This window comes from Bernardetia sp. Wsw4-3y2, from assembly GCF_037126295.1.
Lineage (GTDB): Bacteria > Bacteroidota > Bacteroidia > Cytophagales > Bernardetiaceae > Bernardetia.
The window spans coordinates 4,784,279-4,841,949 of sequence record NZ_CP147017.1 but is presented as its reverse complement, the minus strand read 5'-3'; the positions used below and the strand labels follow the sequence as shown (position 1 = coordinate 4,841,949).

Sequence of the window (57,671 nt, the reverse complement as noted above, 5' to 3'; positions counted from 1 at the left end):
TAACTTTTCATACTTTAATTTTTCTTCTACAAGTTCTAATCCTTTGGCTTTGAAATCTTTCTTCACTTCACTATTTTTTAAGAAATAAATCCATTCGTCTAAGGTGTTTTTGGCTACATCATCAAAATTATTTACTTTCAAAATATAATATTTAGGAAAAATATCAGATACTTTTTCAACATCAAATTTTTCTTTTTGATTTTTACTTGCTTGTAAAGTATCACCTAGATTTTCTCCAACAAATTCTCCTACATATTTATAAATATAATCATCTCCTTGTCCGAGTTGAAAATAAATAATATTGATAGAATATACTTTTTTGATTTCTCCATATACTTCGCCTTCTCTTATATACTCTGTGACAAGCTTCGAAACTCCGTAAAGCATACGTTGAAAGTAATCTTGTTCTGCAGTATTTTGAAGTTCTACCAAGACAAGTTCGCCACTTGTAGTTCTGACTAGAATATCAACTCTATTGAATTTGTCGTATTCGTCTTCTTTATTTCCTTCACTTTCTAAAATAGTTTCAATAGTTAAATCAAACTTTAAAAGTTCGGTCAAAAAACCTTCTAAAATTCCAAAATTTGCCTTATGGCGCAGGATTTTTTTTACTGCCCAGTCGAATCGTATTAGTTTCATAGTAATAAAATATGAGGTAAGAAATAAGAATTTTGAAATGAATTGTAAAAATACATTTTTTAAACACAAAGTTATAGGTAATGCAAAAGAAAATACATTTTAAACACAGAGAATGAAAATAAAAATAAAATTTCCTAACCCTCACTCTCCATGTTCTAACATCTATTTACTAACACCATTAACAAAAACCTGTTCAATCAAATTACTACCAAATGAATAGGGAAGAAATGCAAGCGAAGGAATTTTTTTAGTTAGAATAAAGTTTGCATCTGAATTATTGCGAATAACTCCGTGTGTTTTTTCTAATTCAATGGCATAGGCTGCATTTAAAGTGGCTGCATTAATTGTTTCTTCAGGTGTCATTCTCATGTGAATACAGGCAAGTGAAAGTACAAAAGGCATATTTCCAGACGGAGAACTCCCTGGGTTATAATCTGTTGCCAATGAAACAGGCAAACCACTTTCAATTAATTTTCTAGCAGGTGCATATTCCAAACGCAAGAAAAAGGCTGTACTTGGTAAAAGTGTAGGCATGGTTTGATTATTGACTTTGGCAGAGTTTAAGAGAGAATTTATTTCATCTTCTCCCATGTGTTCCAAATGGTCAACACTTCTTGCGCCATGTTTTACCCCAATCTGAACCCCTCCAGAAGTATCTAATTCGTTAGCATGTAGCTTTGCTTTTAAGCCGTATTTTGTTGCTACATTTAATATTTTGTCAGTTTCTTCTACTGTAAAAAATCCTCTATCACAAAAAACATCACAATAATCGGCTAGGTTTTCTTCAGCAACTTGTGGAATCATTTTTTGAGTGAGCAAATCCATATAACTTTCTCTTGAAATTTCTTTTGGAAAGGCATGGGCACCCAAAAAAGTAGCTTTTATTTCTATGGGAGAAACCTCTTTTAGTTTTCGGATTACTCTGAGCATTTTCAGTTCGTCTTCTAAAGTAAGCCCATAACCACTTTTTATTTCGGCTGCACCTGTTCCAAATCCTATCATTTCGAATAATCTTTGATGAGCAGCTTCGTATAGTTCTTCTTCTGAGGTTTGTTGTAATCTTTTGGCAGAATTCAAAATTCCTCCTCCTCGTTTGGCTATTTCTTCATAAGTCAAGCCGTGTATTCTATCTTCAAATTCTGTTTCTCGGCTTCCTGCATAGACTATATGTGTATGAGAATCGACAAAGGAAGGTAAGATAAATTTGCCTGTTGCATCTATTTTTTCTACTGAGGAAGAATCTAACCAAGCTGATTTTTGCTCGTCGTTCATGTCTTCCATTCTACCAAACTCCTTTATTTTGCCACTTTCTATGATTAAAAACGCATTTTCTATGCTTGGCAAGTCTTGCATTTCTTTTCCTGCACGAAAAGAAGGTATTTTTTGATTTTGTGCTTCTGCTTGAACTAATGATTTGATATTTAGGAATAATGTCTTCTTCATGGATTGAATAGAGTTTGTGTATTTTGGTAAATGATTATTGCAAAAATACGAAAACTATATTACTCTAGTGTTTTCTAAAGCAAGCCTATCAAAATTCTTGGATCTGCTATTGATTTTAGAAACTGATTATTCTTAGCAGCTTTTTTGTTTAAACTAATTTTAGGAGCTTTTTTTTGATTAAAATAACATCCATTTGTTTAGCTATTATTTTAAATAAATTGCTGATATAAAGACTTTTAATTGTTTTAAATTCTCCATTTTTGTATACTATGTCAATACTTTTAGCTCTTTCCATGCTTTTGTCATTCTTTAAAATATAAACCTTCTAAAAATAAAACTTTTCGTTCTTTTTTATCAAAAAAATAGATTGTGTACGTTACGTAAAGAAATATCTACTATTTATTATTCGCTTTGATTTCTTGTGCTTTCATCGAAAAATTTTCAAAAACTACTAATAGTTTATTATTTATTAATAAATTTGGTGTAAATATTGTTTTGTAATAAATAATATTTTAATAAAAAAAACAAAATATCTAAACTACCAAACCTGCCTATACACCTATTTACATAAATCCTCTTTCAATTATATCTTATCTTACTTTTATTACTTGATTAATAATTAATTTATGCAAAAGAAAGGCTTTTTTGGTGTTACTAAACGTTCTGATTTTACTCATCGTTTAGATGTTTTATTTTACTCTTCTGTTTCTGCCCCTCTTATTCTGCTCTTTTTTGGTTTAGGGCGTTATCAGAAGCCAAATAGTTATGCTTCTCCCTATGTTATATTTCCAGATTGGTTTGTTTGGTTATTAGCTATTTCTTGTATTGGAGTAGCACTATCAGGAATTCTTTTATATAAAAAGCGCATTCCAGATGCTAAAGCGCAGGTACTGTTACGTTGGAAAATTCAGCGTTTCCTTCGTGCTTCTAGTTATAAATATACACTTCCTGCTTTTTCAGGAGTTTTTGCTGCTTTGGGATATTATATGACAGGTGAAATAGAATTTGCTCTTGTTGTAATGAGTATCCTTACTTTATTTCTTTTACAACGTCCAACTACAAAGGCTGTTTGTAAAGAACTATCACTTCAAAATGAAGAAATATCTCTTTTTAGAAGTGAAAAAACGTGGGCATAGTAGTATTTTATTCTGTAATAATTATTTCTTTTTCTTTGCTCTTTTCTTGTTCTTTTAAATTTTCTATCTGATTCTTTTTATAATTTTTCATATAATCACTCAGTATCGGATAAGTAAATACAGAAAGAAGCAATAGCCCAGTTCCGATATAAAAACCTGTATTCATTACTGTTTCTTGAAAAAGTAAAATTGCAGCAGCCGTTCCATAAACAGGATTTAGATTACTAACCAATGCCACTGTAAAAGGAGGAATTGATTTCATTATACTTATAAAAATAGAATAGGCATAAATAGAAAATACAAAAGCAAGACCTAAAATGAGCATATAATCCGTAGGACTTGCTTCAAACTGAAATGATTTGCCCTCGGGAACTAAGAAAAAATAATAGTAAAAAGGAAGAAAAATAGTAGTGCTGATAAGTGCACCACCCATCTGATAAAAAGTAACAACATAAGCATCATGTTGATGAGCTAATTTTGCATTATAAATAGTGAGTAATGCGCCAAATATTGCTCCTATAATTCCAACAGCAAGTCCCCAACCATAATCAAAATCAGAGTTGAAGATAATATAAATACCTAAAATAGCATTCATACCCACCAAAACTTGAAAAGGACGACTTTTGCGTTTGGATAAAAGAGGATCTAAAAAGCTAATCCAAAGAGAAGTAGTTGCCATTCCGACCAAACAAACGGAAGCTGTGGAAATTTTAGCAGAAATAAAAGATAATCCCCAATAAAGGAAAACTAATATTCCAGATCCTAACATATGAAAAATCGCATTTTTTGTAAAAAGGCTAGGTGCAGCTCGTTTGTTAATCAACAATAATAACATTACAAAGGCTGCCAAAGTACGTAAAAAAAGTAGTTCGATAGCAGGCACATCAATTAGAAGCACTATTGAGGGAATGAAGCTACTCAATAATACAATCATGTGAAGCATGACATATGTACGTACATTAGAAGACATGAAAATTTCTAATTAGGGTGGCAAACATAGAGAAAATAGAAGTTTTATTCTATCTATCTCTGTAAGATTTGTTAAAGATAGCAAATAATGATTTGGTTTATTAACTACTTTATGTTTGGAATATTACTTACCAATTACAAATCTTTGCAAAATACACACTCTTATTCAAAACTCCAATAAAAACAATGCTTTATCACACTTTAATTACATTGAAATATAAAATTAATATCTGAATGCCTATTAATTATTCAATCTACTAAGTTCTTTAAATAAAGATTCTTCTTTATCACTAAGTTGTGTTGGAATTTCAATGCGAAGTTTGACAAACATATCTCCAAATTTATCTGATTTTCCATACAAAGGCATTCCTAAATTTTTGAGTCTTAATTTCTGTCCATTTTGTGCGCCTTTGGGGATAGGAATATTTATAGGACTTCCTTTAATAGTTGGTATTTGTACTTTTCCACCTAAAACAGCAGCATATAAATCTACTTTTACATTACAGTATAAATCATCTCCTTTTCTTTCAAAGGTAGGATGTTTTTCAACTTTTACATAAATATATAAGTCGCCACTTTGTCCATTTGAGCCTTTTTCGCCTTTTCCTTTTAGTCTTAGTTTTTTATTGTCTGTTGTTCCTGCTTTTATATTGATGCGAAGTTGCTGTTTGTTTACACTGATTGTGCGAGTAGTTCCGAAATAGGCTTCTTGCAATGTAATTGTCATTTCAGCTTCCAAATCTCTTCCTGCTGAAGCAGCTGAGCCAAAACCACTAGCACCTGTTTTTCCTCCAAACATTTGCTCAAAAAAACTACTAAAGCCTCCTTGTCCAAAGGCATCATCAAAATTAGTTTCGTATTGTGCATATCCACCTCCATTTCTGTTTCCACTAAAGTCATAGTGTCCACCACCAGAACCTGCACCTTCATATTTTTGATAATCTTGACCAAATTGGTCATATTTTTTGCGTTTTTCTGGGTCTTTTAGTGTTTCATAGGCTTCATTTATTTCCTTAAATTTTGTTTCTGCTTGTGGATTGCCTGTATTTTTGTCTGGATGGTATTTGACAGCAAGTTTACGAAATGCTTTTTTTATTTCGTCTGCTGTTGCAGTTTTTTTTATTTCTAATGTTTTGTAATAATCCATAATTAATTATCTTGTTTTATCGAATCAAATAAAAAGTGTAATAAAAAAATATTCAAAAAATAAATGCTTATTTGTATTTTATGAATTTACTAGAAAAAAGAATTATGAATTACAATTTTTTTATATAAATCGTAATTCATAATTCCTCATTCGCAATTGAATCTAATCAATTTTTACTTTGCGAATTTCTGTTTGAGTTTCTTTGTTTATGAATGGCAAAATTATTTCCAAAATTCCATCTTCGTATTTGGCTGCCACTTTGTCTGTATTGACGTGAGAAGGAAGGGAAAAGGTGCGTTTAAACTGTGAAAAACTATATTCTCTACGAGTAAATTTCTTTCCAGTAGAAGCTGTAGTTTCATGTCCTTTATTTGCAGAAATAGTCAGGTTTCCTTCAGAGAGGTCTATTTCAAAATCTTCCTTTTTTAGTCCAGGGGCTGCAAGTTGAACACAATAAGAGTTTTCAGTTTCTGAAACATTTACAGCAGGACGGCTAATAACCATTTGATTGGTTAAATATTCATTGGCTTGTCCGACAAGATTATCGATGAGTTGAAGTGGATTTTTGTATTCCATAATTGTAAAATTTTAGGTTTAAAAAGGTAAATTAGTGATAAATTAACTTGAAATAAAGAAATTGAGTAAATCAAAAAAAACAGAATTGAAAATAATGTAATACCTTTGAATGAAGTTTAATCTGTATTATTAAATTATTGAATTCTATCCAAAAAATGAAAATTTCAACCATTTCTATAAAAAAAGTATCTGTCTCTTTATGTTTATTCATTTTTTTATCTGTTTATCAAACTGTTTTTTGTCAAGATTTGTTACTAAATCCTTCTCCAAAAAGAGAATTTAGAGCTGTTTGGATTGCTAGTGTCGGAAATATTGATTTTCCTTCCAAGTCAAATCTCAACTCAAAAGCTCAACGAGAAGAGTTTGTTAGTTTAGTCAATCTTCATTCTCAAAATAATCTAAATGCACTTATTGTGCAAGTGAGACCTTCTGGAGATGCACTTTATCCATCTGTTCGTGAGCCTTGGTCATCTGTTTTGACAGGCAAAATTGGTCAAATGCCAATGCCTTTTTATGATCCATTAGCTTTTATGATAGAGGAAACCCATAAAAAATCAATGGAGTTTCATGCTTGGTTTAATCCCTTTCGTGCTATTATGAGTCTGTCTCAAAAAATAGATTTACCAGCTAATCATATTACAAAGCTACATCCTGAATGGTTTATGCAAGCTGGAAATAGTTTGGTTTTTAATCCAGGCGAACCTGCTGCAAGAGAATTTGTAAGAGAGATTATTATTGAAGTTGTGATGCGTTACGATATTGATGGCGTTCATTTGGATGATTATTTTTATCCTTATCCTGATGCAGGAATTTATGATGATAAAGCTACTTTTGAGAAATATGGAAAAGAATTTTCTTCTATAGAAGAATGGCGAAGGGATAATATCAATACATTCATCAAAGAAACAGCTTTGGCTATCAAAAATATTAAACCTTATATCAAGTTTGGAATTAGTCCGTGTGCTGTGTGGCGTAATCAAAGCAAAGACAAAATAGGTTCAGATACCAAAGGAATTTCGGCTTATGATGATTTGCATGCTGATACTCGTCTTTGGTTGCAACGTGGTTGGATAGATTATTTAGCTCCCCAAGTTTATTTTAGTACAAAATCTAATGCTGTTCCTTATCAAAGAATGCTCAATTGGTGGCAAGAGAATAGTTTTGGAAGACATATTTACATAGGTCATGCTGTCTATAAAATTCAAAATGATAAATATGATGAAAGATGGAATAATCCTTCTGAAATGAGTGAACAGATTAGAATAATGAGAGAGAGAACAGGAATGGCAGCAGGAAGTATTTTTTACCGTTCTCGTTTTTTGCAAGATAACCCTGCCCATGTTCAGGATTCTTTAAAGGCTAATTTTTATCGTTTCAAGGCATTGCCTCCTGTACTGACTTGGATTGACCAAACTCCTCCTCCTCCTCCTATGAATCTGACTATTTCAGGTTCAAGAAAAGGAGCTGTTCTGAACTGGCAAGCACAAGAAACCTCTGACCCTTTTGATCAGCCCACTTATTTTATTGTCTATCGCTTTGAGGATGGAAAAGAAATTGACATCGAAAATCCTGAAAATATTGCAGCTATTTTGCGTCAAAAAGAGTGTTTTTATATTGACCCAAATGTTCGTAAAAACTGTAAATATAGGTATCTAGTTACAGCAGTCGATAGATTGCATAATGAAAGTATTGCCACAAAGTCAGATGTTTTCAAGTATAAAAGACGTTATTTGAAACAGTAAAAAGATAATTTTTCTTGTAATAAATCTTTTTTCTGGCGCAAGATTCTATCTTGTGTCTATCTATTCTGTCAGCATATGCTGACGAAACAGAGCGTCCAAGCAAAATGCTTGAACGAGTATATTGTGCCCTTATTATAAGGTTATCACGGTTATTTTTGTATAACAGTCTTCCAGACTGTTGTATTAGGATAAAATACTGCTTTTTATGTTCAGACAAAATGTCTGAACTACCTTAATAAAAACCGTGATAAGGCTTATTCTTTACTTTTCTTTTAATTCAATTTTGGAATTACTATTTTCAAAGAGATGCAGATAATCATCAACTTTGAAAACTTTACTGTTAAATCTTGAAGTTCTGTTTGTGCCTTCTTGTTGTCTTGTAATACTTCTAGCAAAACGTCGTATTTCCTCTTTTGTGGTCAGAATAATTCCGGGGACAGGTGTGCTTTTCCCGTCTTCATCTTTTGCAACCATCGTAAAATAAGAAGAATTACAATGTTTAGTGATACCAGTAATAACATTTTCAGAAATGATTCGTAGACCAACCACCATAGAGGTTCTTCCTGTAAAATTAACTGATGCTTTTAAAGTAACTAATTCGCCTACTTCTATAGGATTTAGAAAATCAACTCTATTTACAGAAGCTGTTACACAATAGTTTTCTGAATGTTTGGAAGCACAAGCAAATGCAATCTGATCCATCAAGTTAAGAATATGCCCTCCATGAATTTTTCCACTAAAATTGGAATGAGAAGGCAACATTAATTGTGTAATAGTCACTTTAGATTCTTTGATGTGTTTGAATTTTTTATTCATTTTTCTTTTTTTGAGCTTAAAAAAATAGGTTCTCTGACAATTTTTGTACTATGTTGTAGGTTTTACACCAACAACGGCAGGTTATAGCCACTGTTGGTGTCCTCACCGACGACCATCAATATTCAAAATTCGAATAAAATCTGCAAAAATTGTCAAACAACCAAAAAATATCTCTTACTGGTAGTTTCTGAGTAACTTGTAGGTATTGGGCAATAGTATTAGATCATTACTTTCCAAAAAATTCTTCAATAATAATTGGAACAACTCTTAAAAAAGCAACAATAAAAGGAGCTGCAATTAAAAGTCCATCAAAACGGTCTAAAAAACCTCCATGTCCTGGTAAGACAGAACCAGAATCTTTTATACTCATACTTCTTTTAAAGAGAGATTCGACAAGGTCACCGTATGTTCCTGCGACGATGATAATGAGTGAAATTCCTATCCATTGCCATAAAGCGAGTGTTTCTTGAAAGAAATATCCCCATGTAGTACCGACAATCAAAGCCAAAATTCCTCCTCCTATACTTCCTTCCCATGTCTTTTTAGGAGAAATACGAACAAACAGCTTGCGTTTGCCAAAGTTTTTACCAGAAAAATAAGCTCCTGTATCGTTTGCCCAAAGAATAAATAGAGAACCTAAAATAATTTCATAATAATATTGTTGGTCTTTAAAAACAGCAATATTTAAGAGTGCAAAAGGTAGAGCAACATAAATAATTCCTAGAAAAGTAAAGGCAATGTTATGAAAAGGTTTGGTTTCTCCTTTTTTGTAAAGTTTGATAAAATAAGCTCCCGAAAGACTTACCAACAAGAGAATATAATAATTTGGATTGAGTGCAAAACGTTCTATCAGAAAGGATAATGTAAATAGAAAAAGACCATTTAGTGTACCGAAAGTACGCAAAGGTGAGTTTCCGTCTAAGCCTAAAAGTTTGTAAAACTCCCAAAGCGCAAACATACTAATGAAGAAAAAAAGCGAAAAATAAGTCCATTCGCTCCACATAATCGCTGTCAGAATTGTGATTGCTCCCAAAATTCCTGTAATGATGCGTTGTTGGAGTTCGGAAAACTTGTCTAAGTTTAGGCGCATTCTTTATGGATAAGTCGTAGTAAATTTATGATATTTTTTCTGTACTGAGTACAATAATGACTGCAAGAAAAATTATAAACACTAAAACTACATAAAATTCAGAAAGCAAAAAAATGATATTCTAGTTTTTCCTATCTAACTTCTTTTAAGAATGCTTTTTTAGGTGTTATTTGTAGTTATCTGAGAGTTTTTAAGGTAAAAATCCGACCAATAATAACTATATGAATTTCTGAAAATATTATTTTGTTGTCATTGTGAGTGTCTTATTAACAACCATTAAACTAGAAAAAAATAGACTGCTACTTGTAATTTTGAAAATAGTACCGTACTTTTGATTCGTTATTTAAAATAAGTCTAAATAAACGTAGTTAAAAATTACTAAAACAAAACACAATATGAAATTTAACTGGAAAAACTCATTTTTTCTTTTAGCTCTTTCTTTTTCTTTCTTTTCTTGTGAAGAAGAAACAACAGACGTAACTTTCCCTAGTTTGGAAATACCGACAACTTATGAGAGTACAGCTTATGAAAGTAATGCAAGTACAGAATTAGCTATTCGTACAAATCTGTCAGAATTAGCTTCTAAAATGCAAGTTGGAAGAACTGGCGCACGAGTAGATGAAACTGAACTTTTAGCAGCTTTTAGTCAAGGAAATCCATCTTTGAAAGACATTACCACAACTTATTATTCTGATAAAGTTACCAATTGGTTGCCTGAATTAGCAAAAGCAAGTGGTGGAACTTTTGACCCACTTACTGCACCAATTGGTGAAGGTGGTGTTTATGGAGGTTATTTATTTGATGAGAATGGTCTAGAAATAGAACAAGTAGTAGAGAAAGGTCTTTTTGGTGCAGCTCTTTATAATCATGCTCTTACGATAATTAAAGGAAATGAAATTAACGCTGCTGATATTGATCGTTTGGTGGCTATTTTCGGAGCGCATCCTTCTTTCAAAAATAGTGATGCAGCAACAGAAAATAAAGATATTTTTGCAGCAAAATATGCAGCTCGTAGAGATAAAAATGATGGAAATGGTCTTTATACTTCTATCAAAACCAATTTGATTACAGCAAAAGCAGCTATCGAAAAAGGACAAGATTATAATCAAGACCGTGATAAAGCTCTTTCAGATTTTCGTTATAACTGGGAAAAATCAAACATGGCAACTGTTATAAACTATCTCTTGGGAACAATTTCGAAACTCAATAAAACAGATGTTACTGATGCAGATAGAGCTTCTGCCTTACACTCATATAGTGAAGCTGTTGGATTTGTATACGGATGGAAAGGTATTTCTGAAAATGATAAATCAATAAGTGATGCTGATATTGACCAAATTTTGGAATATATGAACGTACCTGCAAATGGAAATGCTACTTCTTATACTTTTGTTACAGATTCTTTTAATCAATTGCCAAAACTTCAATCAGCTATCGATAAGTTAAAACAAGTCTATAAATTTACTGAGCAAGATATGATTGATTTTGAATATAACTGGGTAAGTGAGCAAGACAGAAAATAAAAACTGGGAATTTTTTCTATTCTTAAACAACTTTACTGAGTACAAAAAAGACTTTCAAAACAATAGATTTTGAAAGTCTTTTTTTAGTTACTCTGATAATTCAAATGATATATTAACTCTCATTATTCATTAATAAACATGCTGTCCACCATTAATAGCAAAGTTTGCGCCTGTAACAAAACCTGCTTTATCCGAAACGATATAAGCAATAATTTCTGCAATTTCTTCTGGCGTTCCTAATCTTCCCATCGGAATCTCTGCAATAATTTGATTACGAATTTCTTCTGGAACAGCCATAACCATATCAGTAGCAATATACCCAGGGGAAACAGTATTGATAGTAACTCCTTTACGAGCCGTTTCCATTGCCAAACTTTTTGTAAATCCGTGCATGCCTGCTTTGGCTGCACTATAATTTACTTGTCCAAATTGTCCACGCTGACCATTCACAGAAGAAACATTGATAATTCTGCCAAAACTATTTTCTAGCATTGGATTAATAGCATGACGACAACAATTAAAAACACTTGTCAAATCGGCATTAATTACAGAATTCCATTGCTCAAAAGACATTTTACGAAATGAACCATCACGAGTAATTCCAGCATTATTGATCAAAATATCTACTGTGCCAACTCTACTTTCAATGTCTTCAAACATCTTTTTTACTTCATCAAAATCAGCAACATCTGCCATTACTAAAGGCAAATCATATCCATCATCTTTGAGTTTTGTATTCCACTCTTCAGCTTTTTCTCTGTTGCGATAATGCGCTACAACAGTATAACCTTCATCGTGTAGTTTCTTGCAAATTGCTGTTCCAATTCCACCTGTTGAGCCTGTTACTAAGGCAATTTTTTTATTGTTTTTGTCCATGATATAAAATTTATTGTGTGTTTGTATGAATTTTTATTGATAATCCATTTGATTCAAAGCTACTATTTTTTTTGTTAAATCTGCTCTTAAAATTGAAAGTTTAATACAAACTTAAATAACAAATTTTAAGGAAGAGAATTTTTTGTCCTAAAAATTAAACTATATGAAGCATTCAATAAAAATTAAAATACTTTTTTGAGAAGTTTTATGCACACTAAAAAAGAAAAAAAACGTTATTAATTAGATGTTTTTAGGTCAAAAATAGTTAATCAATTTTTCCCCTATAAATCCTAAATACAAATTTGTTACATCAGTTTTACAGTAATTTGTTTGAAAAGTTCAAATTAATATTTTTATATCACAATAATTAATACTTATCTTTGAAGGATACAAAGTGTTTACCAACATCATTCATCTACATTGGATTTATACTATTTATGAAGAATAATAGTCCTGAAATTTAAAACACACAGTTTCATAATTAAATCATTTATATGAAAATTTGGTTAATAATATTAATTATATTCTTGTATAAAGTCCCAAACAATCCCTTTATCTTATAAAATATACACCAACCGATGCAGAAAATTGTTTTCTCGTTAGCCTTATTTTTCATTCTATCTTTTGTTTCACTAGTATGTCCTACTTATTTAGTAGCACAAGATTCAGAAAATACACAAGATTCAGAAAATACAGATACTACTGCAACTCAAAATTTTGAAAAAAATACTTTTCCACATGAGGGAAGGGTGCAAGTTAGTTTTTTGCTTTCGAACGCAGAGAGCCTTTTAGAAAATCAAAATCTAGTTTTTGATGAAAGTGAAAAAAGTTTTACACTTAAAGACATCCTACAAAAAGGAAATTTTATCACAAAAGCTATCAAAATTGAACTTAAAAATCCAACACCTTTTATTTCTGCGTATACTACTTGGAAAGGTGAAAATTTGCATGATGAGTTTTTGACTATCGAACAAAGGACTTCTATTGATGGTAAAAAATGGAATACTTGGGAACAAACAACTTTTGATGGACATGTAAACATTGAAAATCAAAAAGAAGCAAAACGAATCACTTCCGTAGCTAGTTTTTTGCCAAAAGAAACTCGTTTTGTACAATATAAAATTTCTTGGAAGACAGGAAATAAAGAACCAGCAAGCATCAAAGATGTAGAAGTGTCATTTTATAGTCCAGGGGAAACTCCAAAAAAAACACTCAAAAAGGCACAAGAAGACATCATAAATTATATTCAAGATGGTGATTGTTCTCAACCTCCTATAGTTTCTCGTAGCAGTTGGGGAGCAAATTCACCAAAAAATAGTTATTCTTATACAAATGTTACTCATTTGATAGTACATCATGCTGACGGATATGATTGGAGTGATGGTGCAGCAGCAGTTAGAGCTATTCAAGACCTGCATCAAAACTCAAATGGTTGGTCAGATATTGGATATAATTATTTGATTCACAAATCAGGAGTAATTTATCAAGGAAGACCTGAAGACGTAATTGGAGCGCATTTTTGTGGATATAATGCACATACACAAGGTATTTGTATATTAGGAAGTTTCAAAAATCAAAATCCGACTAATGAAGCCATGATGAGCTTGAAAAAATTATTGGCTTGGAAAGCAGACAAAGAAACTATTAACCCTTTAGGTTCTTCTTATCATCACTCAACAGGTGGAAATATCAAAAATATTGCTGGTCATCGTGATGGTGAATGTAGTTCTTGCCCAGGTAATTCGCTTTATTCTCTTCTTCCAATAGTAAGGACCGATGTAAACTCAATGATTCAAAATGATTGTGATGGCACACCTCCTCCTCCAACAGGAGATACAATTCCTCCAACAACAAGTATTTCTGTGCCAAATAGTGCAACTGATAATTTTACAGCAGTTTTTACAGATACAGATAATATGGGTGTAGTTGCTCGTTTTTATCAAGTCTTGGAGTCTGTAGAATCTGAATGGAGAGGTAATAAAAATAAAGGTTTTTTTAATGATAATTTTGATAATTTATCTATTCATTCAGATTATACAAAAGGCTTAGATGACTGGGAAGGTACTTGGAGAGAAACCTCAGAAGGACGTTTAAGACAATCTAGTTTGAATTCAAATACATCTATTTCTACGGAGCTTTCTCAGACACAAGGAAATGTCTATCTCTATAATTTTGCTGCAAAAGTAAATAACATGTCTGGAAATCGTCGTTTTGGAATACATATTATGGCAAGTTCTCAGACTTTAAGAGAGCGTGGAAATTCGTATTTGATTTGGTTTGCTACTGATGCAAATAAGGTTTATATCTATGAAACGATAGATAATGTACTTTATAGTCGTATAGATGCTACACTTTCGACAGACAATAACTGGGCAGATTACAAAATTGCTTATAATACCAATTCTGGCAAAATAGAAGTTTTTAAAAATGGTCATCCTATTTTGGATTGGATAGATTCTAGTCCTCTTACTTCTGGTTCTTATATCTCTTTGCGTACCAATGATGCGTCTGTAGATTTTGACGATTTGAAAGTCTATAAATCTCGTGATACAAGTCAAATAATTACAGTAGGCTCACACACTTCGAATGATGTACGAGTAAATGGAAGACCAGCAGCAAAAATAAAATCACTTGTAAAAGATGCTGCAAATAATTGGTCTTCGATAGGAGATGCAGAAGTGAATATTTCAAACATTTCTGTAAAAGAAGAAGAAATTAGTTCTTTGTTTCCAAATCCGATGATGAACTCTCGTTTGCATGTTGTTTATTCTTTGAAAGAATCTTCTGAGGTTAGTATTCGTTTGTATAATGTTTTGGGAGAAGAAATTTCTATACTTTATCAAGGAAATAAAGAAGAAGGAACACAGAATGAAGAGTTTGAACTCTCTAATCTTCGCTTGAAAGCAGGAACATATATTGTCAGAATTTCTACTAATGAAGGAACTAAATCACTTCGCTTGGTAAAAATTTAGAATCTAAACTTATTTTTTAGCAATTTTATAAATCAAAAAACCTTTATTTCGAATTCGAAATAAAGGTTTTTTGATTATAGCTTTTATAGAATTTTTACTTTACAAATAGTAATTATAATTTGAAGTTTTTTGATTCAATTATACCTTTTTCTTATTAAATTGATGCAAAACAGCTGCAAAATCAGCAATTAAAGCAGGTTCTTCTTCTAAGCGTGTGCCTACCACAACTACATCAGCACCAGCAGCAAAAGCCATATGTAATGCTTCAGGGGTTCTGATTCCTCCTCCAATAATTAAAGGAATATTTATACTCTGTTTTACAGTTCGAATCATTCTTGGAGAAATTGGTTTTGCTGCTCCACTTCCACCATCCAAATAAGCCAAACGCATTCCTAAATACTCGCCTGCAAGTGCTGTATTGGCTGCTACTTCTGCTTTCTCATAAGGAATTGGCAAAGTCTGACTGACATAAGAAACTGTTGTTAGATTATCACATAAAACAAGCATGTAACCTGTCGGAATTACTTCTAAATCCATTCTACGCAGTCTTGGAGCTGCTGCTACGTGTTGTCCTATCAAATATTCTGGATTTCTTCCTGAAATAAGAGAAAGTAAAAATAGGCTATCAGCCTCAGGAGCAAGATGAAAATAATGACCAGGAAACAAAACAACAGGCAATCTAGCATGTGATTTTATGAGTTTGACTGTTTGAGAAACTTCACCTTCTGTCAGAAGACTTCCACCAACCATAAAAAAAGAAATTCCATAATGAGCAGCTTGTGCAGCCAAAAGAGCCGTTTTTTTAGGGTCTATACGGTCAGGATCTATCAAGACAGCTAACATTTTTTGTCCTTTAAGTGCTGCTTCTAAAATTTGAGGATATACATTCATGCAGTTATCAGTTAATTTCAAATTACTATTTGAGTTTTGTGTCATGTACTTCTGATTCTGTTTAAAAACTCTTTATGTTCTATAAGGTATGGAACAATATCTTTTCAGAATTTCTCATACAATCTAATAATGTTTTTCAACAAGAAAAAAGCAGTATTAAAAAATAATTCAAATTGAATTTCAAGTTAAATATCATAATTCTTAATTCGTAATTCGTAATTGAACAACGAATGTTGTAAGTTTATACAAAAATACATATTCATAACCGACTTCACAATAAATATGAAATTTAGCTTCAACAAAACAAAAGTAATTGCAACTGTAGGTCCAGCTTCTTCTACTCGTGAACAGCTTTTAGAGCTTATGGTAGCAGGAGTAGACGTTTTTCGTCTTAATTTTTCGCATGGTTCTTATGACGATCACAAAAAGGTATTAGACATAATTAGAGAACTCAATCACAAATTTGAATTTAATGTTTGTATTCTCCAAGATTTGCAAGGTCCTAAAATTCGTGTAGGAGATATTGAAGGAGGACAAATAGAACTCGTAAAAGGAGAAAAAATCCGTATCACAACTGATAAAGGAGTTATGGGGACAAAAGAGCGCATCAGTTGTGCTTATGAAGACTTTGTTAGAGATGTAAAGATTGGAGAACCTATTTTGATGGATGACGGAAAGTTAGAATTAGTCGTTTCGGATAAAGATCAAAACGATGTCATTGCAAAAGTAATTGTAGGAGGAACTCTAAAGCCAAGAAAAGGAATCAATCTTCCCAATACAAATGTTTCTGCACCTTCAATGACAGAAAAAGATTTGAAAGATGTGATGTTTGGAATTGAAAATGAAGTAGAGTGGGTAGCTCTTTCCTTTGTTCGTAATGCAAGTGATATGATTCGTTTGAAAGAAATAATTACAAAGCATGACAGCAAAATGAGAACGATTGCCAAAATCGAACGTCCAGAAGCTGTTGCCAATATTGATAGTATTATTGAAGAAGCAGATGCTTTGATGGTAGCTCGTGGAGATTTGGGAGTAGAAATAAATGCCGAAGAAGTGCCAGTAGTTCAGAAAAGAATTGTCAGAAAATGTAATGAAGCTGCAAGACCTGTTATAATTGCTACTCAGATGATGGAATCGATGATAGAAAATCCTCGTCCTACTCGTGCAGAAACAAATGATGTAGCTAATGCAGTTATGGATGGAGCAGATGCCCTCATGCTAAGTGGAGAAACAGCAGTTGGAAAATATCCAGTTGAGGTAATCAAAAGTATGGTCAAAACGATTAGTTCTATTGAAGTAAATGTAGAATCGGTTTATCATCAGTATTATCCAATTCCTACTTCCATGGTAGATTATACTAGTAAAAGTGTAATCACGACGGCTTGTCGCTTGGCTCAAAATGTTCATGCAAAAGCTCTTATTTCGATGACACAATCAGGTTATACAGCATTTCAGTTGGCTAGTCATCGTCCGAAAGCAGGTATTTTTATTTTTACTTCAAATAATAATTTGCTTACGACACTCAATTTAGTTTGGGGAGTTCGTGGTTATTATTATGATAAATTTGTTTCGACAGACCAGACTTTTAAAGATACTCAAGAGATTTTATTTGAAAAAGGACATATTCAGAAAGGAGATTTGTTTGTCAATACTGCCAGCATGCCAATTGATGAAAAACAAAGAACTAATGTATTGAAACTTAGCAAGATGGAGTAACACCATTTTTTGTCCAAAAATTAGATAAATAAAAAAGCCTTTATGACTCGTAAAGGCTTATTTTATTTATTGCTGTTGTTGGTGTTTTACCGACGAGACATAGACTATTTTTAATCTCAAACTCACGTTAAACAACTGCCTATCACTTTCTAATATTCTAAAGTTTCAAAAATAATTTCTTCTTCAGCTATATTTCCTAATTTATCTTTTACTTCTACTAAAATTGTATAGCTTTTGTTTTTTGCAAAACCACTTATTTTTCCATTGTAAAGACGTTTTCCACTTCCATTTATACGGTAATAAATCTGTTCAGTATTGGTCTGTCCGTCTTGCGCCCCCAAAAATAACTGTACATAAGAAGGATAAGCTGTATTTCTACTTTCATCTGGCAAGGTGCTAAAATGATAAAAAACAGTAGGTGCTTCTCCATCGACAGCAAAAGAAGTGCTAATTGTATTTCTATTATTTACATTGTCATAACCAATAATTTCGAGACTTTGGAAGCCTGATTCACGAACATTAAAAGGAGAATTATACTCAATTTCTTCACCTTGTCCATTTATTTTATAAGTTACTCGTTGCAAACCAGATTCGCCATCAGTAGCTGTCAATTTTAAATTTGTTTCTGGACTAATATAAAGAACATTGCCTTTTTGAAAAGTTTTTCCTTGATAATTATAACCTAATTTTGGTCCTGTCAAATCTACATAAACGGCACTTACATTATGTCTATATGTATCAAAACGTGGGTCAATAGCTCCCTCAACACCTATATTTTCTGTATTATCAACAGCATAATAACGAATAGTATGGGTTCCTGATTTGGATGGCAAGTAAAAAGGGTCGTTATATTGTGTCCACTCTCCACCATCAATCGAATACCAAACTTCTTTTACACCTGATTTATTATCAACTGCTGTAAGTTTTAGTTTTGTACGACCAGAAAAATAAACTTGCTGACCAACAATAAATTTATCCCCTAAAACATCAGCAGACATAATAGGTGCAGTTCTGTCTAAGTAAAATGAAAAGCTTTGTGCCGTTTCTTCATTTTTTAGATAATCAGTAGAATAAAAATGAAGTGTGTGATTGCCATCACTTAGAGCTTGTAAGGGTAAGTTTCTTTTATTGTAATAGGGTTTCCAACTTTGTTCATCAAAACGATAAAATGTGTTTTTTACCCCAACACTATTATCTTCTAATGTAAAATAAATTTTTGTACCTAATGAAATTACATTTTCAGAGTTAATTCCGACAACATTATACGTACTTATAGGAGGAGAAACATCAACAACAAACTCTTTTGTATTTTCTTTTTCTACATTTCCTACTTTATCTAATGAAAAATAACGCAGTAAATGGTCACCTTCCGAATCTACTGAAATTGTATTTGTGTAAGGCTGATTTCCTAATCCATCAAGATTAAAATAAAGACCTTCTACACCCGACATTTGGTCTTTTACATCCAATGTAATCTTCAAATCTTGTCCATAAAAAGTAGTTCCTTGTTTGCGATATACATAAGGAGTTGCAAATTTTGAAGTAGAATTTGGTGGAAGTCCATCAGCATAAATAATATATTCATAACTATTTCTAGGATTTTTTCCATCACTGTGTTTTAAGATATGAATTCCATGTCCATCCAAAATAATAGGCTTAACAGAAATTTCTTTTTCTCCTACTTTTTTTCCAGATAAAGGGATTTTCTCTCCATTTGGGCTTGTAGAAATATGAAGATAAACAGGTAAATCTGCTTGCTGATAATATTTACCTTCTTCATCTACATAAGTTCCTGAAAGGGAATCGGTTTGTGCAGATACATTAAAGGATAATAAAAAAATAAATAAAAATGGAATAAGTAATAAAAAGTATTTTTTTTTCATCTGAAAGAGTAAAATAGGAAAGTTAGTAGTTGTAGTGTGCCACAAATTAAAAAATTGAATTTTATCAAGAGTTAGAATTAATAAATCCAAACAAGAATAATTTGTCAGTAAAATAGTAATGTAAATTAATGAATTTTAAGTCATTTATGCAATTACAAAGTGAACATTTATATTTTTCAAATTATTTTATTAAGAATGATTCTAAATTCGTACTTTTGTGACTTAATAAAAAATAACCCACTATCTATATTTAACCAACTATGAAAATTTCCTTTGCTATTCTTGCTACTTTATGTATTGTCTTTTTTGGATTTCAACAGTTTAGAATTAGTTCTTTACAAGATGATATAAAAAAAATGGAATCAAAACAGCAAGATGTATCAACAATAAACTCAACTTCTGATAAAGAAGAAACAGAAGAAGAACATTATGAACTTGCTCTTGCAATGGCTAGAATGCAAACGTATATGCAAAAACTTCATTTTGCAGGACAGAATGAAAATTGGAAATTAGCGCAGTTTTATACACACGAACTAGAAGAAACAATGGAAGACATTATTGACCATAACGTTATCGATGAAGGAACAGAAATTAGTGGACTAGTCAAAACAATGGCTTTCCCAAATATAGAAAAACTAGAAAAAAACATTGAATCAGAAGACAAAACTTCTTTTGTAGAAGGTTATCAATTACTTTTGCGTTCTTGTAATAATTGCCACGTTGCAAGTAAACATGAGTTTATCAAAATTATGACACCAAAAAATGAAGATTTTATTAATCAAGACTTTAAAAAATAGTTGTAAATGATAAGTGGTAAATTGTGAATGAATAATGTATTTTCATTTCCCACTCTCTAATTTCCAATCCCAATCCTTAGAAATTTGAAAAAACAGAATTATCTTTTCATTTTTAGTACACTTTTTATAGTCTTGACTTTTTTATTTGGATTAAATCTGTCTTTGGGTTCTGTATCTATTCCGTTATCTGAAATTTGGACGATTATTTTTCAAAAAACGGCTTCTAAGTCCTCTTGGGTTACTATTATTTGGGAGTTTAGATTGCCAAAAGCTCTAACTGCTGTTATTGTTGGAATGGCTCTTTCTATTTCGGGACTTCAAATGCAGACGCTTTTTCGTAATCCTTTGGCAGGTCCTTTTGTTCTTGGCATTAGTTCTGGAGCAAGTTTGGGAGTAGCCATTTTAATGCTTTTTGTTTCTGGACTTTCAGCAAATAGTTTTCTAAATTCTTTATTGTCTCAAAGTTCACTTTGGCAAACAAGTATAGCTTCTACTTTGGGAGCTGCACTTGTTTTGTCGTTGGTGATTATTGCATCAATCAGAATTTCAAATAATATGGCTCTTTTAATTGTGGGCTTAATGTTTGGAAGTGCGACAGGTGCAATTGTTAGTATTTTACAATATTTTAGCGATGCTGAGGCTATAAAATCGTATCTATTGTGGACATTTGGCAGTCTTTCGCAGGTTACGTGGGATAAACTACCATTTCTTTTTGTACTGAATTTTATGGGGCTTTTGATAGCTTGGGCAATGCACAAACCTTTAGATGCACTGCTTTTGGGTGAACGTTATGCCCAAAGTATGGGATTGAGTTTGCAAAAAACTCGTTTAGGAATTATTTTCACAACAAGTATTTTGGCAGGAAGTATTACTGCTTTTTGTGGACCTATTGGTTTTATTGGTTTAGCAGTTCCACATCTTACCAAGATTTTGATAAAAACAGCTCGTCATCAAATTCTTATTCCTGCTGTAGCTTTAGCTGGAGGAATTTTGCTCTTGATTTGTGATAGTGTTTCTCAGCTTCCCATGTCTTCAAAAGTATTGCCTATCAATGCTGTAACAGCACTTATTGGTGCGCCTGTTGTGATTTGGGTCATTCTAAAAAAACGAAGTCTTTGAAATCAGTTAAGTATCTATAAAAAATTAACTATACATATAACTGATAGCTCGGCAAAGCCAAATCACTCGCTAATTAATTTTTAATTTGCATTTAATTTTACTTTGGTATTTACATCAGAAAACAAACTTTGATTAATCTAAATCTGAAAGAGAAGGAATATCGACATGACTTAAATAAACACTTTTTGCTTCTGCGCAATCTATAGTTTTGCTATCTTCTGAACGATAAGTAATATTGACAATTTGGTTGTGAGAAGGGTCTTCTAAGAAAGTATTCAAATTAGTTGGAAGAATATAAGTCCCATCTTTTAATAAAAAAGCCACTTTATAGCCACATAGTCTGTCAGCATCTTGGTCTACACTATTTTCATCAAAAATTTGAATAGTTGCAGTACGGACTAATAAACTTCCTTGAGAAGTTTTTTCTTGTGGACTAATTTTTTGACAGGCTGTAATTCCTGCTCCAAGCATCAAGATAATCATCAAGATAAATGGAATATTGTGGGCTTTCATGAGAATACAAATTTGAAGTAGATAAGTAAATAATAATAAAAATGGAAAAATTAGGAGTTTAGTTAGGTGTTTTTAACTTGTTAACTAAATATAATTACATTAAATTCCCTTTATTATCATGACCCAAAAACTTGCAAAAAGGTTGCAATAAAGCTCAAAATAATTGATTTTTTCTATATTAATTTTATTTTAATGGATTGTTTCCTATAAATTAAGCAAATAAAAATCATTTTTCAGGAATAGTACGCATGTAATTTTAAAATAAAGATTCCAAATTTTAAACCAATCCAAAATACCACATCACTACAAATTGTAATATACCTGCAAACATTCCTAAAACAGCTCCTACCAAAATCAGAATCCATTCATCTTCTTGAAAAACAGGACGCAAAAATTCTTCAAATTCTTTAAAAGAAAGATTACCCATTCTCTCAGCAAGTGTGTTTTCCAAATTGAGAGCCTCTTCTGCATATTCTTCTGTTTGTTTGACGACAATAGGAAGTTCTCTCATAAAATGGAACATAACAATGTTTTTGGCAATATCCATTCGCTTTCCTGCCACAAGTGTAAAAATAGGACGAGATGCCCCAGCCATATCTTCTACTACATTATCAACCAAATTACTAACTTCTTTATTTATGATAATGGCGAGTCTATCTGAAGCAGGACCTCTTACCAAATATTCTGTCATAACTTCAGTAGGAAGTATTTTTTCTGTAATTACTTTTGCATATTCTCTAGCTACTTCTTTTTGACGTTTTAAAAATAAACCCTGAAATTTATAAATTCCTAAAATATTAATAGGTTCTAACGGCTCAAAAATCAGTTTTAAAGCTAAAACATTGGTTAAGTAACCCACTATCAAACCACATCCAGGTAAAATAAACCAAGAACCAGAAGAAAAATTATAAGAAAGAACCATCTGAGCCAAACCAAAAAGACCTCCAAACCAAAAACCTGAAACCTCTATAAACTTAAACTCTTTCTCACCACAACGTAAAAATATTTCATTAACAAGCTGTTTGTCAGCCATTAGAGTTTCAATAGCAATACGTTTAAGGTCTAATAACTTGTCAATTTGACCATTTACCTCAAGCATAATATCTGCTACTGCATTCGGAATTTCTTGTTTTGCACGCTCATAAATTTGCTTTTTGATAGGAATTGGTGTGTTTTTCCAAATCACTCCTGCTTGTGCTTCCATTGCTTCATTGATAATCTTGACACTCAATGTTTCTAATTCAGGCTGCATTTGACGAGCAACAATGATAGGATCAAGTTGTTGAAAGCGTTCTTCTATACGTAAGAGTTTGGATGTCAGCATTTCTACCGATTTGGTAGCCATTTTTTGCGCTTTTGAAGGGATAATTCCTTGCCAACCAAAAGGTTTAATTCCTATATACTCAAGAGGATAAAAAGTCATTAAGAGAGCCATCCAGTTGGTAGCCCAACCAATAATACCACTTGAAATAGGAATAGATAGATACACCAATAAGACCTTGATTTGTGTCCAATCTAGGTTTGAGAAGAAGTCTGAAAAAAAGGCTGAAATAGTTAAAACGATTTCCACTTAAATGGTTGAATCAAGTATAAAATTAAAAATTACGAATTCAAAAAGATAAAAATATACGCTCAGTAAGAAAAAGTAATTATAATATTAAAAATCTATTAAAATATTTGTGTGTCAAAATTAAGTAAGTACGAAAGATAAAAAAACTCTTGACAACTAAAAATAGTTTTGCTGTTTTTTATTCTTTTAGAAGAGTTTTTTCTATAAAAAACAAAAATCCTCTTTTCGCTAGAACTAAATCATAGAAAAGAGGATTTTTTAAAAACTTATATAAGAAATTATAGTCTTATAAAATAGATGGTATCTATTTTACTTTTTCTACAATCGACTTAAATGCTTCAGGATGATTCATAGCCAAATCAGCAAGAACTTTACGGTTTAACGTAATTCCTGCTTTATGAATTTTGCCCATAAATTGAGAATAAGACATTCCATGCTGACGTGCGCCTGCATTGATACGTTGAATCCAGATACTACGGAAATCACGTTTTTTGAGTTTACGACCTATATAGGCATATTCAAAACTCTTTTCGACAGCATTTTTTGCTACTGTCCAAACATTTTTACGACGACCAAAGAATCCTTTGGCGTGTTGCATTACTCGCTTACGACGAGCACGGGAAGCTACATGGTTTACCGAACGAGGCATAATTATAACAATTTTTGAGAGTTGGCGACAAAAGAAAAAATCTTTTATACTTGTTCTTATTGAAATTAGAATTTTTTAAAGCTACTGCTTTCAAGTCACTTATCATCAATGAAATTTCAACTGTGCTGAATTTTCATTCATAATTCGTAATCTTTAATTCGTAATTTATACTAAGAGCCTATTCTCTGGTAAAAGAAACCTAAAATTAAAAAAGGTGCATACACGATTTGTATGCGATAGTTGTCTATTCTATACTTAGTTAGGTCTAATTATAGAAAAATTAAAAACAATTTGCTTAGAAATAGAAATAAGATATCAATTTGAAAATTATAAACTACTTATCATCAGAACTTAATGCTCATAAGTGGTAGTTTTTAATTCGTAATTGCTATTTATTACTTCATGTTGATAAGCAATTTTTTGATACGCTTCTCGTCAGTTGAATGAACGATAGCAAATTGAGCAAGACGCTTCTTACGTTTGTGTGACTTCTTAGTAAGAATGTGGTTCATAAATGCGTGTTTACGCTTTATTTTTCCACTACCAGTAAGTTTGAAACGTTTTTTTGCGCCTGAGTTGGTTTTCATCTTAGGCATAATTGCACTGTTTTATTGAATTAAAAAAAAGCAACTTAAATCAAATGAATGGTATACAAAATTAAATAAATCAAATAATCCTTGACAATCATCTAAATTTAATCATCTCTATACAGGTTAATCCATTTGAGCCTACAAAGGTAGCACTTTTTAAATTACTTTCTAAATTATTTTTTACTATATTTTACATTAATATCTAGTCCTGAAATAGTGTTACAGATTTCTTAGATAAATTATACATAAATCAGGCAGTCTATTTTAAGGTTGACTAAATTTGTATTCAACTTCCCTAACTACTTGTAGTCTGAATTGCATAATCTTTTTGTGTGTTATTGCCCAATAAAATTAGTTGTTTAAAACTGAAGTTGTTTAAGAATGTTTTTTTCTAGTTCTGGCAAATATTAAAGTAAAGGCTAAATAGTGTAAACTTTGCCACGTATGAATTTTAGTTTCGTACCTCATAATTAAGGCTTTGAAAGCATCTAACCACGCATTAGTTCTTTCAATAACGAATCTCAATTCATACATTTCTTCATCTTTAAATGGTTGATTATCAAGGTCTTTTTTATTTCTTTTATTAAAATCTATATTATCTACAATATCTAAATGATTACAAAAAGAACGAAAGGCTTGTGTATCAAAGGCTGCATCAGCATTGAGAAAAATTCCTCCTTCTCTAATTTGAGAAGCATTCAAATCATCTATCATAGATTGCATATTTTTTTCAAGTTCAAAAGCATCGTGATGATTGCCTGCTCTTGGAACAGACATCGCTACTGGAATACCATTTTTATCCGTTAGAAAAAGTGCATTGGTTGTTTTTCCTGCTTTTCTTTTGGAATATCCAATACCTTCTCCTCCTCGTTTAGCTGAAGTGTGGCTGCCGTCTAGCTGACAAATAGAAAAATCTAATTCTCCACGATAATCTTCTAAATACTTGATCCATAATTTCTTCCAACTTCCTAATTTTGACCATTTATTATAATGGTAATATACTGTATTCCAGCGAATTGATAAGTTTCCGAAAAATTGTTTCATAGGAAGTTCTCGCCATTGACTCCCTGATTTTAAGCGATACACAATGGCTTGGATAATACGCCAAAGAGCTACTTTTATACGACGACCTTTTGTAAATTGATGTAAATAAGGTAAAATATTTTCGGTTATAAATTTTTTTGATAAGTTTACGTACATAGAGGGAAAAATAGTTAGATTGAAAATGTGATGATTTACAAGTATAACTATTTTGACCTCTTTTTAAAAAAATAAATCACCATTCTTAAACAAGTTCACTATGTTAGGAGAGCAAAACTAGTATAAAAACACATAAAATTTATTTTTTCCTTTCTACCTTCAAGGCATTAAAAATCAAGTCGGTCAAAAATTCTATCAAACTCTCTTCATTATCATCTCCTTTTACTTCTGTTAGTGTAGGTAAATGTTTAGCAAAATAACTTTGCTGATGCGAACTTTCCATAATAATAGAAACGATGGCATTTGGAAATTTGTATTTTGGATTCAGTTTCAAAATCATTTCAGCTACTCTATGTGTAAGTCTTTTATAGCTTGCAAAATAACCTTCTTTATTATCATTATCTACCTCTTTTGTTAGATAGGCTTTTGCAGATTCTGAAACTACAATTCTATGTAAAGCTGTTGCATCAATGTTATCATACTGATTATCTACTTCGATAGGCTTTGCAAGCGTAGAAATAGCTGTTTCAAGAGCTTTTTCAGGAGATTCTAAATTACTAGTCTGAAAGACAAGCTGATATTCCATCCAATTCCAATACCATGAAACTAAATAAATAAGAAGTTTGTGTTTGTTTTCAAAATAACGATACACTGAGGCTTCTGTCGAACCAATTTCTTTTGCTAATTTTTTGAAAGTAAAGTTTTCCAATCCTATTGTATCTATAAGTGAAATACTTTGACGCACAATTTTACGTCCAAGTTCAGAACTTTCTGGGTCTTTTAAATAAACTCGTTCATTTATTTTTATCTGTATTTTGGATAGTAGAGTTTTCAATATTTTAACTAGTTATGATTGTAATTATTTTTAATAAAATAGTTTTGTTTTAAGTTGTGTTATATGCTATAAAATAACAAAGGTGATTTTATTTTTCACGTATCTTTCGTTTATATTTGTTGAGTGAGTGTCTGTTAAATCTAAACAAAATACTCTCTCTCAAGTATAATTTTGGATAAATCATACTTGAGAATAAGCGCAAATTTTATTTTAAGGATACAAAAGTAATCAATAGTAGGCTTATTTTAGAATATTTTACTTGTCTTTTCACTAAACTTAAAAACAGATTCCAAACCTTCTGTGGTATTGGTTGTAATATTCAAATCTTTTAGAATTCCATCCTTCAAGCTATATACCCAGCCGTGGATATATGGAAACTCACCTTTTTCCCACTCTTCATTTAAGAAAGAAATTTTAGATAAATTAAGAACTTGTTCCATAACATTTAATTCTACATACTTGTTTGCTCTCTCTTCTTGATTTTCAATTTCATCTAACTCTTTTTGGTGCAAACGATATACATCTTTAATATGACGAAGCCAGTTGTCGATAAAACCAAATTTTTCTTTTTGCATGGCCGAAATCACGCCACCACACCCATAATGTCCACAAACAATAATGTGTTTTACCTTCAAAACTTTTACAGCATAAAAAAGCACACTGAGCATATTCATATCTGTATGAACAACCATATTTGCAATATTTCTATGTACAAAAATTGACCCTGGAACTACTCCTGTAATTTCTGATGCAGGTACACGACTATCAGCACAACCAATCCAAAGATAATTTGGATTTTGTCCTTGTGATAATTCATCAAAAAAAGTAGGGTTATACGTTTGGACTGTAGACGCCCATTTTTTGTTACTTTCTAATAAATCTAAATAAGATTTTGGCATACTATATTTTTTTTGCGTTAGAGGTTTGATTGGTTTTGTACTATTTATAACGACGATTTTGTTTCTTCAAAAAAATCATCATTACCATTTTTCTTTTCATGTTTTTTTATAGCTTCTTCTGAACTTGTAAAAGTTACATTTTTTAAAGTAACTTGAATGTCATGTTGTTCAGACTCTTTTATAAAGTTTTTGATTGTATCTTCAATATCTTTATCGATAAAATGAGCCTTTGTTCCGTCTACTATCACTGAAGTATGATTAGGAATTCTAGCAAAAATATCTCTTAAAAAGGCACGATTGACAAAAGATAAATCTTTATTAAAGACAATTTCAAAATGATTTTCATCTCTACCAACTTGTTTGATGGAAATAGCTGTTTTTACATTTGCACGAATTACAAAGAAAAATCCTACAACAATTCCGACCATAATTCCGATAAGTAAATCAGAGAACAAAATAACTATTGCTGTCACTATAAAAGGCACAAATTGCTCTCTTCCTTTTTGATAAATTTCTTTTACTGTAGACGGCTTAATCAGTTTATAACCCACCACTAAAAGAATAGCTGCTAAACTAGCCAAGGGAATATGATTGAGATATTGACTAATGAAAATAACAGAAATAAGCAAAAGTAATCCGTGTATAATGGCAGACATACGAGTGCGTCCACCTGCACCAATGCTTGCTGTACTTCGGACAATAACAGCTGTTACAGGAATTGCCCCTACCAAACCAGCAATAGTATTAGCTATACCTTGCGCCAAAAGCTCACGATTAAGAGGCGAATTTCTTTTGTAAGGATCAAGTTTATCAACAGCTTCAATTGTTAAAAGGGATTCTATACTTGCCACGACACCGATAGTAAAAGCCAATACCCAAATATCCCAGTCTTTAATATGCTCAGCCCAAAGCGAAAAATTGGGAAAAGTAAGCTGTTGCCAAAAATTAGAAAGAGATATTTGTATAAACTCTAAAGTAGGAACAGATTGAGTAGAAAGACTTTTTAGTTCATCTGTCATGGGCAAATCAACTAAATGAGAAGAAGCTAAAGGAGAAAAAATTGAAGATTCAAAGTTATAATATAAATATGCTTCATTGATTAATGTTCCTATCACAACAGCCATTAAAGCAGCAGGAAGAAAAGATAATTTCCTCAAAAACGGAATTCTATCCCACACAATTAATACAAATAAACTAATAACGCTTATGACAATTGCATTTAGATTTTTAGAAGCATTTTTAAGAGCAGCCAAAATCATTGTAACAGCATTTTGATCTGTTCCCCAAATCCAAAACTCATCTTCACTAAATGCTTCCACATCATAGCCAAGAGCATGAGGGAGTTGTTTTAAAATCAGAATCATACCGATTCCTGCGAGCATTCCTTTCAAAACAGAAGAGGGTAAAAAATAAGCTATTGTTCCTGCTTGCATAAAAAAAAGAACAAGTTGAACAAGTCCCCCCAAAAAAACAGCTAATAAAAATAACTCAAAACTACCTGTGTCTGCAATTCCTAATACTACAATAGCAGTCAGACCAGCAGCAGGACCACTCACCCCCATTGCCGAACGACTTATTAGAGGAACAACTAAACCACCTAAAATTCCAGCAACAATACCAGAAAATGCAGGGGCATCTGATGCCACAGCAATTCCAAGACAAAGAGGAAGAGCGACCAAAAAAACAACTAAACCAGCAGGAACATCATATTTGAAGTTTCCAAAAAGAGAAGGTTCTGAATAAGTATTTTTTTTAGTAGTAGTGATTTTGGGAAATGAATTAGGCATTTTGTAAGAGTAATTAAGCAGTGTTTGTGTGATGTTTTAGCTTTCTTATGTAATCAGAAATACTTCAAAAAAATAATGTGTTACTTATTGAGGAAGTAAATAAAAAGCATTTTTGATAGTAATACTTTTGTTTTAAACAAACATACAAAATTTTGGTCTACTTTGAAATTCTTATTGTGTTATTTTAAGGAAGAAAATGAAGCAATATTTAATTACTCAAAATAAAATTTTTCTTAAAAACTGTAATTCTCCATCTTATCGTGCAACATATTACAAAAAAAGCACTCTATTACAGAAGTTAATTAAAAATCATTTTTCACTCACTTAACTACTTTTTATGCAATTAGTCATCAAAAATCTCAATAAAACTTACGCCAATGGCGTGCAAGCTCTTACAGATGTTTCCCTTACTATTAACAAAGGAATGTTTGGACTTTTAGGACCTAATGGAGCAGGAAAATCTTCTCTTATGAGAACAATAGCAACATTACAAGAAGCAGATAGTGGAGTAATTTCATTTCAATCTTCAACAGGAGAAATAAATGTCTTAGAACAAAAAGATAAAGTTCGTTCAATTTTGGGCTATTTACCTCAAGAATTTGGCGTTTATCCAAAAGTAAGTGCAGAGGTTTTATTGGATCACTTGGCAGTTTTGAAAGGAATTACAAATAAAAAAGAACGTAAAGAAGTAGTAGCTGCGCTTTTAAATAAGACAAATTTATACGATAAAAGAAAAAAGAATTTAGGAGGTTTTAGTGGAGGAATGAAACAGCGTTTCGGAATTGCTCAAGCTCTTTTAGCCAATCCAGAACTCATTATTGTAGATGAACCCACAGCAGGACTAGACCCAGCCGAACGAAATCGTTTTCATAATCTTTTGAGTGAACTTGGCGAAAACACAATTGTAATTCTTTCTACTCACATTGTAGATGATGTAAAAGAACTGTGTACGGATATGGCAATTATAAATAAAGGTGAAGTATTATTACAGATTCACCCTCTCAGAGCAATTGAAAAGCTAGAAAATAAGATTTGGAGAAAACGAATTGAAAGAAATGAAGTAGAAAGTTATGGAAAGAGAATGAATGTGATTTCCGATAGAATGAGCGCAGGAAAACCAGTCATTCATGTCTTTTCTGAAACGCAACCTGAAGACGGTTTCGAAATTGTTGAGGCTGATTTAGAAGATGTTTATTTTAATACAGTTAGCAGTCACCAGTTAGCAGTTACCAGCAAATAGTAACCAGTTAATTTCAATTATTCGTTTTTTGACTTTGACAATTCTTTTCAGAAGGCTGTCAATAGTTAGAAAGAATAGTGGATTACTGAAAACTACTAACAAAGTTTTTTAAAAAAACATGAGAACTCATTCCTGTAATTCGCTTATCACTTACCATTTATCACTAATCACTAAGAAATATGCTTTTAGAAGTCATTCGTTTCGAACTCAAATATAGGCTCAAGCGTCCTGCAACCTATCTTTATTTTGCCATTCTTTTTCTGCTTACACTTGCAGCCATGACAAGTGATTTTGTACAAATTGGTGGCGCAGCAGGACAAGTCAAAATAAATGCTCCTGTTACTCTTGCCGATACAATCCTGATTATTACAGCTTTTTTTAGTATGATAGTTTCGGCTATTATGGGAGTAGGAATTTTGCGTGATTTTGAACATAAAACCCATTCTATGCTCTTTACTACGCCTATTACTAAACGAGATTATTTATTTGGGCGTTTTATAGGTTCTTTTATAATTCTAATTTTTGTTTTTAGTGGTGCTTTCTTTGGAATGACTTTAGGTTATCTTAAATCATTTTCTGAGCCTGATCGTTTTTTAGCCTTTAATCTTTGGCATTATTTACAACCATTTTTACTTTTTGGTATAACAAACCTCTTTATTAGTGGAACAATTATGTTTGCTGGTGGTGCTTTGAGCCGTAAAATGTTAGTCGTTTATACACAAGGAATTTTACTTTTGGTGCTTTATATTGTTGCACTCCAACTTTCTAGCTCATTAGAATATAAAGATATTGTTGCTTGGCTAGATCCATTTGGAATTTCAGCTTTTAGAAGACAAACAGAATATTGGTCTATTGCACAGAAAAACTCGCAAACAGCACAACTTACAGGTTTTGTTTTGTATAATCGTTTGTTATGGCTCAGTATTGCTTTTGTATCTTTATTTGTTTTATACAAAGGTTTTGCCTTTCGTGTTGTTCGTCAGAGTTTTATAAAACCTAAAGCAGAAAAGAAAACGATTGCTACTTCAATTGTGCTTACCAAGTTACCTAAAGTAAATCTTCATTTTGGCTTTGGTGCAACCACTCAACACGTTTTCAAACTAACTATTTTCTATTTTAAAAGCCTTTTTAAAGAAGTTCCTTTTCTTGCTGTCGTAATTGCTGGAATGCTCATGACTTTTGCTGCTTCAATGAATATGAACAGACTTTATGGAGCATATTCTTTTCCTACAACGTATTCTGTTATAGAACTTATTCAAAGTCAGTTTACACTCTTTTTCTTAATTATTGCTGTTTTCTATACAGGAGAATTGGTTTGGAAAGAACGAGAAGCTAAAATGGATTTAATTCTTGATGCACTTCCTACACAAACATGGATTGGAATTATTAGTAAATTCTTTGGACTTGTTTTATCCTATTCTGTTTTGATTGTGATGCTAATTTTTACAGGCGTTTTGATACAAACTTTCAAAGGATATTATAATTATGAACTCGGTTTGTATTTCAAGACAATGTTTACCGATACACTTTCGATGCTCATTATTTACACTTTACTTGGCTTATTTGTACAAGTCATGGTCAATAATAAATTCATTGGATTTGCTACAATGATTATAATTTTTATTGTTGATGGTCTTTTACAATATATTGATGTAGAACATCCACTGTTTCACTTTGGAAGTGGAATGAGTTTAGGTACATATTCAGATATGAATACGTTTGGACATTTTGTAACTCCTTTTTCTTGGATGAGTGCCTATTGGATTATGTTTTCTATAGTTTTGTTGTTTTTAGCTATTTATTTCTCAGTAAGAGGAACAGAAACAAATCTTAAAACACGATTTGAAATTGGAAAATACAGAATCAATAAAATGTGGGTTGCTGGTCTTATGGTAAGTGTTGTTGCTGTTGTGTTTTTAGGTTCTTTTGCATTCTATAATACTAATATTTTGAATGAATATAAAAACTCTAAAGAGCAAGAAAAACAACAAGTAGCCTATGAAAAAGAATTGAAGCAATACAAAGATGTAGAATTACCAAAAATAACGGCTGCTAATCTTAAAGTTGATATTTTTCCAAGTGAAAGAAATGTAGTTGCTGAAGGTTATTTTACACTCAAGAACAAAACAGATAAACCTATAAAAGATATTCATATCCAAAAAGGAGACAGAGGAAATATCCGAACAGAATATCTGAAATTTTCAAAAGAAGTTGGTCTGAAAGATAAATTTGAAGAATTTAATTATGAAATCTATACACTTGCAAAACCTTTACAACCCAATGAAATCATGAAACTCAATTTTAAAATGGTTTTGGAAACAGAAGGATTTGTCACTCGTGGAAGTAATACACAAGTGGTAGAAAACGGAACATTCTTTAATAATGGCTTTTTTCCTTCTTTAGGATACAATGAAGGCTATGAAATTTCAAGTGATGACAAACGAAAAGAATATGATTTGCCAGAAAAAGAACGTATGCCAGCTCGTGAGGAAGAGAAATTTCATTCGCATAATCTTTTTGGAAATGATGCTGACATGATTGATTTTGAAATTGTTTTAAGCACTTCGCCTGACCAAATTGCCATTGCCCCAGGTTATTTACAGAAAGAGTGGACAGAAAATGATAGACGTTATTTCCATTACAAAATGGATGCTCCGATGGCTAATTTTTATGCTATGCAATCAGGTAGATATGAAGTAATGAAAGATATTTGGAAGTCAAAAACTGATTCGAATGGAACACAAAAAGAAGTTGCTCTTGAAATTTATTATCACAAAGAACATACAGCTAATTTGGATAGAATGATGAACGGAATGAAAGATGCTTTGTCTTATTTCTCTGAAAATTTTGGAGAATATCAACATCGCCAGTTGCGTATTATTGAGTTTCCTCGTTATCAATCGTTTGCTCAATCATTTGCCAATACAGTTCCTTATTCAGAGGAAATTGGTTTTATGTTAGATATGAAGCAAGAAGATGTTGATATGAATTATTATGTTACAGCACATGAAACAGCACATCAATGGTGGGGGCATCAAGTTACAGAAGCTCCTGTGCAGGGAAGTACAATGCTTTCTGAAACGCTGTCTCAATATTCGGCTTTGATGGTAATGAAACATAAATATCCTAAAGAACTTGTTCAAAAATTCTTGATATATGAGTTGAATAGTTATTTAAGAGGAAGAAGTAATGAAAAAAAGAAAGAGCTTCCTTTAGATTTGGTAGAAGGACAGCAATATATTCATTATCGTAAAGGTTCTTTGATTATGTATGCTTTGCAGGATTATATTGGCGAAGATAAAATAAATCTTGCCTTGAAAAATTATCTCAATAAATGGAAGTTTAGTGAAGGACACTATCCAACTACAACTGATTTGACCAACGAAATAAAAGCTGTTACCCCTGATTCGCTTCAATATTTGATTACTGATTTAGTAGAAAGCATTACTTTTTATGAAAATCAAGTCGAAAATGCAACTTATAAAGATTTGGGTAATGATATGTATGAAGTTACCTTAGAACTCTCTAGTGGAAAAGTAGTTGCAGATTCTTTAGGAAAAGAAACTGAATTGCCTTTGACTGAATGGATAGATATTGGAGTTTATGGAGAAGAACCAACCGAAGCAAATGCAGAAGGTTATAAGTTTGCTCCTCTTTTATATCTTGAAAAACATCAAATCACAAAAGAAAACTCTACATTAAAAATTAAAGTAAAAGGAAAGCCTGTAAAAGCTGGAATTGATCCTCTTAATAAACTTATCGACAGACACCCTGATGATAATGTCAAAAAAGTAGAGACAGAGTAGCCTTTATTTATTTGAAGTCAAAAGTCCAACAAAAAACCACTTTTAGAAAATAAACTCTAAAAGTGGTTTTTTATTTTTCTGATGTGTCTTCCTAATATTGTAGTGATGAATATCAAACAATTTTGACTAAAAATCGTATTCGGTGTAGTATTACAGAATCTTATAATTCCTACGAAAATGCAGTTGCAGAACATGTCAATGCATATTTTGAAACAAGAATTTTACTAGAAACTCAACAATCTTATTTGACTTGGATGAAACAACTGGTAGAGCAAAGCGTACAAATATATAATAAAGAATCAAGAAGAAAATGTTCAAATAAGAACCTATAAAAAAGAAAAATCAGACAGTTTAGAAACTGCCTGATGTATATATAATTTATCTAAAAAACTGTAACATTATTTCAAGACGAGACAACTTCTTTAATAGGGAGAAATAAAATAGTATTAATTTTAGATTATTAAGGAAGAAAAATAACTTCATTAGGACCTGCACTTGCAGTAAATGTATTTTTTAGAGTTCCTTTATTGTCATATTGTATTACTTCATTTCCTTCTGGACCTTGAAAATTAGCAATTCCTACCCAAATATCACCATTTGAAGGGTCAATACTTACCCCATAAGCACCATTCTGAATAATTGGAGTTGTAGCTTGAGCTGTCGCAGTAATAGGTAACTCATAGATTCCACTGCTAAAATTATAATACAAAATATCTTTGCTTGGATTAATAGCTAACTGTCCACCTACATTTTCACTTCCTGCATTCAATTGAATAGTAGTTTCGATACTATTTGTAGATGTATTTATCTTATAGATTGCTCCAGTTGAAGAACCAAAAGGAGATGCTGTCACCCAAATATCACCATTTTTATCTAAAAGCATATCTTTTGGACTATTTGGAGAAATATCAATTGTATTTTCTAATACATTGCTAGAAGGGTTATAAACTGAAATAGTAGAACCAAAAGTATTAGCAACAAATGCTTTTTTAGTCTTACTGTCAAACACTACATATTCAGCACCTGAACTAGCTTCTATTGTAGTAATAATTTTTTTTGTTTGAGTATCTATAACCAAAATTTTTGCAGGAATATCTCCAAAATTTCCCCAAGTAGTAATATATGCTTTATTGTTTCCAACATCAGCAAGATAACGAGGGTTTGCAAATTTGAAGGTGGTAGTATCAAAAATAGTTGCCTGTCTTTCGAATGTTCCTCTATGTACAACTTCAATTTTATCACTTCCACTTACCATCAAATAAGCTTCATCTTCCAAAATAGATATAGATTGAAGTTGATCTCCTAAACTATCACCAGTAACGGTCTGAAAAATTTGCTGAGTAACACTATTAGATGTAGAGATGTGTCCAACTGAAGAATTATTCATTCCAAAAACACCTTCATTAACTACTAAATAACCTTGTGCATATTTTCCCTCAAGAATATCAGGAGTATTTTCTCCGTCATCATTACAAGAAGAAAAAACAGAAACTGAAATAAGAACATACAAAAACAGAGTCCAAAAGTTTGGACGTAAATTAGAATTACGAATAGACATAAAAATTAAAAAGAATAAAATAAAATAATGACTCTAGTTTTTTCCCGAACTGAGAGTACAAGAATAGAAAAGGCAGGTCTCCTGACTGATTTGAAAAATTGCTGACCTTCCCACCTAAATCAATTACGAATTATGAAATAATCAGTGTAACTAATTAAAAATTACGAATTGAATAAATTTATAATTAGGCAGTGGTATGTAGAACACAATTATTTTTTGAAGTAGAATTACTTGATAACTATCAAAAAACCAAATTCACAGTTGCGGGTACAGTTACGGAATAAATCACATAAAATGATGACCGTATTCCCTTTTCAGTGTTTTTATATAAAAAACACCACCTTTTCAAGCTGCAAAGGTAGTGTTTTTTGTGAAATGATTTTGTATTATTTTATCGCCCTTTACTAGATTTATCTTATTTGTGTTTCTAGAGCCATAAAATGGGTGACTTCATTAGAATAAAGAGGAAAGATTTGAACTTGACAAGTATAAGGCGTTTTATCTTTTTTATAATTGACAACTGATATTTTAAAAAGTTTTCTTTTTTGAAGGTTCACTTTGACTTCCTTTCTTGATGGTCGTCGGTAGAGACACCAACAACGGCTATAGCTCTTATACTCCTCCAGACATAATTAGTGAGTGTCTAATCGGAATTCCTATTTGGATTTTATATGAAATAAGTATTCTTAATTTCGGCTTCTATTCAAAAGAATAGAAATATAGCAATTGCAAAAGCTGAAAAATTAAGACAAATGGAATAAAATAATTTCTAATTTTATATAATTTTTCTAATAAATCAGAAAATTTATAAAACTATATCTATATAATCTAGTTATGTCTCCAACTATTACCTCCTAGCCTTTATACTATTTTTCAATCATTATTTTTTGTATGTTATTTAATAAAAAACAAGCTACAAAGAAGGCAATAGTCATTTTTTAAACTCTCTTAGATAGTTCATGCTAGATTCTATTCCATTTTTACGTGTTCCAAAACACTTAGCTCCTGAAAAGCACCGAGATTTTGCTATTCTTACGATGGTAGGAGTTTTAGGTTTTTCTGCTCATGTAGTATTTTTGATATGCTTTCTGATTTTTGGAGTATATTCAATGGCATATTTTAATATAGCTAGTTGTTTTCTTTTTGCTGTTATTTTTATGGCAAACAGACAAATTGACTCAAATACGTCTACACTATTAACTGTTGCTATAGGAGAAATTATTCTTCACGCTATTTGTGCAGTTATTATTATAGGCTGGGATTCTAACTTTCATTATTATCTATTTTTGGCAATGATGACTTCGTTTTTAACAGGTCGTTTTGGTATGACTTCTTATATTTCTAATGGGATTGCTTTTTTTTCTTATCTAGCTCTTTATTTTTATACTTCTAATTTTGCACCTCTACAAGAAATTTCAGAAACAGGAGTATTTACATTTGGAATAATGAATTTAATAAGTGCTGGTATAATGGTAGTTACAATTACAGCTTATTTCAATTATGTAGCCAGCGAATCAGCTAGAAAATTTATAGCTTCAAATGCCGAACTTTCCCAACAAACGGAAGAGTTAAAGACACAATCTGAAAAATTAAGTAAAGCCAATACACATACAATGGATAGCATTAAGTATGCCCTGCGTATTCAAGAAGCAATGCTTCCTTCATCAAAGGAATTAACTCAAATTTTGGGAAATGAAAATTATATGGTGTTTTATAGTCCTAAAGACATTATTTCAGGCGATTTTTTTTGGTGTAAAGAGGTAAAAAACAAAAAAATAATTGCTCTTGGAGACTGTACGGGGCACGGCGTTCCAGGGGCAATGCTTACAATGATAGGAGAAAGCCTTTTGAATAGTATTATAGAAAAAGGAATTACACAACCTTCTCTTATTTTAGATGCTTTACAAGATTATTTTTCTACGTTATTTATCAGTAGAAATGATGTGAGAGATGGAATGGATATTTCTATTTGTACAATTGATAGTAATCAAAATCAACTCTCTTTTGCAGGTGCTAAAGCTCCTCTTACTTATATACAGAATGGAAAAATAAAGGCGATAAAAGGAGATAGAATGAGTATAGGACAAACATTTACTCGTAAGTTTATACCTAGAGATTTTACAAATCATCAGATAGATATTTCTATTCCAACTACTTTTTATATGTATTCTGATGGTTATCAAGACCAATTTGGAGGAAAAAATAATACAAAATTTTATAGTAAAAATTTAAGAAAACTTCTGCTAGAAATTTATGAGCAGCCTATGAAAAAACAGCGTCTTGTCTTTAAAAGAACCCTTTTTAAATGGAGAAATCTAAATAAACAAACTGACGATGTTACCATACTTGGATTTAAAATCAATCCTAATGAATCGCAAGAAAAAACAAAGAGCATAGAAGAACAAATAATTGAAAATGAATATAATGATGATAAAATAAGTGATGAAATTATTCAAAAACAATTAGAAATTCGAAAAATTTTGTATGAAGAAAATTATCGAAGTTAGTTAGAAATTGTTTAAGACCAGAACACGGATAAAGTGTTCATTCTTCCATAAAATGTCCATTCTTAAATAACTTCAAAGTATATATAGAACCAAAATTATAAAAAGGCTTTTAAACTTATTTAGTTTGAAAGCCTTTTTTGTTGTTTATTTTTTTAACTTGAGCTAGAAAAATTCTTTGAATAAAAAAACATTCAATCAAATGAAAACAAATACACTAGTATCATTTTTTATCTTGTTGCTTTTCTCTATCTCAATTTGTAAAGCTCAAAGCACTTATAAAAATGAACCTTCATTAGAAAATCAGTATGGCACACCAAATGCAGATGCACCAAAAGAAATTTTAGATTATGCTGATTTAATTGGAAAATGTAATTGCAAATCAGTCAGTCGAATTAATCAGACAGAATGGTCAGATACAGTTGCCATGACTTGGGAATTCAAATATATCATGAATGGAATGGCTATTCAAGACCAAACTCTAAAGGCTGATGGAAAACATTCAGGCAGTATTCGTCAGTTTAATTCAGATAGTTCTCGTTGGTATGTGCATTATTATAGTAGCTCAGTAGCTATTCCTATTATGTCGGTTTGGGAAGGAAATAAAAATGAACAAGGTGATATAGTTTTGTATAAAAATCAACCTTCACCAACTGGTGCAGCAGGTTTTTACAAAATTGTGTTCTCAAATATTTCTAAAGAGAGCTTTGATTGGACAGGAGCTTGGGTAAGCAAAGATGAATCTATCATTTATCCAACTTGGAAGATATTTTGCAAAAAACAAGTTCAACTCACAGCACACCAAGAAAAAGAAATTATATTGAAAAATATAGATGCTTTTTCTAAAGCTTATATGAATGCTGACTTTGAGGCGATTGCAAATTCTTATTCTATTGATGCCAAGATTTTCCCTAGTGGTTCGGATATTATTGATGGACGAGAAGCGATAAAAGAAAAGTGGATTATCAAAGATGGAAGCAAAATTCTGAATCATAAAATTACACCTTTAGAGATAAAATTAGTAGGTGATTATGCCTATGATTTTGGATACTACGAAGGAGAATCAGAATCTAAAGAAGGAGAAAAATCTAGTTTTAAGGGAAAGTACGTCATTGTTTGGAAAAAAACAGAGGGAAAATGGAAAATGTATTTGGATATTTGGAATAGAATTTAAAATTATTTTTATCAACATTTTTATATATATTTTCTCAAACAATTCAATTTTAATTGGATTGGTAATTTTATAATTCATTCTATTTTAGTGTATCATATTGCAAGGTTTATTGTATGAAGTAGCAAAAATAAGATAAAAAAATTTCGTGCGTTTGCTCTAGTCTTTTTTGATTTTATCTAAAAAATTTTCAGCATCTTCTACTGTATAGAATATATTTTGAGGAAGAGAGGAACGCTCAGCAATTCTTCCAAACTGTAAATTTACAATATCATTATTTGGCAAAACTCTAGCAACCTTTAAAAGTCCGTTCTCAGTTACATACTTTTGAATTTCTTCATGATATTTATCTAACTTTGGAGACTGTATTTGCATATTTCTGATATCTGATAGAATAGTAAAATTAGGTTGAATTTCTTTAATTACATCTTTCCAATCAGATAAAAAAATATCCATATCTTCTATTTTCCAAACTCCTTTTTGAAGTCGAAAGTAGACACGGTTTTTTGATGTATCAATAGAAAACATATAATTTTTTCTGTCAATTAATTTTATTTTCATTTTACAATAAATTTTTTTTATGTTTTATCTACATTCATCCAAAAACTTATCTAAAAATCTATCAGCTAGTTCGTATGTTTCGAATCTACTTATCGGAACTCCAGAATGTTGAGCAATACGAGCCATTTGCAAATTAGAAATATCATTTTCTGCTACAATTTCAGCAATATGACAAAGTCCATTTCTAGAAACATACTCTTGCATATTTTCAAAAACTTTTACCATTTGGCGAGACAAAATAGGCATCAAACGAAAATCACAAATGATGGTAAAGTCTACAGTTATTTTGTTTATTATTTCATGCCATTCTTCAAAAAAATGACAAAAATCATCTTCATCGTTCCATTTTTGGAGTATAGAAAGGTAGACTCTATTTTTTGAATAATCTACTTCTAGTGTATAGTAAATATTTTTTGATACTTGATTTTTCATAAACAGTTTCTAATAATTATAAGTAAGTTTACAAAGATAGAATTTATTTATGATGTTATTCCCCTAATTTTTATACTTTTTTTCTTGTTGATTTAGATATTCTTCTGCTTCCTCAAGAGAGGTAAACATATTTTTGGGAATTTTATTCTTATCTTCCAAACGATCAATTTGTATATTAGAAATGTCATTTATTGCTGCTACTTCTGCTACATGAAACAGTCCTTTTTCTGTAAAATAATTATGTGTTTTAGAAAATAGAGCTGCAATTTCTTTAGATAAAATTGGCATTACTCTCAAATCAGAAAGAATTGTAAAATTAGTTTCAAGCGACTCCACAGCTTGTTTCCACTCTTCAAAGAAAGTAGGGAAATCTTCAATTCCATTCCAAGGAGCAAGAACATAAAAATAAGCTCTATTCTTTGTTTTATCTATTTGTATATGATAATATTGAGTCTTTGCAATATCTATTTTCATCTTTTTATCTCTTTTTTTTACTAGAGAATAAGTTCTTTAAATTTTGTTTATTAAGTAAATTCCACTAGCCACAATATCATATATTTGGTTTTGTGTTTTGCTAATTAATTACAATTAAATTTCAACTATATCTTGATAAAAAAGACTACATATTCAAATTAGCTACTAATTGGTCAAGATAATTTTCAGCTTCCTCTTCAGTTTTGAATTTATTGACAGGCATTTGATTACGTTCAGAAAGTCTGTGTATTTGCAAATTCGAAATATCATCAACTGCTGCTGTTTCTGCAAGAGCAATAAGCCCATTCTCTATCAAATAACTTTGAATTCGTCCAAAAAGAGCCTCTATATCATAATTCAACTTTGGCATCAATCTCAAATCAGAATGAATTGTAAAATTTGGTTTCATTCTTTTTGCTGTTTCTATCCATACCTCTTCAAAATTCTCAAAATCTTTTATTCCAGACCATTTAGCTAATACTGCAAAATAAATCCTGTTTTTTGAAAGGTTTACTTCTATACAATAATGTTCCGTTTTTAATACTTCTGTTTTCATGATGAGATATTCTTATTTAATGTGAACTTATTGAGACACCAACGATTTTATAGAGTGGTTTGTTGATAGTGTTACACTAGAATAGCAACAAAGGTAAAGTTTTTCTATCAAAACAGATTTTTTTTTTAGCCTACATAAATTCCCATCACCAAAATATCATCTGTTTGTTTTTCGGTCTGTTTCCAGTCTTCCAAAATCTGATTTAAGGTATTTTCTTGTTCTGAAATAGGAAGTTTACTTATTTCTAACAAAAGTTCTCTAAACCGTTTTTTCATGAATTTCCTAATTTCACTTTGTCCATCTTTTGGCTTTCCAAATTGGTCTTGAAAACCATCACTTGCCATATAAAGTGTTGTTTGAGGAGGAAGAATAAATGTAGATGTTTCAAAGCTTTTTTCTTTTCGCTTTTTATAATTTGATTTTCCTCCTCCAATAGCATGTTTTGAGCCTTTTACTTCTTGTATTGTTCCATGTTCTACTAAATACAATGGATTTTTTGCGCCTGCAAACTTTACTGTTCGGGTTGTGTGGCAATAATTAATAATAGAAATATCCATTCCATCTCTAGTATTTTGATTTCTAAATGTAGCTTCTACTTTTTCATCAAGAAGTTTTAAAACTTCATTTGGCTGAGTTACTTGTTTATTAATTACAATTTCTGTCAATAAATCATTTCCCATAACCGTCATAAATGCCCCTGGAACGCCATGACCTGTACAATCTGCACAAACGACAATAGAATGTATTTTTTCATTAACAATCAATTTGGTAAACCAATAAAAATCTCCAGAAACAATATCACGAGGTTTAAACAATACGAAACTCTCAAGAAATAAATCCTCTAAACCATTTTTGTCTCCTAAAATTGATTGCTGAATTCGTGCAGCATAACGAATGGAATCTGTAATATGTTGATTTTTTTCCTCCAAAATGTGACTTTGCTGTTCTAATTCAGTATTTCGCTCATTTACTTCAAGAGTTCTTTCAGCTACTTTGTGTTCCAAATTTATTGTTAAATCTTCTACTCTATTAAAAGCTCTTGAAAAACGTTTGGCAAGAATTCCCATTTGTAAAAGAATAAAAGCACCAAAGCCAAATTGAATCAAGTCAAAATATGAGGTTAGCGAAATTCCTACTGTATTTAGTCCATCATGTATGCCTGTAAGCAGTAAAAATGCAATACCTAGAGTTTGCCAAAGCGTTTCATCTCGTTTTTTGTAAATAGCTGTTCCTAATATAATCACACCAAAAAGGATTGCAATAACCATCTGAACAATCTGTAAATACTGTATAAATTGAAGGAAAATATAAGTCGGTAAAAGCAAAAACAACAGACTCAAAGCAGCCAAACCTCCAGAAACAGGAAACATAAACTTTTTAGCCTCTCTTGGATAAAGTGATTGCAAATATAAAATAGCTGTTGGAAAAAGCAAGAAAAACGAACCGTAATAAAATCTTGGTTGAAGACTTGAATCAAAACTTGTATGCAAATGAAGATATTCGTAAAAATAATGGTCTGCAAAAATCAGATGAATAACTCCTAAAAAGAAAGTCAAAAGCCCAAAATATAATGTCGATTTTTGTTTTGGGCGAAAAAGAAACAAAACAAAATGATAAACAGCAATAAAAAATAGAAGTCCAAGCCAAATTCCACTCCATGTCTGCTTTATTTCCTTAGTTTGTAACAGATTTTTGTATATTCCAATTTTGAAATTTTCAAGAATTCCACCAATAAAAAAGTCAGGATTTGCTACTTGTACAACAATATCTAGTTCTGCATTTTCTCCCTCTAACATAAGTAAGTCTCCCAAAAAAACATCATCAGCTTCTTTTGCATTTGTTGTCATTTTGCCTGCCTCATAAATTAATTTTTGATTGACAAATACTTTGTTTGCAGACCATATTTTAGGAATTTTGATAGCCAAATTTTTACGCAGATTTCTAGGCAATTTTACTTGAATTCGGTACGTTGCTGCACCTCTTGATGGATAATTTTCTCCCGTTTTTGGGTCTTTATAGGTATTCCATGATGTTGGAACAAGTACATATTGAAACTCTTTTTGCTCTTCTATATTTTTAGGTAAAATCCATTTATTCCAAAAAAATTGCCACTCACCTTTCAATATAATTACTTCTTCTGAGTCCATTATTTTATCTGAAAGATCTATTATTCCTTTTTCAGATTCGATAGAAAGTTCTTTTTGATAAGAACAAGAAGAAAATAAAAAAACCAATAGAATTCCTAGCACAAAATGAATTCTAAAAATCATTTGAACAGACAAAAACCTAAGTAAATAGGAAGATAAATATGGAAATGTATTTTTTAATGTATAGTTTTGCATTTGGAAAGGCAGATGGATACTCAAATAAAACAGTTCAATAAATCTAAATTACAATAAAAATAAATAAATCCATTACCTATTTATATTTCAAATTTGTTAAAGTATTTTTTGCAAAAAATAATCCTATAAAAAACACTTAAAGTTTAATAGCTTTAAAGATACAATATGATAGAATTAGAAAGATTACTACATCATCTCTTAAATCAGTTTTTAGTTTATACTCAAAATGCTCCTCTACTTTTTAATAGTGGTATTTTTTTGGTTCTTTTTCTTATTTTTTATGGTGGATATATTCTTCTTTACAAAAATGATTTGTTGAGAATTGTTTATGTCATTGCTTTTAGTTTTTTTTTCTATTACAAATCTAGTGGAGGATTTGTTTTTTTACTTGGTTTTTCTGCTCTTTTCAATTATTTAAGTGGGTTCTTAATAGATTCTTTTCAGCTAAAACGAAACAGAAAAATAATACTTTGGATTAGTATTTTAGTAAACGTAGCTTTACTTTTTTACTTCAAATATACTTTTTTCTTTCTCAAAAACTGGAATGCAATTACTTCTCAAAATATTCAATTAGAATCTATTTTTCTTCCTATTGGAATATCTTTTTTTACATTTCAAGCTATTAGTTATGTTGTTGATGTCTATAAAAAAGAAATTCCTGCTTGTCGAAACTTATTTGACTTCACCTTTTATCTTAGTTTTTTTCCTCAACTTGTGGCAGGTCCTATAGTTAGGGCAAAAGATTTTTTACCACAAATTCGCCAAAAATTAGAATTTGATTCGGTTAACTTAGGTTGGGGACTTTTTTGGATTTTGAAAGGACTCTTTAAGAAAGCTGTTTTGGCTGATTATTTGGCTCAGTATGTAGATTTGATTTATTCGAATGAAGCAGGTTATACAGGCTTTGAGCATCTTTTGGCAATGTATGGCTATACCATTCAGATTTATTGTGATTTTTCAGGTTATTCGGATATGGCAATCGGACTCGCCATGCTGATGGGTTATGAGCTTTGTATCAATTTTGACCGTCCGTATTTGGCTACTTCAATTACAGAGTTTTGGAGACGTTGGCATATTTCACTTTCTACTTGGCTGCGTGATTATATTTATATTCCTTTAGGTGGAAATCGTCATGGCATTTTGAGAATGTATCTGGCTCTTATGGCGACAATGCTGATTGGTGGTTTTTGGCATGGTGCAGATTGGAAATTTGTTTTTTGGGGAGCTATGCATGGAGTGGGTTTAGTTGTTCATAAACTTTACTTGACACTTATTTTAGAATTTAAGAAAAATAATTTAGACGATTATAATATAAATAATAATCAGAAAATAGGCTTCTTGAAGAAAACAATTCTTTCTACTTCTGATAATCTATTTAATTCATTAAAAAATAGTATTGGATGGATTATGACATTTCATTTTGTGGCTTTTTTATGGGTTTTCTTTAGAGCAGAGAGTTTTGAAAAAGCATGGTTTTCTATTCATAAAATCTTAACCACAACAGATTTTGATTATGCGCTTCCTTTTTGGGAAACTCGTCCTTTATTTATTGTAATGCTTATTCTAGGATTAGTTGCACATTTTAGTTCAAAATTATCGTATCAAAACTTAGGGAATTATTTTGCTTCGCTTCCCTTTTGGGCAAAAGCTGTTTGTTATTTAATCGTTGTTCAGATTATTTTGCAAACGCAATCTGAAGGGGTACAGCCGTTTATTTATTTTCAGTTTTGATTTTTCATTTCTGGTTCAAGCGTCGACGCTTGAACCAGAAATGAAAAATCCCTTGAACCAGTTATATAAAATCAATATAATATGCGTCGAATCACTCATTCTGGTTGTTACAATTTTATTACACTAACAGTTGTAAATTGGATTGATATTTTTACACGTATTGAATACAAAGATTTTATCATTAAGAGTTTAAAGCATTGTCAAAAAAATAAAGGATTAGAAATTTATGCTTATGTTATCATGACGAATCATTTGCATTTGGTAGTCAGAGATATACATATTCCATTATCTGATATTTTGCGTGATTTTAAAGGATATACTTCAAAAGAGCTTTTTAGAATGATAAATCTAAATGAGAAAGAAAGTAGAAAAATTTGGCTACTACGACTTTTCGCAGAAGCAGGAAAAGAAAACCCTTTGAACTTAAATCATCAAATTTGGCAAAATGGAAGTTATCCTGTCGCACTTATTGGAAACAATATTATTCAACAAAAAATAAATTATACTCATCAAAACCCTGTAAAGGCTGGATTTGTAGAGGAAGCAAGCAAATATTTTTATAGTAGTGCAAATCCATTAAGTCCTTTAGAAATAATAAAATTTTAAGTACTCACTAGTTCAAGCGTCGACGCTTGAACTAGTAAAAAAAACATTCATTTTGAATACATTCGGACATATTTTTAGAATAACCACTTTTGGAGAATCTCACGGCGAAGGTATAGGTGTTGTCATAGACGGCTGTCCTGCTGGTTTGGAGATAGATTTGGAATTTCTAGCAAGTGAAATGAAACGCAGAAAACCGGGGCAATCCAAAATAACAACTCCTCGCAAAGAAAAAGATGACCTACAAATTTTATCAGGAATCTTTGAAGGAAAAAGCACTGGAACTCCTTTAGCTATTTTTATTCCTAATCAAGACCAAAAAAGTGGCGATTATTCACACATTGCTACAAAATTCCGTCCTTCTCATGCAGATTATACCTACCAACAAAAATATGGAAACCGAGATTATAGAGGTGGTGGAAGAAGCTCAGCAAGAGAAACAGCTGCACGAGTAGCAGCAGGAGCAGTAGCAAAATTATTCTTAAAATCAAAAGGAATTTCTATTCAAGGCTATGTCTCACAAGTGGGAAACATTACATTGCAAAAGGATTATTCAGAATTGGACTTTTCTAAGCACAATCAAAATCAAGAGAATATTATTCGCTGTCCAGATGAAGAAACAGCAGAAAAAATGATTGATTTAATAGAAAAAGTCAAAAATGAAGGCGATACAATTGGTGGAGTGGTTTCTTGTGTCTTAGAAAATGTTCCTGTTGGTTTGGGAGAGCCTGTTTTTGACAAACTACATGCTGAACTAGGAAAAGCAATGTTGAGTATAAATGCCGTAAAAGGATTTGAATACGGAAGTGGCTTTGAAGGCGTAAAACTCAAAGGTTCAGAACATAACGACGAGTTTTATACCGATAAAAACGGAAAAGTTCGTACAAAAACAAATCATTCAGGAGGAATACAAGGAGGAATTAGTAATGGCGAAGATATTTATTTCAAAGTTGCTTTTAAGCCTGTCGCTACTCTGATGCAAGACCAAGAAAGTGTTGATACAGAAGGAAATAAAGTTGTAGTTTCTGGAAAAGGAAGACATGACCCTTGTGTAGTTCCTAGAGCTGTTCCGATTGTGGAAGCGATGGCTGCCCTTGTGATTGCTGATTTTTATTTGAGAAAGAAATGAGGTTAATTAAAAATGAATAATTACGACTTGATAAATCAGCGTAGCTAATTAGGTATTAAATAACTAGCTACACTGATTTTCAATTCATAATTTACAATTTATAATTCACCATTCACAATTTGATTCTACTCTTCTTCTTCAGCAATTTCCTCTGCAATCGTTCTAAAATATCCTTCTAATTCAGATGGATTGCGTGGATGTTGTGTATCCAATTTTTGACGAGTAGAGCTTTCTCTTGATTCAGAAAGGCTATCAGTTACATATTCCAAAATATCAAATGCTTCTTCTGCCATTGCATTTTCCCAGTCTAAAGTAGGGTTTACTTCTACCATTTCCCAAGCACAAACTTTATCATTACTTATCAAAATTGAGTTGAGTTGTTTGGCCTGTTCTACACTAAGTCCATTTTCAACTGGTGTTCCTGTTCCTTCTGATATTTTTGGGTCAAGACTATCGACATCAAAAGAAATATAAATCAAATCACAATGTCCTAAATGCTCCAAAACTTCGCTAGAAATCTGTTCTACCCCTTTTGAATTAACTTCTGAAGTAGGAAAATTACGAATCCCATACTTATTCATCAAAAACTCTTCTTCTTCTTCTACATCTCTAACTGAAACAAAAACAATGTCTTGAGGAAGAACATTTTGTCCGTTTCCTCCAATATGTTTGAGTTTGTTCCACCACTTTACAGTATCTTTATGTGGCTCATTTCTACGAGATTCTTTGTTATCTTCTCCTGTAGCAATTGCCAGAGGCATTCCATGAATATTTCCAGAAGGAGTAGTATAAGGTGAGTGTAAATCTGCGTGTGCATCTATCCAAATTACACCTAGTCTTTTGTCAGGATAAGCTAGTTTAATTCCTGCTATCGAACCTGCTGCTGTAGAATGATCGCCAGCCAAAATCAATGGAAAGTAACCATCTTCGATGGCATCTCTTACAGCTTCACAAGTTCTACGTTCTACTTTATAGACCGAATCTACATGTTTTGCATGGTCATAAGGCGTAGATTCAAAAAGAGCATCATTTTCAGTTTCTACCTCTGCAATATCAAAACGAATAAAATAATCGCTTCCTTTATCCAAACAAGCTGTTTTGAGTGCATCCACTCCCATACTTGCCCCTCGTGTTCCTGCTCCTAATTCTGAACGTACTTCAATAAGTTTTATAAAATCCATATAATTTTTGTATTGATAAAATTTGTGTCCTGTATTTATGTGTTATTTTCAAGTTATAATTTGATTTAATTGACAATTGTGTATAAAATAATCAACAATTAAATAAAACGATTCTGAAAGTTTGAAATATAGGAAATTCAAATTCAAAATGCTATTTCCTCAATAAATTTTGAGTATAAATGAAGGCAAAAAGTGCCTATTTTTTTCATTTTGCAAAAGTAATCAAAATCCCCTAAAGAAAACATTTATAAAATCTGATTTTTTAGAAAAAAATAATTGCATTTTTGCCATAGAAAAAAACAAAATTTCCTTTTATTTCGCTAATCCTTACTTATTTCAAAAATAAAAATGTACCTTTGTGTCTACAAATCCCCTCTATTACTATTTATTCTATTTCTACACAGAATTATTCACAGTTATAAGTTACATTCTCAATCCCAAGAATAGTAGTTTTTAATTTCATAATTCGCAATTGAATTTCTTTGATGACAAAATCATATTCTAATTTACACAGTCTACTCTTTGTATGTGCTGTTTTTTTGTTGAGTAATTTTTACTCTTTCTCTGCTTTTGGGCAGTGTAATCCTGCTGTTAGTGATCCTAGCTTCAATTCTTTAGATGAGGGATATGGAAATGGTGATGTTGGTATAAATCTTCGTAGAATTATTCCTTTGCCTAATGGTAATACTTATTTAGCAGGTGTTATACATAGATATAATAATCAAATTAAGGAAGGTATTATACTTTTGAATCAAGATGGTAAATTAGATAATTCCTTTAGAGCATTTCTACCCAATAATTATTATACAGCTTCTATTGAAGATGCCGAATTGCAATCTGATGGTAAGTTACTTGTTATTGGGCATATAATAGAGCGACCTAATGTACAAAAACAGATTGTAAGATTAAACACAGATGGAAGCACTGATTATTCCTTTGAAGTAACAGGTTTGGACAATACAAGTACCATCACAGAGATAGCCTTACAATCAACAGGAAAAGTAATAGTAATGGGTAATTTACAAGTAAATGGAATAGCTAAAAAATTAGTTCGTCTAAATAACAATGGAAGTATAGATAATTCATTTACTCAAGGTAATGTAGTAAGTTCTGCTGCTTATGCAATACAAGATGTAAAAGTACAGAGTGATAATAAAATACTTTGTGTGGGGGATTTTTCTTCCTACAATGGGGTAGCAAGAAAGGGTATAGTTAGATTGGATACAGATGGTAGTGTAGATGTTACTTATAATGTGGCAGCAGGTGGAGTAGAGTCTAATGGAACATATAGTCCTGTAATCTACAATATTGAACTACAAGCAGATGGAAAAGCCATAATTGTAGGTAATTTTTCTGGTTATAATGGAACTAATAGGGGGAGAATTGCTAGAATAAATGCTGATGGAACTTTGGATATAAATTTTGATAGTAGTATAGGTTTTGAAGGGGGGAAAGTAAATAATACTGATATCCAAGCAGATGGAAAAGTAGTGGTAGTTGGTTTCTTCAATTCTTATAAGAATGCATTTAGAAGGCATATTATTCGTCTAAATGCAGATGGAAGTATAGATAATTCTTTTGTAGAAATTTATTCTAAAAACGCAGTTAATCCTAGAGTAAAAATTTTATCAGATGGAAAAATACTCACTAACACTCGTTTCACTAGCACAGAACTAGCACGTCTGAATTCAGATGGAAGTTGGGACGAAACTTATAATCGTAGTTATGGAGCAAATGATGGATTAGATCAAATTGTTCGTTTGCCTAATAATAAAATGTTTTTATTTGGTAATCAACAGTTTGGAAGGTACGATAACCAAGTTGTTAATGCTATTACAAAAATAAATGAAGATGGAAGTAGAGATACTACTTTTTCTTTTGTTGAAACTAGCTTATCACAATTACCTTCTGTACCACCTAATCATTATATTAAGGTAATTGCTGCTCAAAGCGAAAAATTATTAGTAGCAGGTTCTTTTAGTACAACATCATTAACGACAAGAACTAAGATAGTACGTTTGAATGAAGATGGTAGTAGAGATTTTAGTTTTGACGCAACAAGTGTTTTTCCACTTTCTTCTTTTTCTGAAATTACTCAAATGAAGGTACAATCAGATAATAAAATTTTGGTTGGGGGATATGATATTGATGCACCAAATACATACGGATTGATTAGACTAAATCCAGATGGAACTCGAGATAATTCTTTCACTTGGTTAGGTATAGATAATGCAGGAAATATTGCAGAAATACTAATACAAAATGATGGTAAAATAGTATTAAGTGGGTATTTTACTAATTATGGAGGAAGTAGTGTAGGCAATTTTATGAGACTGCTTCCAAGTGGAAACTTGGATACTACATTCACTCCAAACTTTACTCTAACCTCTCTTATTAATACTATTAATGAATTAGCAAATGGGGATATTATTATTTCGGGTCGTTTTAATAGTACTGCGTTTCCTAATAATTCATTGACTAGAGTTTTGAAAATAAATAATCAAGGTATAATTTATCCTTCTATAGATATTACTCTTGAAGCGAATGCTAGAATCAATAAAATTCTTCCACAAACTGATGGTAAAATAACTATAGTAGGAAAGTTTAATCAATTACAAGGAAACCCGATTCGTAATGTTGGAAGAGTAAATGAAAATGGAAGTGCTGATATTGCTTTCAATACTACAACAGGAACAGATACGACCATAGTAGATGCAGTAATATTGCCTAATTCAATAGTTATAGTAGGAGATTTTTTAGAATATAACGGTGTAGGCAGAAACAGAATAGCTAAAATTACAAATCAAACACCTATAATAACTAATGTAACTCCACCAAATCAACAAACAGGAGTTTGTATAAACTCAACTACTAATTTGATTGCAACAGGATTAGGAGATATACATTGGTATAACTCGCCTACAAATCCAGTACCTATTCATATTGGAGATACACTTACGACATCAGCAATTACAGCCGATTCTACTTATTTTTATGCTAAAGACTCTGTCGCAGGTTGTGGTAATAGTGATAGAATAGCGATTCTAATAACTTTAGGGGATAGTGCTTATATTAACACCCAAAATATTACAGTTTATTTGGATAGTCTGGGAACTGTAAACGTAAATGCTTTTCAAATAGATAGTTTGAGTAGAGTAGGATGTGGAGATACGATTGTTTCTTATACTTTTAGAGATACAGGTCTAGAAACTCGTTCTTATTCATGTGCGGATACAAGTGTTATGCACGAAGTTTGGCTACAAATTACAGATAATAATGGAAATATTGATACTGCACAAGCATTTATTCAAGTTAGAGATACGATTGCGCCAGTAGTCAGAACTCAACCTTTTGCAGTTGCATTGGCTACAAACACGAGTGTTGTAACAGTTTCAGCTTTAGATTTAATTTATTCATTGAGTGATAATTGTACAGATAGTGCAAATATTACTGTAGTTTTTGCAAATACAGGGCTTATAACACAAAGTTTTAGTTGTGGAAATTTTAGTAATTCTAATTTACGTGTTACAGATAGGTCAGGAAATAGTGTAATTGTTCCTACGACAATAATTCTTACTGGACATGATTTAGATGTCAGTTTTACAAGTGGTGGGTTTCGTCCTGCGGTACATTCGTATGTCCAACTACAAGGGTTTAATAGAACTTGTGCTCCTGTTTCTGGTCAAGTTCAAGTAATATTAGATAACTTGACAGAATATTCTACTATTTATAATTTCAATCCTCCTTCTTCTATTGTAGGAAATACACTTACTTGGAATTTTTCTAATTTATCTGAAGCATTACCTAGATTTAGAAGTGGTTTTTATGTAAATACTGATATTTCTGCTAATATTGGCGATAGTGTTTGTTTTACAGTAAGAATTACTCCAACAAATGGAGATATAAATCTAGCTAACAATACAAAAACATATTGCTTTCCAATCATAAACTCCTACGACCCGAATGACAAACAAGTCTATCCACAAGGAATCTGTGATGATAAATTCACAAAACGTTCTGATTTACCCCTGACTTATACCATTCGTTTTCAAAATACAGGAAATGCACCTGCTTTGAATGTAAATATTGTAGATTCGTTGAGCAGTTTATTGGATAGAAGTTCTTTAAGAATTGTTGGAAGTAGCCATCCGATGGTGGTTGATACGACAGCAAATAATAATAATATTAATTTCCTTTTTGATAATATTAACCTACCTGATAGCACTTCTAGCCCAGAACTTAGTCAAGGGTATGTTATTTTTGAACTGGATGAAATTGCAGCACATACAGATACATCAAGAATTGAAAACAAATCTTATATTTATTTTGATACCAATGCTCCGATTATCACAAATACAGTCAAAAATACAATTTTGGATGTCTTGCCTTTATGTGATCCTGCTGGTGGTTCAAATCCACCAATTGCAGATTGCCAGTTGCCAACTAATTTGACAGCAGAAGCACTTTCTGCAACAAGAGTAAAATTATCTTGGGCAACTCCAGCAAATTCAAATGCTATCAATTATGAAATTTGGAGAAATAATCAGTTACTAGAAACTATTGTTTCTTCTCAATTATCTTTTGTTGATTCATTAGTTAGTTCAAGCACACAATATACTTATTCTATAAAAGCAATTTGTGGAAATAATACAGCAACTTCAAACTTTGTTCAAGTACGTACCATTCCATCAACGCCAACTTTATTCTCTTTAGAAGCTGCTTGTAAAGGAGAAACTGGTACAATTGAAGTTCGCAGCAATGGAGCTGTCTATCGTATCTATGCTTCTCAAGATGCTACAACGCCACTTTTTGAAACGGATAATGCAACTATTCAAACACCTGCTTTAAATGATACAACTACTTTTTATATTTCGGTTATTATAAATAGCTTAGAAAGTGAACGATTAGAAGTTGTTGTCCCAATAAAAGAAGTTTTTGAGGCAATTGTTGAGCAAGGAAGTTTGTTTGAAACGTGTTCTAACACATTTACACTTTCTGCTAATGAAGTAGAAAATGCTTCTTATCTTTGGTTTAGAGATAATATTCAGGTAGGAAATACAAGAGCATTAGTTGTTTCTTTTGAAGGAAATTATACTGTAAGAATTTCAAAAGAAGGTTGTTTTGCTGTTTCTGAAGCTACAAAAGTGGTTTTTGTAGATGCTCCAACTGCCAAAATTGAACAAGGAAGTGAAGTTCCTTTCTGTGGAAATGGAATGCTAAATGCTCAAGATACAAGCTCAAATGTAACCTATACTTGGTCTCTCAATGGAACAGATATAGGAACAGGAACATCAATTTCAGTTTCAGAGTCTGGAAACTATACTTTAACAGCAAGTCAGCCTTCGTGTTTGGATAGTGTGAGTATTGCTGTTACAATTACAGATTTGCCTGCTATGGTTCTTTCTGCTGATAAAACAGAAATTTGTTCAAGTGAAGAAACAAGGCTTTCTGTAACAACTAGCACAGGTTTTACTTACAAGTGGTTCAGAAATGATACAGCTATTTCAAATGATTCGTCTACTTTAGTAACTTTTGAAATTGGAACTTACAAAGTAGAAATTACAACAACAGAAGGTTGTCAAGTAGAATCAAATGAAATAGAAATCACAGAAGCACAAGCTCAAAATGCAACGATTACGATAAACAAAGAGAATTCTTTTGACAAAACGATTAGTGTTTCGTCTTCTGATTCTATTGTTTCAGTAATTTGGTTTAAAGATGGAAATGAAGTTGCTAGTTTCAATAATCAAAAAACGATTGAACCAACTGAAAGTGGAAGCTATAAAGCAAAAATAACTTACCTTGCAGGCTGTGAATTTGAAACGGAAGAAAAAGTCTTTACTTTTGATATTGCAACTGGAATTGAAGAAGAATCTGCTAAAATCTTTACGGTTTATCCAAATCCAAATAATGGTTCGTTTAAAGTAGAGTTTGCTACAACAACAAATCAAAAGACAAATCTTGTTTTGGTAGATGCACTAGGTAGAACAATTTACAGTAAGGAAATTTCTAGAAACGAGAAAACTACTACTATTACACTTTCAAAAATAAGTGCAGGTGTTTATATAGTTCAGATTATTTCTCAAGGAAAAGTATATACAAAACAACTGGTTATCCAATAAAATAATATTTCTTTCTAGTTCAAACATCAAAAAAGCCTTTACGATAATTTGTAGAGGCTTTTTGCTTTTAAAAGAATCAATCTTCAAGTTCCATCTTGATTAGCTTTACCACATTAGTTTTTTGTTTTTCCTCAATTGGTATGGTTGAAGTAAAAATAAAGAATACCTGCTTTCGGACGATGAAAAAAAACGAAAAAAGTTTACAAGAAGAGTAGCTGTTGGAATAAAATTTCAAATTAGTTTTATCAACATTTTTATAAATATTTTCTCAAACAATTCAGTTTTAATTGGGTTGGTAATTTTATAATTCATTCTATTTTTTTTGAATTTATTTTTAACATTATTTTTAACCCTAAACTATTTTTTACTTATGGCATTCGAACTTCCTAAGTTGCCTTACGCTTATAACGCTCTTGAACCAAATATCGATGAGCAAACAATGACAATCCACCATACAAAACACCATCAAGGTTATACTGATAAGCTAAATGATGCTATCAAAGGTACAGATATGGAAGGAAAAAGCATTGAAGAAATTATCAAAAATGTGAGTTCTTCTACTAGTAAAGCTGTTCGCAATAACGGTGGTGGATATTACAATCACGATCTTTTTTGGAAAGTTATGTCGCCAAACGGTGGTGGCGAACCTTCTGGAGAGCTTGCAGAAGCAATCAACAAAGCATTTGGTTCTTTTGCAGATTTCAAAACTAAATTTGAAGATGCTGCCAAAACACAGTTTGGTTCAGGTTGGGCTTGGCTTATCGTGAAAGCTGACGGTTCTTTAGCAGTTACAGGAACTCCAAATCAAGATAATCCTTTAATGGAATTAGCTTCTGAAAAAGGAACTCCTATTTTTGGAATTGATGTTTGGGAACATGCTTATTACCTCAAATATCAAAACAAACGTCCTGATTATGTAGGTGCATTTTGGAATGTAGCTAATTGGGATCAGGTAACTGAAAATTATAAAAAGGCTAAATAATTTTTCTTTTATAAAATTGAAAAATAACTAAAAAAGCGTTTTATCTCATTGAGGTAGAACGCTTTTTTAGTATATTGGATTGAATAAAAAAGATAAAACCAAATTTTAGATAACCTTATTTTGTTTTTAGACGTATAAACTACTTTAACAATATACATACGTTTGACTATGTATTTCTTTATTTAAAAAAGTTCTTAACCATTTATACCTAACAAATAATTTATTTATGTTCAAAAAATTTGCCTCTGAAGCTCTCGGTCTTAGTGATATTGGAAAAATTATCCCTCCAAAAGATTATGATAAAGTTGAATCTGATGATTATATTTTACACGAAGACAATGAAAAAATATTTTTTCTTATCAAATCCAAACAAGACGAATATTGTTTTACCAATCGTGCCTTGATTCATGTAGATGGAACAAGTGCAATGAGCAAAAAACGAACATTAAAAAGGTACGAATACTATAAATATCCTGTTTCACATGTTTTATTAGAAACAGCAGGAACAATAGATTTAGATGTAGAAATAAAATTTAAGTTGGGCGCAAGAAATAGTGCATCTAGTGCATCTGCTTTTTCAAAACTAGGTTCTTCTTCAGATAGTGGAGGCATTTCTTTTTCTGTTGATGTCGATAAAAATCAGTTAGAACAACTAAAAGATTTGTATAAAGCTCTTTATGAAATGTCGCTTATAGAAAGTAGTAATTATTCAAGTTATAATGGTGCTTATGATACGCTCAATAAAGCTATTCAAGTAGTATCGAACAATAGAAATGATGGAGCAAATCAAGCTGAAGAATTAGAAAAAGTAACTAATTATATTGGTCAGTTTTTGGATGATGCAAAACAAAAATATGTCAGAAAAGACTATTCAGAGATATTTTTGAAATATATTAATAATTAGAATTTATCTTCAGCAAATTTAAGCTATTCATAAAATACGTTTAAAACTTAGGTTTTAAACGTATTTTTTGTCGAAATTTGTTTTTAATTTTTTCGTGCTTTAAAAAGTACGATACTCACTCTAAAGAGTAGGCTACATGTTGCAAATTCAGAATATTTATAAAAAATTTCCTTTAATGGAAAACTATGCTGTCGATGACATTTCTTTTTCACTCAAAAAAGGCGAAACATTGGCTCTTTTGGGAGAAAGTGGAAGTGGAAAAACAACACTACTTAGAATGATAGCAGGATTAGAAAAACCTTCAAAAGGCTCTATCACTTTGCAAAACAAATTAGTTTTTGACAATAGTAATTCTACTTTTATAAAACCTGAAAAACGAAATGTAGGCTTATTTTTTCAACATTATGCACTTTTTCCTCATCTTACTGTTTTTGAAAATATTGCTTATGGATTGAATAGCAAATTATACAACAAATCACAGAAAAAAGAACGAGTAGCTGAAATGCTTGCTTTGGTAGAGCTTCCAAATTATGAAAAACGATTTCCTCATGAGCTTTCTGGAGGACAACAGCAGCGAATAGCTTTAGCTCGTGCGCTTGCTCCCAATCCAGAACTTTTACTTTTAGATGAACCTTTTTCAAATCTTGATGAGCAGCTTAAAGGAGAAGTTCGTCATCAAATCAAAACAATTTTAGAAAAAACACAGACTACAACTATTTTGGTAACTCATGATTTGCAAGATGCACTTTCACTTGCCAACCAACTTGCTGTGATGCGAAATGGAAAAATTGAACAGTTGGATAATCCTCAAAAATTATATCAAAATCCGAATACAAGTTATGTAGCAACACTTTTTGGAGAAATTCAAGAAATCTCAAATAATCAGTTACAAAAAATATATACACGTCCAGAATGGATTGAAGTTATTGATAGAAATACGTTAGAAAATAACACTAGCTTAGAAACACAAAAAATTCAAATAGAAGAAATAGAGTTT

44 protein-coding genes and 1 riboswitch (2 of these 45 running past the window's edge) are annotated in these 57,671 nt (G+C 31.4%); of the genes, 19 read left to right on the top strand and 25 right to left on the bottom strand.

The features are described 5' to 3' along the window. Both V9L05_RS20365 and hutI read right to left on the bottom strand, forming a co-directional pair. Nucleotides 1-639: the 5' portion of an Rpn family recombination-promoting nuclease/putative transposase gene (locus V9L05_RS20365; protein WP_338791644.1), read on the bottom strand. It extends 285 nt beyond the left edge of the window; 639 of the gene's 924 nt are visible here — the first part of the coding sequence; the start codon lies at nucleotides 637-639; its stop codon lies off the left edge, out of view. A gap of 162 nt (nucleotides 640-801) precedes the next feature. Then, nucleotides 802-2,082 (bottom strand): imidazolonepropionase, encoded by a 1,281-nt coding sequence (gene hutI / locus V9L05_RS20360; protein WP_338813709.1) that lies wholly within the window; start codon nucleotides 2,080-2,082, stop codon nucleotides 802-804. A 626-nt stretch (nucleotides 2,083-2,708) separates the two neighbouring features. On the opposite strand from hutI, the gene V9L05_RS20355 reads away from it, so the two are divergent. Next, nucleotides 2,709-3,218: a hypothetical protein gene (locus tag V9L05_RS20355; protein ID WP_338813708.1), complete on the top strand. Its 510-nt coding sequence runs from the start codon at nucleotides 2,709-2,711 to the stop codon at nucleotides 3,216-3,218. A gap of 7 nt (nucleotides 3,219-3,225) precedes the next feature. Here V9L05_RS20355 and V9L05_RS20350 read toward each other — a convergent pair whose 3' ends face one another. From V9L05_RS20350 to V9L05_RS20340, 3 genes are all read right to left on the bottom strand, one after another. Continuing rightward, entirely contained in the window at nucleotides 3,226-4,188 is a 963-nt protein-coding gene (locus V9L05_RS20350) for a DMT family transporter (RefSeq protein WP_338813707.1), read from the bottom strand. A gap of 240 nt (nucleotides 4,189-4,428) precedes the next feature. Then, on the bottom strand, nucleotides 4,429-5,334 hold the full coding sequence (locus V9L05_RS20345; protein WP_338791648.1) for a J domain-containing protein: 906 nt from the start codon (nucleotides 5,332-5,334) through the stop codon (nucleotides 4,429-4,431). Between the two features lie 162 nt (nucleotides 5,335-5,496). After that, nucleotides 5,497-5,910: an Hsp20/alpha crystallin family protein gene (locus V9L05_RS20340; protein ID WP_338791649.1), complete on the bottom strand. Its 414-nt coding sequence runs from the start codon at nucleotides 5,908-5,910 to the stop codon at nucleotides 5,497-5,499. A 155-nt stretch (nucleotides 5,911-6,065) separates the two neighbouring features. Here V9L05_RS20340 and V9L05_RS20335 point away from each other — a divergent pair, with 155 nt between their 5' ends. Then, the gene (locus V9L05_RS20335) at nucleotides 6,066-7,652 is read left to right on the top strand and encodes a family 10 glycosylhydrolase (protein WP_338813706.1); all 1,587 of its coding nucleotides are present in this window, start codon (nucleotides 6,066-6,068) and stop codon (nucleotides 7,650-7,652) included. Between the two features lie 261 nt (nucleotides 7,653-7,913). Here V9L05_RS20335 and V9L05_RS20330 read toward each other — a convergent pair whose 3' ends face one another. After that, complete coding sequence (locus V9L05_RS20330; protein WP_338791651.1) at nucleotides 7,914-8,468, bottom strand: acyl-CoA thioesterase; 555 nt, start codon at nucleotides 8,466-8,468, stop codon at nucleotides 7,914-7,916. A 226-nt stretch (nucleotides 8,469-8,694) separates the two neighbouring features. Next, nucleotides 8,695-9,558: a phosphatidate cytidylyltransferase gene (locus V9L05_RS20325; protein ID WP_338791652.1), complete on the bottom strand. Its 864-nt coding sequence runs from the start codon at nucleotides 9,556-9,558 to the stop codon at nucleotides 8,695-8,697. Nucleotides 9,559-9,953: 395 nt separating this feature from the next. Here V9L05_RS20325 and V9L05_RS20320 point away from each other — a divergent pair, with 395 nt between their 5' ends. Further along, nucleotides 9,954-11,081 carry a DUF4856 domain-containing protein gene (locus V9L05_RS20320; RefSeq protein WP_338813705.1) on the top strand — a complete coding sequence of 376 codons (1,128 nt, stop codon included), beginning with the start codon at nucleotides 9,954-9,956 and terminating at the stop codon, nucleotides 11,079-11,081. Nucleotides 11,082-11,210: 129 nt separating this feature from the next. Here the strand turns inward: V9L05_RS20320 and phbB are convergent, their stop codons facing one another. Further along, a complete protein-coding gene (phbB, locus tag V9L05_RS20315; protein WP_338791654.1) occupies nucleotides 11,211-11,957 on the bottom strand; it encodes an acetoacetyl-CoA reductase in 747 nt (248 codons plus the stop codon). A gap of 578 nt (nucleotides 11,958-12,535) precedes the next feature. Between phbB and V9L05_RS20310 the strand changes: the two genes are divergently transcribed. Next, nucleotides 12,536-14,929, top strand: a complete 2,394-nt coding sequence (locus tag V9L05_RS20310; RefSeq protein ID WP_338813704.1) for an N-acetylmuramoyl-L-alanine amidase — start codon at nucleotides 12,536-12,538, stop codon at nucleotides 14,927-14,929. Nucleotides 14,930-15,067: 138 nt separating this feature from the next. Here the strand turns inward: V9L05_RS20310 and V9L05_RS20305 are convergent, their stop codons facing one another. Further along, on the bottom strand, nucleotides 15,068-15,865 hold the full coding sequence (locus tag V9L05_RS20305) for a geranylgeranylglyceryl/heptaprenylglyceryl phosphate synthase (RefSeq protein WP_338813703.1): 798 nt from the start codon (nucleotides 15,863-15,865) through the stop codon (nucleotides 15,068-15,070). A 237-nt stretch (nucleotides 15,866-16,102) separates the two neighbouring features. Between V9L05_RS20305 and pyk the strand changes: the two genes are divergently transcribed. Next, nucleotides 16,103-17,536 carry a pyruvate kinase gene (gene pyk / locus V9L05_RS20300; RefSeq protein WP_338791657.1) on the top strand — a complete coding sequence of 478 codons (1,434 nt, stop codon included), beginning with the start codon at nucleotides 16,103-16,105 and terminating at the stop codon, nucleotides 17,534-17,536. A 149-nt stretch (nucleotides 17,537-17,685) separates the two neighbouring features. Here pyk and V9L05_RS20295 read toward each other — a convergent pair whose 3' ends face one another. After that, nucleotides 17,686-19,419: a hypothetical protein gene (locus tag V9L05_RS20295; RefSeq protein WP_338813702.1), complete on the bottom strand. Its 1,734-nt coding sequence runs from the start codon at nucleotides 19,417-19,419 to the stop codon at nucleotides 17,686-17,688. A gap of 260 nt (nucleotides 19,420-19,679) precedes the next feature. Between V9L05_RS20295 and V9L05_RS20290 the strand changes: the two genes are divergently transcribed. Both V9L05_RS20290 and V9L05_RS20285 read left to right on the top strand, forming a co-directional pair. Further along, nucleotides 19,680-20,216: a hypothetical protein gene (locus V9L05_RS20290; RefSeq protein ID WP_338813701.1), complete on the top strand. Its 537-nt coding sequence runs from the start codon at nucleotides 19,680-19,682 to the stop codon at nucleotides 20,214-20,216. 84 nt (nucleotides 20,217-20,300) lie between these two features. After that, a complete protein-coding gene (locus tag V9L05_RS20285; RefSeq protein ID WP_338813700.1) occupies nucleotides 20,301-21,335 on the top strand; it encodes an iron ABC transporter permease in 1,035 nt (344 codons plus the stop codon). Between the two features lie 132 nt (nucleotides 21,336-21,467). Here the strand turns inward: V9L05_RS20285 and V9L05_RS20280 are convergent, their stop codons facing one another. From V9L05_RS20280 to V9L05_RS20245, 8 genes are all read right to left on the bottom strand, one after another. Continuing rightward, nucleotides 21,468-21,848 carry a hypothetical protein gene (locus V9L05_RS20280; RefSeq protein ID WP_338813699.1) on the bottom strand — a complete coding sequence of 127 codons (381 nt, stop codon included), beginning with the start codon at nucleotides 21,846-21,848 and terminating at the stop codon, nucleotides 21,468-21,470. A gap of 277 nt (nucleotides 21,849-22,125) precedes the next feature. Further along, complete coding sequence (locus tag V9L05_RS20275) at nucleotides 22,126-23,418, bottom strand: hypothetical protein (RefSeq protein ID WP_338813698.1); 1,293 nt, start codon at nucleotides 23,416-23,418, stop codon at nucleotides 22,126-22,128. A gap of 304 nt (nucleotides 23,419-23,722) precedes the next feature. Then, nucleotides 23,723-24,067 carry a 50S ribosomal protein L20 gene (rplT, locus tag V9L05_RS20270; RefSeq protein ID WP_338764352.1) on the bottom strand — a complete coding sequence of 115 codons (345 nt, stop codon included), beginning with the start codon at nucleotides 24,065-24,067 and terminating at the stop codon, nucleotides 23,723-23,725. Nucleotides 24,068-24,462: 395 nt separating this feature from the next. Continuing rightward, nucleotides 24,463-24,663: a 50S ribosomal protein L35 gene (rpmI, locus tag V9L05_RS20265; RefSeq protein WP_014796322.1), complete on the bottom strand. Its 201-nt coding sequence runs from the start codon at nucleotides 24,661-24,663 to the stop codon at nucleotides 24,463-24,465. A gap of 369 nt (nucleotides 24,664-25,032) precedes the next feature. Continuing rightward, nucleotides 25,033-25,857: an IS5 family transposase gene (locus V9L05_RS20260; RefSeq protein WP_338812380.1), complete on the bottom strand. Its 825-nt coding sequence runs from the start codon at nucleotides 25,855-25,857 to the stop codon at nucleotides 25,033-25,035. Nucleotides 25,858-25,996: 139 nt separating this feature from the next. Beyond that, the gene (locus tag V9L05_RS20255) at nucleotides 25,997-26,692 is read right to left on the bottom strand and encodes a TetR/AcrR family transcriptional regulator (RefSeq protein ID WP_338791663.1); all 696 of its coding nucleotides are present in this window, start codon (nucleotides 26,690-26,692) and stop codon (nucleotides 25,997-25,999) included. 245 nt (nucleotides 26,693-26,937) lie between these two features. After that, entirely contained in the window at nucleotides 26,938-27,591 is a 654-nt protein-coding gene (can, locus tag V9L05_RS20250; protein ID WP_338813697.1) for a carbonate dehydratase, read from the bottom strand. Nucleotides 27,592-27,635: 44 nt separating this feature from the next. Further along, nucleotides 27,636-29,378 carry a SulP family inorganic anion transporter gene (locus tag V9L05_RS20245; RefSeq protein WP_338813696.1) on the bottom strand — a complete coding sequence of 581 codons (1,743 nt, stop codon included), beginning with the start codon at nucleotides 29,376-29,378 and terminating at the stop codon, nucleotides 27,636-27,638. Between the two features lie 337 nt (nucleotides 29,379-29,715). Here V9L05_RS20245 and V9L05_RS20240 point away from each other — a divergent pair, with 337 nt between their 5' ends. The 3 genes from V9L05_RS20240 to V9L05_RS20230 all read left to right on the top strand — a co-directional run bounded on the left by V9L05_RS20240 (nucleotide 29,716) and on the right by V9L05_RS20230 (nucleotide 34,756). Next, nucleotides 29,716-30,618 carry an ABC transporter ATP-binding protein gene (locus V9L05_RS20240; protein ID WP_338813695.1) on the top strand — a complete coding sequence of 301 codons (903 nt, stop codon included), beginning with the start codon at nucleotides 29,716-29,718 and terminating at the stop codon, nucleotides 30,616-30,618. Between the two features lie 179 nt (nucleotides 30,619-30,797). Continuing rightward, nucleotides 30,798-34,424 carry a M1 family aminopeptidase gene (locus tag V9L05_RS20235; protein WP_338813694.1) on the top strand — a complete coding sequence of 1,209 codons (3,627 nt, stop codon included), beginning with the start codon at nucleotides 30,798-30,800 and terminating at the stop codon, nucleotides 34,422-34,424. 122 nt (nucleotides 34,425-34,546) lie between these two features. Further along, the gene (locus V9L05_RS20230) at nucleotides 34,547-34,756 is read left to right on the top strand and encodes a hypothetical protein (RefSeq protein ID WP_338813693.1); all 210 of its coding nucleotides are present in this window, start codon (nucleotides 34,547-34,549) and stop codon (nucleotides 34,754-34,756) included. 128 nt (nucleotides 34,757-34,884) lie between these two features. Here the strand turns inward: V9L05_RS20230 and V9L05_RS20225 are convergent, their stop codons facing one another. Beyond that, nucleotides 34,885-35,982 (bottom strand): DUF5074 domain-containing protein, encoded by a 1,098-nt coding sequence (locus tag V9L05_RS20225; protein WP_338813692.1) that lies wholly within the window; start codon nucleotides 35,980-35,982, stop codon nucleotides 34,885-34,887. A gap of 53 nt (nucleotides 35,983-36,035) precedes the next feature. Then, nucleotides 36,036-36,342, bottom strand: a riboswitch (cobalamin riboswitch). A 599-nt stretch (nucleotides 36,343-36,941) separates the two neighbouring features. Between V9L05_RS20225 and V9L05_RS20220 the strand changes: the two genes are divergently transcribed. Further along, nucleotides 36,942-38,489, top strand: coding sequence for a SpoIIE family protein phosphatase (locus tag V9L05_RS20220; RefSeq protein WP_338813691.1), 1,548 nt, complete (start codon nucleotides 36,942-36,944; stop codon nucleotides 38,487-38,489). Between the two features lie 199 nt (nucleotides 38,490-38,688). Next, on the top strand, nucleotides 38,689-39,660 hold the full coding sequence (locus tag V9L05_RS20215) for a DUF4440 domain-containing protein (protein WP_338813690.1): 972 nt from the start codon (nucleotides 38,689-38,691) through the stop codon (nucleotides 39,658-39,660). Between the two features lie 156 nt (nucleotides 39,661-39,816). On the opposite strand, the gene V9L05_RS20210 is transcribed toward V9L05_RS20215, so the two are convergent. The 5 genes from V9L05_RS20210 to V9L05_RS20190 form a co-directional block, all read right to left on the bottom strand. Continuing rightward, nucleotides 39,817-40,218 (bottom strand): hypothetical protein, encoded by a 402-nt coding sequence (locus V9L05_RS20210; protein WP_338791673.1) that lies wholly within the window; start codon nucleotides 40,216-40,218, stop codon nucleotides 39,817-39,819. 24 nt (nucleotides 40,219-40,242) lie between these two features. Continuing rightward, nucleotides 40,243-40,650 carry a hypothetical protein gene (locus V9L05_RS20205; protein WP_338791674.1) on the bottom strand — a complete coding sequence of 136 codons (408 nt, stop codon included), beginning with the start codon at nucleotides 40,648-40,650 and terminating at the stop codon, nucleotides 40,243-40,245. 63 nt (nucleotides 40,651-40,713) lie between these two features. Beyond that, nucleotides 40,714-41,124, bottom strand: coding sequence for a hypothetical protein (locus V9L05_RS20200; protein WP_338813689.1), 411 nt, complete (start codon nucleotides 41,122-41,124; stop codon nucleotides 40,714-40,716). A gap of 145 nt (nucleotides 41,125-41,269) precedes the next feature. Further along, a complete protein-coding gene (locus V9L05_RS20195; RefSeq protein WP_338791676.1) occupies nucleotides 41,270-41,680 on the bottom strand; it encodes a hypothetical protein in 411 nt (136 codons plus the stop codon). Between the two features lie 125 nt (nucleotides 41,681-41,805). Further along, nucleotides 41,806-44,022, bottom strand: a complete 2,217-nt coding sequence (locus V9L05_RS20190; protein WP_338813688.1) for a 7TM diverse intracellular signaling domain-containing protein — start codon at nucleotides 44,020-44,022, stop codon at nucleotides 41,806-41,808. 165 nt (nucleotides 44,023-44,187) lie between these two features. Here V9L05_RS20190 and V9L05_RS20185 point away from each other — a divergent pair, with 165 nt between their 5' ends. The 3 genes from V9L05_RS20185 to aroC all read left to right on the top strand — a co-directional run bounded on the left by V9L05_RS20185 (nucleotide 44,188) and on the right by aroC (nucleotide 47,485). Continuing rightward, entirely contained in the window at nucleotides 44,188-45,753 is a 1,566-nt protein-coding gene (locus tag V9L05_RS20185) for an MBOAT family protein (RefSeq protein ID WP_338813687.1), read from the top strand. A gap of 81 nt (nucleotides 45,754-45,834) precedes the next feature. Next, nucleotides 45,835-46,359 carry a transposase gene (locus tag V9L05_RS20180; protein WP_338813686.1) on the top strand — a complete coding sequence of 175 codons (525 nt, stop codon included), beginning with the start codon at nucleotides 45,835-45,837 and terminating at the stop codon, nucleotides 46,357-46,359. Nucleotides 46,360-46,408: 49 nt separating this feature from the next. Continuing rightward, the gene (gene aroC, locus V9L05_RS20175; protein ID WP_338815428.1) at nucleotides 46,409-47,485 is read left to right on the top strand and encodes a chorismate synthase; all 1,077 of its coding nucleotides are present in this window, start codon (nucleotides 46,409-46,411) and stop codon (nucleotides 47,483-47,485) included. 125 nt (nucleotides 47,486-47,610) lie between these two features. On the opposite strand, the gene rocF is transcribed toward aroC, so the two are convergent. Continuing rightward, nucleotides 47,611-48,666: an arginase gene (gene rocF, locus V9L05_RS20170; protein WP_338813685.1), complete on the bottom strand. Its 1,056-nt coding sequence runs from the start codon at nucleotides 48,664-48,666 to the stop codon at nucleotides 47,611-47,613. A gap of 485 nt (nucleotides 48,667-49,151) precedes the next feature. Between rocF and V9L05_RS20165 the strand changes: the two genes are divergently transcribed. The 4 genes from V9L05_RS20165 to V9L05_RS20150 form a co-directional block, all read left to right on the top strand. After that, nucleotides 49,152-54,788, top strand: coding sequence for a T9SS type A sorting domain-containing protein (locus V9L05_RS20165; protein WP_338813684.1), 5,637 nt, complete (start codon nucleotides 49,152-49,154; stop codon nucleotides 54,786-54,788). 370 nt (nucleotides 54,789-55,158) lie between these two features. Continuing rightward, complete coding sequence (locus V9L05_RS20160) at nucleotides 55,159-55,770, top strand: superoxide dismutase (protein WP_338791682.1); 612 nt, start codon at nucleotides 55,159-55,161, stop codon at nucleotides 55,768-55,770. Nucleotides 55,771-55,996: 226 nt separating this feature from the next. Beyond that, nucleotides 55,997-56,674 carry a PH domain-containing protein gene (locus V9L05_RS20155; protein ID WP_338791683.1) on the top strand — a complete coding sequence of 226 codons (678 nt, stop codon included), beginning with the start codon at nucleotides 55,997-55,999 and terminating at the stop codon, nucleotides 56,672-56,674. Nucleotides 56,675-56,849: 175 nt separating this feature from the next. Continuing rightward, on the top strand, nucleotides 56,850-57,671 hold the 5' portion of the coding sequence (locus V9L05_RS20150) for an ABC transporter ATP-binding protein (RefSeq protein WP_338813683.1). Its footprint extends 135 nt past the window's final position; the window shows 822 of its 957 coding nt (coding positions 1-822); its start codon is at nucleotides 56,850-56,852; the stop codon falls past the right edge of the window.

Bases quoted from the DNA above. Each gene is read 5' to 3' on its own strand.
- hutI (WP_338813709.1), bottom strand. From the start codon at position 2,082: ATGAAGAAGACATTATTCCTAAATATCAAATCATTAGTTCAAGCAGAA.
- V9L05_RS20355 (WP_338813708.1), top strand. From the start codon at position 2,709: ATGCAAAAGAAAGGCTTTTTTGGTGTTACTAAACGTTCTGATTTTACT.
- V9L05_RS20350 (WP_338813707.1), bottom strand. From the start codon at position 4,188: ATGTCTTCTAATGTACGTACATATGTCATGCTTCACATGATTGTATTA.
- V9L05_RS20345 (WP_338791648.1), bottom strand. From the start codon at position 5,334: ATGGATTATTACAAAACATTAGAAATAAAAAAAACTGCAACAGCAGAC.
- V9L05_RS20340 (WP_338791649.1), bottom strand. From the start codon at position 5,910: ATGGAATACAAAAATCCACTTCAACTCATCGATAATCTTGTCGGACAA.
- V9L05_RS20335 (WP_338813706.1), top strand. From the start codon at position 6,066: ATGAAAATTTCAACCATTTCTATAAAAAAAGTATCTGTCTCTTTATGT.
- V9L05_RS20330 (WP_338791651.1), bottom strand. From the start codon at position 8,468: ATGAATAAAAAATTCAAACACATCAAAGAATCTAAAGTGACTATTACA.
- V9L05_RS20325 (WP_338791652.1), bottom strand. From the start codon at position 9,558: ATGCGCCTAAACTTAGACAAGTTTTCCGAACTCCAACAACGCATCATT.
- V9L05_RS20320 (WP_338813705.1), top strand. From the start codon at position 9,954: ATGAAATTTAACTGGAAAAACTCATTTTTTCTTTTAGCTCTTTCTTTT.
- phbB (WP_338791654.1), bottom strand. From the start codon at position 11,957: ATGGACAAAAACAATAAAAAAATTGCCTTAGTAACAGGCTCAACAGGT.
- V9L05_RS20310 (WP_338813704.1), top strand. From the start codon at position 12,536: ATGCAGAAAATTGTTTTCTCGTTAGCCTTATTTTTCATTCTATCTTTT.
- V9L05_RS20305 (WP_338813703.1), bottom strand. From the start codon at position 15,865: ATGACACAAAACTCAAATAGTAATTTGAAATTAACTGATAACTGCATG.
- pyk (WP_338791657.1), top strand. From the start codon at position 16,103: ATGAAATTTAGCTTCAACAAAACAAAAGTAATTGCAACTGTAGGTCCA.
- V9L05_RS20295 (WP_338813702.1), bottom strand. From the start codon at position 19,419: ATGAAAAAAAAATACTTTTTATTACTTATTCCATTTTTATTTATTTTT.
- V9L05_RS20290 (WP_338813701.1), top strand. From the start codon at position 19,680: ATGAAAATTTCCTTTGCTATTCTTGCTACTTTATGTATTGTCTTTTTT.
- V9L05_RS20280 (WP_338813699.1), bottom strand. From the start codon at position 21,848: ATGAAAGCCCACAATATTCCATTTATCTTGATGATTATCTTGATGCTT.
- rplT (WP_338764352.1), bottom strand. From the start codon at position 24,067: ATGCCTCGTTCGGTAAACCATGTAGCTTCCCGTGCTCGTCGTAAGCGA.
- rpmI (WP_014796322.1), bottom strand. From the start codon at position 24,663: ATGCCTAAGATGAAAACCAACTCAGGCGCAAAAAAACGTTTCAAACTT.
- V9L05_RS20260 (WP_338812380.1), bottom strand. From the start codon at position 25,857: ATGTACGTAAACTTATCAAAAAAATTTATAACCGAAAATATTTTACCT.
- can (WP_338813697.1), bottom strand. From the start codon at position 27,591: ATGCCAAAATCTTATTTAGATTTATTAGAAAGTAACAAAAAATGGGCG.
- V9L05_RS20245 (WP_338813696.1), bottom strand. From the start codon at position 29,378: ATGCCTAATTCATTTCCCAAAATCACTACTACTAAAAAAAATACTTAT.
- V9L05_RS20240 (WP_338813695.1), top strand. From the start codon at position 29,716: ATGCAATTAGTCATCAAAAATCTCAATAAAACTTACGCCAATGGCGTG.
- V9L05_RS20235 (WP_338813694.1), top strand. From the start codon at position 30,798: ATGCTTTTAGAAGTCATTCGTTTCGAACTCAAATATAGGCTCAAGCGT.
- V9L05_RS20225 (WP_338813692.1), bottom strand. From the start codon at position 35,982: ATGTCTATTCGTAATTCTAATTTACGTCCAAACTTTTGGACTCTGTTT.
- V9L05_RS20220 (WP_338813691.1), top strand. From the start codon at position 36,942: ATGCTAGATTCTATTCCATTTTTACGTGTTCCAAAACACTTAGCTCCT.
- V9L05_RS20215 (WP_338813690.1), top strand. From the start codon at position 38,689: ATGAAAACAAATACACTAGTATCATTTTTTATCTTGTTGCTTTTCTCT.
- V9L05_RS20210 (WP_338791673.1), bottom strand. From the start codon at position 40,218: ATGAAAATAAAATTAATTGACAGAAAAAATTATATGTTTTCTATTGAT.
- V9L05_RS20205 (WP_338791674.1), bottom strand. From the start codon at position 40,650: ATGAAAAATCAAGTATCAAAAAATATTTACTATACACTAGAAGTAGAT.
- V9L05_RS20200 (WP_338813689.1), bottom strand. From the start codon at position 41,124: ATGAAAATAGATATTGCAAAGACTCAATATTATCATATACAAATAGAT.
- V9L05_RS20195 (WP_338791676.1), bottom strand. From the start codon at position 41,680: ATGAAAACAGAAGTATTAAAAACGGAACATTATTGTATAGAAGTAAAC.
- V9L05_RS20190 (WP_338813688.1), bottom strand. From the start codon at position 44,022: ATGCAAAACTATACATTAAAAAATACATTTCCATATTTATCTTCCTAT.
- V9L05_RS20185 (WP_338813687.1), top strand. From the start codon at position 44,188: ATGATAGAATTAGAAAGATTACTACATCATCTCTTAAATCAGTTTTTA.
- V9L05_RS20180 (WP_338813686.1), top strand. From the start codon at position 45,835: ATGCGTCGAATCACTCATTCTGGTTGTTACAATTTTATTACACTAACA.
- rocF (WP_338813685.1), bottom strand. From the start codon at position 48,666: ATGGATTTTATAAAACTTATTGAAGTACGTTCAGAATTAGGAGCAGGA.
- V9L05_RS20165 (WP_338813684.1), top strand. From the start codon at position 49,152: ATGACAAAATCATATTCTAATTTACACAGTCTACTCTTTGTATGTGCT.
- V9L05_RS20160 (WP_338791682.1), top strand. From the start codon at position 55,159: ATGGCATTCGAACTTCCTAAGTTGCCTTACGCTTATAACGCTCTTGAA.
- V9L05_RS20155 (WP_338791683.1), top strand. From the start codon at position 55,997: ATGTTCAAAAAATTTGCCTCTGAAGCTCTCGGTCTTAGTGATATTGGA.